Genomic DNA, 55,964 nt, shown 5'->3' with positions numbered 1-55,964 from the left:
TCATCGCGGAAACACGGCGCAATCTGGAAATAACGATCGAAGCCCGACATCATCAGGAGCTGCTTGTACTGCTGCGGCGCCTGCGGCAGCGCGTAGAACTTGCCCGGATGAATCCGCGACGGCACCAGGAAGTCGCGTGCGCCTTCCGGCGACGAAGCCGTCAGGATCGGGGTCTGGAATTCGAAGAAACCCTGCTCCTTCATCCGCTTGCGCATGGAATCGACGATGGCGCCGCGGGTCATGATGTTCTGATGCAGCTTCTCGCGGCGAAGGTCGAGGAAACGGTACTTAAGCCTTATGTCCTCAGGATATTCCTGTTCACCAAACACCGGCAGCGGCAGTTCGCCGGCCGGGCCCAGCACCTCGATCTCGCTGACGTAAAGCTCGACCGCGCCGGTCGGCAATTCCGGATTTTCCGTTCCACCGGGACGGCGGCGCACCTTGCCGTCGATCCGCACCACCCATTCCGAGCGCAGCTTTTCAGCGTCCTTGAACGCCGGCGAATCCGGGTCGGCGACACACTGCGTCAGGCCGTAATGGTCGCGCAGGTCGATGAACAGCACGCCACCATGGTCGCGAATACGATGGCACCAGCCGGACAAACGAACGCTCTGGTCGATGTCGCTGTCACGGAGCGCGCCGCAGGTGTGGGACCGGTAACGATGCATGGGTATCCTGAAATGGCGTCAGAGGGGCGGAATCATGGGTTTCGCGGCCTGCCGCGACGCGCAGGGTTTAGCCGAGCCAAACCACTGCCGCAACAGAGCCGGCGCGTTCAAAATCACGGGAAAATGGCTATTGTCCGGGGCTCGCGGAGAGCCGTTACGGCAAACCGCGGGCACAGACCGACGGCAAGGGCACGGTCGGCGCCGCGCGCGACAGGAAAATGCTGGCGCAACCGGTCAAACCGACGATCTTGCCGGAAAAACCCTCTCCGCGCCCGTCCACAGTGCCGCTGAAGGCGGCCGGCAGATAATTGCGCGGTTTCATGTACCAGGTCCCGGTCGGCAAGATCGCCAACGCACCCGTGGCGGGATTGAAGACGCCGGCGACCTGAAAACAGCCCTCCGGAACCCTCGGATTGTCCGGCAGCGGATAGAAATGGAACACGCCGCGCGATCCGTCGTCACTGAGGACAAGCCGCGCCCCGGTGACACCCTGCCCGCAGACATATTTTCCGGTCCACTCCCCGCCCACCGAGCGCTCTTGCGCGCCCGCCGATCCAACAAGACCGGCCGCAATCAAAATACCCAAAAAAATACTGGAGCAAATGCCGAGCAATCTCATCAATCATCCCCCGCAATCTCCCTGCTCTACGCAGATTGCGCCGAAATCAAAGGCCGCAATTTGTCGCGTGCGCAGCCATCCTTCTGGTCTTGCAGGCAAAACCCCGATCGGGATTAACTTCGCGTCGGGGGAATTGAAATGACTTTTCAGATTGGTTTTTCACGCCCCGCGCGTGGCGGCTTGTTGATCGTTCTTCTGGCCATCACCGGGCTCGCAACCGTCGCCAAGGCCGGCCTATCCGAGGCCGACCGGATCACGCTCGACCAGCCCGCTTGCGTACAAATGAAGGCATACGCACAGGACATCACGCTGCTCAACGACGAGATGCAGAACATGAAAAAGTTCGGCACGCGGCGAATGTGCGTTGTGCTGGAGCGCGCGACCACGACCATCGGCACCACCGTCGGCTACATGCAGTCGCATGTCGGCGAGTGCACGATCACGGCCGCCTCCATCGACAATCTGGCGAGCCTGGGAAGGTCTCTCGAAAACGACCGGCGCAAGCTTTGCCGGTAACAGGCTCTGCCGGTAATCGACGGCCATACCGATCGGCGACAAGACCGATTGCCTAACGCCGCGGAAATCCCCATCTTCGGACCATGACGGTTCATTTCCCTTTCCAGAATACCTATGCGGCGCTTCCGGCCGGCTTTTTCGCGCGGGTAGCGCCGACCCCGGTCGTGGCCCCCCGGCTGATCAAATTGAACCGGCCGCTGGCGATCCATCTTGGTTTGGACCCTGACCGGCTCTCCAGCCCGGAAGGAACCGAAATCCTGGCCGGCAAGCGGGTTCCCGACGGGGCGGACCCGATCGCGATGGCCTATGCCGGCCACCAGTTCGGGCATTTCGTGCCGCAACTCGGCGACGGCCGCGCCATCCTGCTCGGCGAGGTGATCGACGCCGACGGGGTGCGGCGGGACATCCAGTTGAAGGGCTCAGGACCGACGCCGTTTTCGCGCCGGGGCGACGGCCGCGCCGCGCTTGGGCCGGTGCTGCGCGAATACGTCGTCAGCGAAGCGATGGCGGCGATGGGAATTCCGACCACCCGCTCGCTCGCCGCCGTCATGACCGGCGAAAGCGTGATGCGTGAAACGGTGCTGCCCGGCGCCGTCCTCACCCGCGTCGCCTCCAGCCACATCCGGGTCGGCACCTTCCAGTATTTCGCGGCACGCGGCGACACCGAAGGGGTGCGGCAACTCGCCGATCACGTCATCAGCCGGCACTATCCGCAAGCCGCTCAAGCCGAACGCCCCTATCACGCATTGCTGCAAGGCGTGATCGCGCGGCAGGCCGAACTGATCGCGCGCTGGCTGCTGGTTGGATTCATCCACGGCGTCATGAATACGGACAACAGCTCGATCTCCGGCGAGACCATCGATTACGGCCCTTGCGCCTTCCTGGACCAGTACGATCCGGCGACCGTGTTCTCGTCGATCGACGAGCAGGGCCGCTATGCCTATGCCAACCAGCCCCGGATCGCGCTGTGGAACCTGACCCGGTTGGCCGAATGCCTGTTGCCGCTGTTTTCCAGCGACCAGGACAAGGCCATCTCTGAAGCGCAGACGCTGCTGGCCGATTTCGCGGAAACATTCGACGCCGCCTATCAGGCCGGCCTGCGCGCGAAACTCGGGCTGTTCACGGCGCGCGACGGCGATGCGGCGCTGGCGCAGGACCTGCTCGGCGCGATGGCGCAAAATCAGGCGGACTTTACCCTGACGTTCCGGCGCCTGGGTGAGGCCGCGCTCGATGCGGCTCAAGATAGTGAGGTCAGGGCCTTGTTTACCGACCCGGCCGCCTATGACGAATGGGCGGTGCGCTGGCGGCAGCGGCTCGGCGAGGAGCCGCAGGATGCGACCAGGCGGCGGAACGCGATGCGGTCGGTCAATCCAGCCTTCATTCCGAGGAATCACCGGGTCGAAGCCGTGATCCAGGCCGCCATGAACCGTGACGATTTTGCGCCCTTCGAGGAACTCCTGACGGTGCTCTCCAAGCCCTATGACGACCAGCCGGCGTTTGCGGCCTATGCCGAGCCGCCGCTGCCGGACCAACGCGTGCTGCAGACGTTTTGCGGCACATAAGCCGTTAACCTCGCCTCCACCATCAGATGCGGGAGATGGCGCCTCCCGCCAAAAATTAACAAGTGATCAACGGCTTGCTTACAAATCTACCGGATTATTTCGGAGATTGCTGTGGACGCGTTGGTGTTTGAATTCATAGGGCTTGCGATGGCGGCACTTTGCGTCATCGTACTGGCGGTTCCTTCCTCACAGCGACCGCGTGGCCGCCGCATCAGCCACTGATCGCAGCCATTTCCAAGGCGGGCGTTTAACGGACCGGGAGCCGTCATCATCGGGCGCGGCCTGAAAGGCCAAAATCCCGGCGAAGGACGCTGTCCGGCGTAAATGCAAGGCTCGAATTCACCGCAAGACCCTTGACAGATCAGCGCTTTCGGCAGAACGCCCTTTGAGAAGCGTTATGGACCGTTCATGGATCTGATTACCACCACTTCCGAATTGGCAGCTGTTTGCGCCCGCCTCGCCAAGCACCCGGTCATCACCGTCGATACCGAATTCCTGCGTGAGACGACCTATTACCCCCTGCTCTGCGTCGTGCAGATGGCCAGCGCGGAGGAAGCTGTTGTCGTCGATACGCTGGCCGAGGGCATCGACCTCAAGCCGTTCTTCGACCTGATGGCCGATGAGAAGGTGCTGAAGGTCTTTCACGCCGCGCGTCAGGATATCGAGATCGTCTGGCATCGGGCGGGCATCGTTCCGCACCCGATCTTCGATACCCAGGTCGCGGCCATGGTACTCGGATACGGCGACTCCATCGCCTATGACCAGCTGGTCGAGCGCATTACCGGTCACCGGCCGGATAAGACCCACCGTTTCACCGACTGGTCGCGCCGGCCGCTGACCGAAGACCAGATGCACTACGCGGTCTCCGACGTCACCCATCTGCGCGATGTGTTCGCAGCCCTCGACGCCGATCTCAAGAAGCGCGGGCGCAATGAGTGGGTGAGCGAGGAAATGGAAGTCCTGACCTCGCCGAAGACCTATGATTTTCACCCGGAACGCGCCTGGGAGCGGTTGAAAACGCGAGTCCGCAAGCCGAAAGAGCTTGCGGTGCTGATGGAAGTCGCCGCCTGGCGCGAACAGGAGGCCCAAAGCCGCGATGTTCCGCGCAGCCGGGTCCTGAAGGATGATGCCGTCGGCGACATCGCCACCCACGCGCCGACCAGCCTGGAGCGGCTCGCCAGTCTGCGCTCGCTGCCAAAGGGTTTTGATCGATCGAAATGGGGCACCGATATCGTTGCTGCCGTGCAGCGCGGCATCGCGCGCGATCCCGCCACGCTGCCCAAGATCGAAAAGCCGCGCGGCAATTCGAACGGTGCGGCAATCGTCGAGCTTCTGAAAGTCCTGCTGCGGATGACGTCCGAACGGCACGCCGTCGCCAGCAAGGTGATCGCGACCGTCGACGATCTCGAGCAGATCGCAGCCGACGATCATGCCGATGTCGGCGCATTGCATGGCTGGCGCCGCGAACTGTTCGGCGAAGCGGCGCTGTCGCTGAAACACGGCCGGCTGGCGCTGGCGATTGAAAAAGGCCGGGTGGTCAGGGTCGACCGAAATTAGTTCCGTTACCCAATGCCGTTAGCGCCGCGCCCACAACCTGGACGCGTGCGACAAAATGTTACTGAGTGATGTCGCCCGCAATGTTGCGTTCGCCGCCTTTGGTAGTTTCCCATACTTCCACCAGCGCCATTGATAGAATATAAGCGCTCGTAGAGAGCTTTAGCTGGCGAGCTTTTTCGATCGCCATTGAAATGGTGATAGCCAGTTCATTAAGATCGTCGTCGAGGGTCGCCATCTGCTACTCGCTTCTGGAGCTTTTACGGTGAGCACGGATCAAACGGATCATCCTGGTGACAAGTTGCTACGGCTGGTTCGTGATGATCAGATCGATCTCAATGTCGTCGAGGGTTTACGGCTCGTCGTTGCATTTAGAAAAATCAAGGATCCCTCCGACCGGCGCATCCTCCTCGAACTCGCCGAACGGCTTGCCAAATAACCGCCGCATGGCGGCAGGTTTCAAATCTTCGGTCATACCGTGATCCCGGTGTTTTCCTCGATCAGCTCGGCACTCTCCTGAATTCCGGCATAGTTGCCGATCACCCGAACCACGGCCGGTTTGTAGGAAGCGCCGTCGCCGGCGCCGGGACGCCTGCACGCCACGGCATCGCCGACGAGCTGATACCGATGGCTGCGGTGAAATCCTTCAACGACGGTCGACAGAATGGTTTCGTCGAGAGAAAATCCCAGCAGCACGCAGCGAATGTTTCTCATGTTCGACATGTATTCGGCGAACCGCGCCGAACTGTAGGCCGACGGCAGCGGATGCTCGAAGGTGAGTTCGCCCGGCCGCGGCTTGAGGCCCGCAATCCAGTCCGTCAGATTCGACGCCGGATTGAACCAGGCGGCCTGGGCGATCCGTTTCAAATGCATCACCGGCCACAAATTGTTGCGCCAGAGCGTCATCAACTGGAGGCATCGCGAGGTAATCGCCTCGGCATCCGCGATGAAGTGGCTGCGGCCTTCGGTGAGGTACTCAACCTGAAGATCGGCGCAAACCAGGATCGGCGGATCGTCATGCATGTTGGCCACTGCTTTTTGATAAGAGATCATGTGTTGCCAACAATCAGGCCGTGCGCAGCGGGGACGTCACCGCTCGGCCCGAGGAAATGTCCAGAACGCCCGGCCGGTCCCAATCGCCCTCAGGCCGAATGATCATGTAGGGATCGCTGTCGAGGGTAATCGCATCGCGGTCTGGCTCGATATCGAGAACCATCTCGGTATAGGAGAAATCGGAAAACGTGATCTTGCGGTTATGGCCGAGCGGCTTGGCGCCGAAATGGGCCCAGAAATCCACCAGGCGGTCCTGCGCCTGACCGTAGATCTTCCGGAATCCCTTGCGCTTGACGTAATCGACACTGGCCTGCACCAGCTTGAATGAAACCCGCGAGCGCCGGAATTGATGACGCACCGCCAGCCGTTCGACCTTGGCGAAGTCGCCAAAAAATCGAACGCGCAGGCAGCCCGCGGGTTCGGATCCGATAAACCCGATGAAATGGGCCGCGACCAGATCGTTGCCGTCGAACTCTTCCTCGATCGGGCAATCCTGCTCGGCCATGTAGACGGCGGCGCGGATTGCGGTCACGAGCATCAGGTCGTTGGGATCGCGCGCGATACGGACGGAAATCGCGCGCGGGTTCGGATTGGCCGGCGATGAAGCCTTAGTACCGTGCATTTGCGAAACTCCTTGCCGGAACGATGGGCGCCGGCATATTTGATGGAACGCGATTCCATGGCCGCTCGTAGCACCAGAGATCGGGCTGGAAGCTCGGCATCTGTTCGAAGCAGGTCGAGACCAGAAGCTCGCGTCCCGCCTTGGTCGCTGGCTGGGCGTAGCAATTGGCGCTGGCGTAGCGCGGCGTTCTCAGATGCGCGGCGACCTTGCCATATCCGGCGATACCGCGACCGGTTGTCGCAACCGCCCAAATGTAATTAGCCGATACCTCTTCGTCGCGCCCGGCAAGCAAACTCAAATCCGGCTGCGCCAGGGAAATCTCATCGAGGATGAGGGCGTCATGCCCGCGGCTGTTGAAATAGAGCAGCGCGACCCCGCCGAGCAACTTTCCCCGCCGGCTAAACGTCAGAATGCATTCGGGATCAAACGTAAAATACCGGCCGAGGCTCGCGCCGGTCAGTTGAATTCCCGGCACCATGCGGCGGGCCATGTCGGCCAGAAAGGAAAGCTCGGAATATTGCGCGAACCGCACCTCAATATCGGTATCAGTCGATAGCGAATCGAAATCATGCCTTGCGGCAAAAGAGGCCCTTTCCTTAAGCTGATTGCGCATCTATCGTCGCTCCTACCTGATGGGCCATGACCATAACGGGTGGGAAATTTAGGTATGCAGCAACTATTGCACCGGGGTGCTGCAATGACGCAGCACCGGACCGACGAGGTTCTGGATGCGTCCTGGGACGATCTGAAAGCGTTTCTCGCCTGCACAAAATACAAAAGCTTCCGCAACGCGGCTGAAGTGCTCGGCCTGACCAGCACGACCCTGATGCGCAGGATAGATCGGCTTGAAGAGCGGATCGGCTGCAAGTTGTTTCTGCGCGATCAAAGCGGATTGACGATCAGCGAGGAAGGTACCGCGATGGTCGCTGATGTGACCGAGATGGAGCGTCACGCCTTCAATATTTTCCGCCGCGCATCCCAATCGTCGGAGGATCCCGCCGGCACGGTTCGCGTGGCCGTGACCGAAGGCCCGGGCAATTTCTGGATTCTGCCGCGCCTGATCGACTTCCAGAAAACCTATCGCAAGATCACCGTCGATCTGCGCTGCGCGATGGAGCAGGCTGATGTCGCGCGGCTGGAGGCCGATATCGCCATTCAGCTCGAGCCGCCGACAAATCCCGATCTCATCGTCGCGAAACTCGGCAGGCTTCATATCTATCCGTTCGTTTCCGAAGGATACCGCAAGCTCTATGGCGTTCCGGCTTCGCTGCCCGAGTTGCAAAACCACCGGATCGTGAAGCAGAACGCGCCGCAGGTGGACGATACCGCCTATGCCCGGATTTTCGGGCTAACCTCGCTGGAGGGCGTGGTCGGCATCAGAACCAATTCCAGCATCGGCGTCCTGTACGCGGTGGAAAGAGGCGCAGGCGTAGGCTTCCTGCCAACCGCGTCGATCGCATTGGGTGCGCCGCTGGTCGCCGCCGATGTCGGCGTCAGTCATCATGCGGATCTCTGGCTGACCTATCACAAGGAGTTTCGCAACTCGGACCGGCACAAGATCGTCATCGACTGGCTCAAGAAGATTTTCGATCCCAAGACCTATCCGTGTTTCAAGGATGAATTCATTCACCCGAACGATCTCATTCCCCTGATGGCGGGATCGCGGGAGAATTACGGGATGGGCGGATATGTCGCCGGCAATCCGTACAATGTTGCGGCTCCGCAGGAGTTGCTCTGATTCCGCTGCCCCGCTCTCAGCGGACACCAGCTAGAATTTTACCTCAACGCCCATGGTGCCCTGATGCGACTGCATCGCGGCGCGAAACTTGCCGTCATAGTTCAGGTAGACACGCACCGTGTTGGTCAGGCTGAGCGACGCCGACGCGCCGGTATCCGCGCCATATTGGCTTTCGCCAATACCCTGCACCGCGATGCTCTGGGGCCCAAGGCTGACGACAATCGAGCTGAAATTCTGTGACATGTTGTCCACGAATTTGCCGTAGGCGGACAGATCCAGAATCCTCCGGTCGATGATCCAGTAATGTCCGATCTCCGCGCCGAGCAATACCCGTGAGCGCTCCATGGTTGCTCCGGTCGCGGTTTCCGGATTGAGGCCGCCGGCTTCCTGAAACGCGCCGGTCGAGGCGTGGGTATATTCAAGCGCAACCTTCGGCACGATCCGGCTCTGGTCCATGCTCCAGTAATAGCTGAGTTCGGTCAGCGCACCGTCGATCTGGGCGTTATAGCCTGCCGTCGCGAAGCCCAGACCGGTGTCCCGGCTGGTGCCGACTTTGCCAAAGCCATGGACCAGCGCGATGGCCCAGGTCCACGGCCCCTTGTCCACCGAGGCGTTGAAGCCGAACTGGGTGAGGTCGAGCGTCGCGGTCTGCATCGCCAGCGGCGCGTCGATGGAGGTGCGGCTTTGATCCACCGAGAAACCGACATTGACGCCGGGCGCAAGGCGAGCGCCGAAGCCCGCGACCCCACCAAAAGTCACCCGCTGATCGCCGACGAAATTGGGCTGCGCCTCATTTTTGGTTGAGATGCCGTAGGCCTCTCCCCAGGTCCGATACTTCGGCTCCTCGGTCGCCGCAGAGGCGCCGCCGCCGCCCGGATTGCTCCGGGAGGCACTGCCAAACCCGTTTGTCGCCTGGTTGCCGAGCCGCTCCAGGAAGTTGCTGCCAAGGTTCTGCACCGCCGCACCCGCCGACAGATCGGAATTGATGCTGGTCGATGTCGGAACCGGTAGCGGGGTCGGCACTGGAGGCGGCGGCGGTGGTGGCGGGACAAACGCGGCCGGCGCCTGCGCCTGAGCCTGTGGCGTAGCCGCAACAACCAGGGTGAACACGATGGCGACGGCCGCTGCGAGCCGCCAGGCGATCCCGGTCTCCATTGCCCGCGAAGACCGCGATGCGCAGCACATGAATGCTATTCCCAACCGCCAACCGGACAGGGATGCCAGTCCCTGTCCGCCCCAAAAATCCCTGCTAGCCCAAATCGCTGTTGACCGAGTTCGATTTGCTCCCACTTCGCAGGGAGCGTCAATCGCTGACGGCGGCTTGTCGGGGCCGATTACCGGGCATTGTTGTTCTGCCGCCACAGGGTGGTCCGGAGCGATTTCACCGCCCGCATGATTTCGCAAGCCGCGCCAGAAGCTTGCTAACGCGCAAATTTCGTGTTGCAATGTCAGGCACAATCGGATTTAGGCCGTTCGACTGTGCGTTTCGCGACTAGGAAATTGAGCAGACCTCCGGAAGCCCGCTTGTGGCGTGGCACGCGAAAAGCGTGGCCGCGTCTTTTTTACGTCTAGACCAGGAGACAGGCGATGCAAAAAGGCACCGTCAAGTGGTTCAACCCGACCAAGGGTTATGGGTTCATCAAGCCGATGGCCGGCGATAAGGACGTGTTCGTCCATATCTCGGCGGTCGAGCGCGCTGGGCTCTCAACCCTCAACGAAAATCAGGTTGTCGAATATGACCTCGTGGAAAACCGCGGCAAAAGCTCCGCGGAAAACCTCAAGGTCTCCTAAACTTCATCACGATCAGCGTAAAGCCATCGATGCCCCCCGGCCCGCGCCGGGGGATTTTTATTGTGCTGATCAAACGTCCCGCAGCCGCATCGCGGGAGAGATCAACGTGCCGGCAGGACCGGCGCCGTCTGTCGTCTTGCAGAGATCGCCCTCCAGCCGGATCCGGCCGCCGGCAAGAAGCCGTAGTGCATCCGGATAGATCCGGTGTTCGATCTCGAGGATCCGCGCCGCCAGCGTGTCCGGCGTGTCATCGTCAGCCACCGCGACGGCGCCCTGCATCACGATCGGCCCGGCATCGGTTTCCGGAATCACAAAATGGACGGTCGCGCCCGAAATCTTCACGCCGGCGTTCAGCGCCTGACCATGCGGATCGAGCCCGGGAAATGACGGCAGCAGGGAGGGATGGATGTTGAGCATCCGGCCGTGCCAGCGCTGCACGAACTCGGCCGTGAACAACCGCATGAAGCCGCCAAGACAGATCAGGTCGATCTTATTTTGATCCAGCGCAGACTGCAGAACCGCCTCGAACGCCGCGCGATCCCTGCCGAACGGCTTGCTTTCGATGATCACGGTCGCCACACCGCTGGCTGCGGCTTTCGCAAGACCGCCGGCATCGGCTTTGTTGGAGATCACCACCGCGATCTCGGCCGGGAAATCATCGGCCGTTGCGGCCTCGATCAAGGCGGCCATATTGGATCCGCGCCCGGAAATCAGGATCGCGACGCGGCGTTTCATGGCCTTACCATTTAAGATCGAGATGACCGTTATAGACCACGCGGTGTTCGCCCTGCGCCGGGATCACCTCGCCGAGCAGTGCGACGGTCTCGCCGCCCTGCGTCAGAATATCGCTGACCTCTTCCACCGCATCCGCTTTCACGATCGCGATTATGCCGATGCCGCAGTTGAAGGTGCGCAGCAATTCGAGTTCGGCAATGCCGCCCTGCTCTGCCAGCCATTTGAACACCGGCAACACCGGCAGGCGCGCCAGATCGATCCCGACACCAAGATGCTTTGGCAGCACGCGCGGAATATTGTCGGTGAAACCGCCGCCGGTAATGTGGGCCAGTCCCTTGACTGCTCCGGTCTCGCGGATCGCACGCAGGCATGAGCGTACATAGAGCCGTGTCGGCGTCAGCAGCGCGCCGCCCAGCGTCATGACCGGCGAAAACGGCGCCGGCGCGTCGAAGCCCAGACCGGACCGCTCGACGATCTTGCGCACCAGCGAGTAGCCGTTGGAGTGAACGCCTGATGAGGCCAGACCGATCACCGCGTCGCCTGCCGCGATATCCGGGCGCGGCAGCAGCGTGCCACGCTCGGCAGCGCCAACCGCAAAGCCCGCGAGATCGTAGTCGCCGTCCTTGTAGAGGCCGGGCATCTCGGCGGTCTCGCCGCCGATCAGCGCGCAACCGGACTCACGGCAGCCCTCCGCAATCCCGGCCACGATCGCGGCGGTGGCCTCCGGGTCGAGCCTGCCGCAGGCAAAATAGTCCAGAAAAAACAGCGGCTCGGCGCCCTGCACGACGAGGTCGTTGACCGACATCGCCACCAGATCGATCCCGATACCGTCATGCAGGCCGGTATCGATGGCAATCTTGACCTTGGTCCCGACGCCGTCGGTGGCCGCAACCAGAACCGGGTCCTTGAAGCCGGCCGCCTTCAGATCGAACAGCCCGCCGAATCCGCCGATTTCGGCGTCGGCGCCGGCACGGGCGGTGGCGCGAACCAACGGCTTGATCATGTCAACGAGGCGATTTCCCGCATCGATATCGACGCCCGAATCCGCGTAAGTGAGCCCGTTTTTACGGTCGATCATGGCCTATTCCAGATGAAGGCGGCTGGTTACGTCGGATTCCATGGATGTGCAATGGCTCGCAAGCGGCCGGCGCATGTACTATGTAGACGGGAACCGGCTCACCCTGCAAAGGGCTGGATAGTTACGACACATCAGGCCGGTAGCCGGGAAGCGCCGTGAGCATACCCAACATCATTACCCTCGGCCGCATCCTGCTGGTGCCGATTATCGTCTGGGCGATTGCCTCCAGCCAGATGGAGATCGCGTTTGCGATCTTTGTCATCGCGGGCGTCAGCGACGCGGTCGACGGCTTTCTCGCCAAGCGCTTCAACATGGCCAGCGAATTGGGAGCGCTGCTCGATCCCCTCGCGGACAAGGCGCTGTTGGTCTCGATCTATGTGGCGCTCGGGATCTGGGGCGCGGTGCCGCGCTGGATCGTCATCCTGGTGGTGTCGCGCGACATCATGATCGTGTCCGCCGTGATTGTGTCATGGTTGTTCGGCAAACCGATTCCGATGAAACCGCTGATGGTGTCGAAGCTCAATACGGTGGCGCAGGTGGCGTTTGCGGCATTGATCCTCGCCGCGCTCGGCTTCGGCTTCACGCCAAGGCCGTATGACCTGATCCTGATGGGTTTTGTCACCGTCTTTACTCTGGTTTCCGTATCCTTCTATCTCGTCGAGTGGGTGCGGCACATGAGCACGATCGAAGCGAGCTAGAGTTCGGAAATCCAGATTTGGAAAATCCGGATTTGGGAAATCACGTGCCGGTCGACCCCGGCTTGGAGACTTGTGTGGCAGGCCGCGTTCAACCTCGTCAGCTCGCATTTGCGCTGCCGCATGCGGAGAGCCTGACACGCGACAACTTCCATGAAGGCCCGGCCAATGCCGCCGGTCTCGCATTGGTCGATAGCTGGCCCGACTGGCCGAACCGCGTCATGCTGCTGGTGGGGCCCGAGGGTTCGGGCAAGAGCCACCTCGCCGCGATCTGGGCCGAGGAATCCGGCGCGCGCTCGATCTCCGCGCATGCGTTGACCGCGACGGCGGTGCCCGGCGCCCTGGCGACGGGCGCGCTGGTGGTCGAAGATCTGAAATCGCAAGACCTCGACGAACGGGCGCTATTCCATCTGTTGAACCTGGCGCGCGAAGATGCCGCGTTCGTTCTGATCACGGCCCGCGAACCGCCCACGGCGTTACAGATCGAGCTGCGCGATCTGCGCTCGCGCCTGCGCGCGGTCCCGACCGTGCTGCTGTTGCCACCGGACGACCAGTTGTTTCGGGCGCTGATCGTCAAATTCTGTGCGGACCGTCAACTGACTGTCGACGAGACCGTGGTAAGCTATCTCGCAACCCGGATTGAGCGTTCTTATGCCGCCGTGCGGCAGGCCGTGGAGCTGCTGGATACCGAAGCCCTGCGGCTGGGCCGGCCGGTGACCCGGGCATTGGCGGCCGACCTGTTGCGCGATGCCTGACGTTTCCCCTGTCTTGGTACCTTGACGACGCCCGGGCCGGGAACGTCAATGTCATCGAAACGTCATCTCGATAACACATTGTTTAAGCGGTCTCGTTCCGACGGCCAGACCGCCAGAACTGGAATGGATGAGAGTTCGATGGAATCCGCACAAGCTATTGTTATTAAAGAAAAAGAAGCGGATTCCGAAGCCGGCGCGGCGATGGCCAGCAGCCCCGAGCGCTTCATCAACCGGGAGCTTTCCTGGCTGCATTTCAATCGCCGGGTGCTGGAAGAATCCGTCAATCCCGGCCACCCCGCGCTCGAGCGGGTGAGATTTCTGTCGATATCCGCCAATAACCTTGATGAGTTCTTCATGGTGCGGGTCGCCGGCATCAAGGCCCAGGTGCGCGAGGGCATTGCCGAGCGCAGTCCGGACGGACTGACCCCCGCCGAACAGCTTGTGGCTATCAACGAGACGGTTTCAAAACTCGCCAGCGACCAGCAGGCGATCTGGCGCGACCTGCGCGGCATCCTGGCCGAGGTCGGCCTCGTTCTGGTCGACGGCCGCGATGTCACCAAGACCGAGCGTGCCTGGATCGAGGATCACTTCCTCCACAACATCTTCCCGCTGCTGACGCCGCTGGCGATCGATCCGGCGCATCCGTTTCCGTTCATCCCGAGCCTCGGCTTTACCGTCGCGCTGCATCTGGCGCGGGTCTCCGACGGCAAGCCGATGAACGCGCTTATTCGTATGCCCGGCAAGATCGATCGCTTTATCCGTATGCCCACCGGCAAGGACGGCGCGGTGCGCCTGATTACGCTAGAGCAAGCCACCGGCCTGTTCATCGGCCGGCTGTTCCCCGGTTACACCGTCAAGGGTCAGGGCGCGTTCCGTATTATCCGCGACTCCGAACTTGAAATCGAGGAAGAGGCGGAGGATCTGGTTCGTTTGTTCGAAACCGCGCTGAAGCGGCGGCGGCGGGGATCGGTAATCCGGCTCGAGATCGAAGCCAAGATGCCCGAAGAACTGCGCGCCTTCGTGCAGCGCGCGCTTTCCACCGCCGATGACGAGGTTCTTTTGGTAGACGGCGTGCTGGCGATGAACGAACTGTCGCAACTGACACGGCTCGACCGGCCCGATCTCGAATTCGTTCCCTATGTGCCGCGCCATCCCGAGCGCGTGCGCGACCATGGCGGCGACATCTTCGCGGCGATCCGGCAAAAGGACCTGATCGTTCATCACCCCTATGAATCGTTCGACGTCGTCGTGCAGTTCCTGCAACAGGCCGCGCGCGATCCCGACGTCGTCGCGATCAAACAGACGCTGTATCGCACCTCGAACAATTCGCCGATCGTGCGCGCGCTCGCGGAAGCCGCGGAGGCCGGCAAATCGGTGACGGCGCTGATCGAACTCAAGGCGCGGTTCGATGAGGAAGCCAATATCCGCTGGGCGCGCGATCTTGAGCGCGCCGGCGTGCAGGTGGTGTACGGGTTTATTGAGTTGAAGACCCACGCCAAGCTGTCGCTGATCGTGCGCCGCGAAGCTGGAAGCCTCACGACCTATGTCCATACCGGCACCGGCAACTACCATCCGGTGACCGCGCGCATTTACACCGATCTGTCATATTTCACGTCCGACCCGGCCATCGGCCGCGACGCCGCGCGGGTGTTCAACTACATCACCGGCTATGCGGAGCCGAGCGACATCGAAAAGATGGCGGTATCGCCCCTCACCTTGCGCAAGCGCATGCTGGAACACATCCACGGCGAAACCAACTTCGCCCGTCACGGCAAGCCGGCTGCAATCTGGCTGAAGATGAACTCGCTGGTCGACCCCGACATCATCGACGCGCTCTATGAGGCGTCGCAGGCCGGGGTCTCGATCGAACTCGTGGTGCGCGGCATCTGCTGCCTGCGGCCGGGTATTCCCGGGCTTTCGGAGAACATCCGCGTCAAATCGATCATCGGCCGGTTCCTCGAACATGGCCGCATCTACTGCTTCGGGATGGGACAGGGCCTGCCGAGCACCAAGGCGGCTGTGTATATCTCGTCGGCCGACATGATGCCGCGCAACCTCGACCGGCGCGTCGAAGTGTTGTGTCCGCTGCAAAATCCCACGGTGCATCAGCAGGTTCTCGAACAGATCATGGTCGCGAACCTGAAAGATACCGAGCAGAGCTGGCAGTTGTTGCCGGATGGATCGTCAACGCGTATGAAGGCCGCGAAAGGCGAAGAGCCTTTCAACCTGCATAATTATTTCATGACGAATCCGAGTTTGTCCGGCCGTGGAAAGTCGCTTAAGGAATCTTCGCCGCGCCGCCTCACGCGCCGTACCGAACGCCAGCAATCGTCATAAGGGGATATTACTGTGAAGCGGCCGCGCAAACGCGCCCCCAGCGTCGCGGTCATCGACATTGGGTCGAACTCGGTGCGTCTTGTCGTTTATGAAACGATGACGCGCAGCCTCGTCTCTATCTTCAACGAGAAAACCCTTTGCGGGCTCGGACGCGAAGTCCAGAGCACGGGCCTGTTGGCGCCGGACGCCGTCGCCAAGGCGTTGACCTCGCTGCGGCGCTTCCGGGCGCTGTGCAAGACCATGAAGGTCGGCCGCGTCCACGCCATCGCCACCGCTGCGTGCCGCGACGCCACCAACGGCCCCGACTTCATCGCCAAGGCGGAGCGCATTTGCGGCGTCAAGATTGAAATCCTGTCGGGTCCGCGCGAAGCCAAACTATCGGCGCTCGGCGTTATTTCCGGCGTCCATAAACCGGATGGCATTGTCGGCGATCTCGGCGGCGGTTCGCTGGAGTTGATTGACGTGCGCGGTAACCGCATTCGCCAGGGCGTGACGCTGCCGCTCGGAAGTCTGGCGCTGCAGGATGCCTCGGATAAATCGCTCAAGCGCGCCGAGCGTATCGTCCGGACCGACCTCTCCGGCGTAGCCCAGCTCAAGGCTGGCCGCGGCCGTGCGTTCTACGCCGTCGGAGGCACATGGCGCGCGCTGGCGCGCATCCACATCATCCAGAGCAATTATCCGCTGCGGGTGATGCACGGCTATTCCATTCCGGCGGCGGACGCGCTCGATTTCGCGCAGCGCCTGCGCCGCCTCGCCTCCACAAACATGCTGGCCAATATCGAAGCCGTCGCCGATGCCCGGCGGCCGTTACTGACCTATGCCGCGCTCGTGCTCGAATACATCATTCGTGTCGCCAAGCCGAAGACCATCGTGTTTTCAACCTTCGGCGTGCGCGAAGGCCTGCTCTACGGGCTGCTGCCGCCGCTTGAGCGATCCAAGGATGGATTGATCTGCGCCGCGCAGACCCTGAACGAGTTGTTTTCGCGCTCCGCGCGTCATGCCCAGGAACTGATCGGATGGACCGACCGCCTCGTCAGGGTCGTGAAGTTGCGCGAAACCGACGAGGATCGTCGCCTGCGCCATGCCGCCTGCCTGTTGTCCGACATCGGATGGCGCGTTCATCCCGATCACCGTGGCGAGGAGACCCTCAGTCTGATCATGAACGGCAATTTCGGCGCGATCAGTCATCAGGGCCGGGCCTTTGTCGCACTGTCGGTGTTCTACCGTTATGCTGGTTTGAGCGAGGAAAACGAGCCACCGGCGGCGATCAGGGGGCTGGTGCCGCCGGCGATGGACGAGCGCGCGCGCGTGCTCGGCGCGGCCTTTCGGGTCGCCCATCTGATCTCGGCGGCGCGACCCGGCGTCTTGCCCGCCACGCATTTCCGCAGCCGCGGTCGTAAATTGATGCTGGTGTTCGAGCACCGGATGGTCGATCTGGTCGCCGATCGCGTCGGCAGCCGTTTCAAGCAGCTTGCAAGATTGCTCGGCCGCTCCGGAACGATCGTGAGACGCTAAGCTGCGGCACGTTCGCTGTGACGCAGTTTGCGCCGGCGCCAGATCGATCCAGAGACAAATACAACGATCGCGCCGAGCACCGAGGCGAGATATCCGACAAGGTCGTGCGGTGGTACGCCGATGACAGCCGATATCGCGTCAAGTTTCGGCGCGAGCCCGCCATCGAGAAGCCGCTGCACCAAGGGATCGACAGCCGGATCGCTCTCGATCACGTCCCCTGCAATCCAACCGAGCAACAGCGCTCCCAGCCAGACCAGGACCGGAAACCGGTCAAGCACCATCATGATCAGCGCCGCGCCGGCAATGATCATGGGAATGCTGATGGCAAGGCCGAGCACCAATAGCGCGAGTTCGCCATTCGCGGCGGCGGCGACCGCGATCACATTATCGAGGCTCATCACGATGTCGGCGATCACGACAATCCGCACGGCGTGCCACAGCGTGGTGCCGGCGGTGACGTCGTCACCTTCATCTTCCGGCACCAGAAGCTTGGCCGCAATGATCGACAGCGCGATGCCGCCGACCAGTTTGAGGTAAGGCAATGCCATCAGCGTCGCGACAATGCCGGTGAACAAGATCAGCAGGATCACTGCAATACCGGCGCCGATCACCATGCCCCACAGGCGCTGCCGGGGCTGCAGTCCGCGGCAGGCCATCGCGATGACCAGCGCATTGTCGCCGGACAACAGCACGTTGATCCAGATGATCTTGCCGACCGAGAGCCAGAACGCGGGCTTTTGCACGTCGGCTTGGAATTGCGCTAGCAACGCACCGACGTTGGCGGGATCAAACACCTGCAACAGCCAATTCACAGCCTGCCCCCTTGGCGCAACCGGCCGCCTCCGCAGTCATCATCGTTGAGAGTCTGATCAGAACCAGTCAGACTCTCAATCAATGCTTTGACGTGTCGATCAGCCGACGATTTCGTTGCCAGAGAAGAACTGGGCTATTTCGATCACGGCGGTCTCGGCGGCGTCAGAACCGTGCACCGAGTTTTCGCCGATCGACTTTGCATGCAGCTTGCGGATGGTGCCGTCGGCGGCCTTGGAAGGATCGGTGGCGCCCATCACGTCGCGATGCTTGAGAACGGCGTTTTCGCCTTCGAGAACCTGAACCACGACCGGTGCGGAAATCATGAAATCCACCAGTTCGCCGAAGAACGGCCGCGCCTTGTGCACGGCGTAGAAGGTTTCGGCCTGTTCGCGGGTCATGCGAATGCGCTTTTGCGCAACGATGCGAAGTCCGGCCTTTTCGATCAGCGCGTTGATGGCGCCGGTCAGGTTACGCTCGGTCGCATCCGGCTTGATGATGGAAAAGGTACGTTCGATCGCCATGGTTTCGTCCTTGAAAACGCTGATGGAAGTTGCCGGGCTTATATCGGCGTAGCCTGTGAACGGCAAGCGATCAGGTGAAATGCCGCCGACCTGCCGGCGCCTGCTTTAAGGCCCGGAATTACAACAATTTCACGAAGGTGAACCCTTTCTGAAGCGATCGTCCCGGTTGCGTTCAGCTTGCCGGACATAGGCTTCCATCAACCGCACGCCTCGCCTGTCGAGGCTTACGGGGCAGCACGTTTCACCTGATGGCGCCGACGGCGCCAAACGTTGAGGAGAACGACATGTTACGCAAACTCTCGCTTGTTGCAGTTGCCGCGGCTTCGCTGGGTGTGGCCGCCTTGGCGCCGACCTCTGCCTCGGCCTTCGGCGGCCATGGGTGGCATGGTGGATGGCACGGCGGCGGCTGGGGCGGTCCGCGCTTCTTCGCCGGCGGCCCCGGTTATTACGGGTACGGCGCCTATGCCGGCTATGGCTACGGCGGCTGCTATGTGCGGCGATTGGTCCCGACCCCCTGGGGACCGCGCTGGCGCGTGGTCAATCGCTGCTATTGATCCAATCGTCCGATCCGGACCTCAAAAAGCCCCGGCCCTCTGCGGCCGGGGCTTTTCTTTGCCCTGCTTGGGGAACAACTTGCGGCCTTTTAATCGAAATTTCACCAGAAAGACGCCCAATTAGGCGATCGCCGGAAACATTTTCCGCACCAAAGACTTGATCCCGCGCCATTTGAAACGGATCGGAACGCGGAACTCGCCATGAACAGCCGAATCAACAACGACAGCGAAGGGATCGATCGCAAGACCAGCCGATCGATCTGCGATGCCGTGGGTGAACGGCTGCAGCAGAGCCTTCGCCCGGATACTTCAGGACTGTCGTCCCACCTCCAGCACCTGTTGGACGAGTTACGCAGACGTGACGAAGTCGGCATGGCTAACTAGCCCTATATTACGGCATAAGAGCCCATCGCGCCGTTATTTGGGGCAATAAACCGGTTGCGTTTTTGGATGGCTCCGGTGAAAAGCCCCGCATGCTTTCAATCACCGATATTTCGATCCGGATTGCCGGACGGCTTCTGATCGATAGTAGCTCCGCGCAAATCGTTCCCGGTGCGCGCGTGGGCTTTGTCGGCCGCAACGGTGTCGGTAAATCGACGCTGTTTCACGCGATCCGTGGCGAATTGCCCACCGAATCCGGTAGCATCAGCATTCCGCCACGCTGGCGCGTCGGCAGTCTCGCGCAGGAAGCCCCGGACGGCCCGGAAAGCCTCATCAATGTCGTGCTCAAGGCCGACCTTGAGCGCGAAGCGCTGATGCATGAAGCGGAAACTGCGCACGATCCGACCCGCATCGCCGACATTCAAACCCGGCTGGTGGATATCGACGCGCATTCCGCCCCTGCCCGCGCCGCCGCGATCCTCAGCGGCCTCGGATTTTCCACCGCTGACCAGGCCAGATCCTGTTCGGAATTTTCCGGCGGCTGGCGCATGCGCGTGGCGCTCGCGGCGACCTTGTTTTCAGCGCCCGATCTTCTGCTGCTCGACGAGCCGACCAACTATCTCGATCTCGAAGGCACGCTGTGGCTCGAGGACCATCTGGCGAATTATCCGCGCACGGTGATCGTGATCAGCCATGACCGCGATCTGCTCGACACATCGGTCGATCAGATCCTGCACCTCGATCGCGGCAAGCTGACGCTTTACAAGGGGACTTACTCGTCGTTCGAGGAGCAGCGCGCGACGCGCGAAATGCTCGATGCCAAGCACGCCAAGCGGCAAGCCGACGAGCGCAAGCGTCTGCAGGACTTTGTCGATCGCTTCAAGGCCAAGGCCTCGAAAGCCCGTCAGGCCCAATCCCGCGTCAAGATGCTGGAAAGAATGAAGCCGGTGACCGCGCTGGTGACGCAGGATGTGCGCGAAATCTCGTTTCCTATCCCTGAGAAAATGCTGTCGCCGCCGATCATCGCGGTCGACGACGTCTCTGTCGGTTACGATCCGAAAAAGCCGGTGCTCAATCGCGTTACGCTCCGCATCGACACCGACGACCGCATCGCTTTGCTCGGCTCCAACGGCAACGGCAAATCGACGCTGGTCAAGCTGCTTGCCAACAAGCTGCCGCCGTTCTCCGGCCACGTCACCCGCGCCGAAAAGCTCTCGATCGGCTATTTCGCGCAGCATCAGGTCGATGAACTCAATCTCGACGGCTCGCCCTACGATCACGTTCGCCGGCTGATGCCGGACGCCCCTGAAACCAAAGTGCGCGGGCGCACCGGCGCGATCGGCTTTTCCGGCAAGGCCGGCGACACGCTGGTCAAGAGCCTGTCGGGCGGCGAAAAAGCCCGGCTGTTGCTGGGTCTGGCGACCTTCTACGGTCCCAACATGATCATCCTGGACGAGCCGACCAACCATCTGGACATCGACAGCCGCGCGGCGCTGGCCGAGGCTATCAATGATTTTCCCGGCGCGGTCATCATGGTCTCCCATGATCGCTATCTGATCGAAGCCTGCGCCGATCAATTGTGGGTGGTCGCCGATCACAAGGTTACGGCTTACGATGGCGACCTCGACGATTATCGCCGCATGGTGTTGTCGGCACGCGGCATGCGGACCAATTCGCGCGACCGCGGCAACAACGAGCGCGACAAGCCGGCGCGCAGCAAGGAAAAGCGCATCCCGCTGAAGCAGAAGATTTCAGAGGCAGAGGCCGAAATCGCGCGCATCAACGGCATCATTTCCAAAATCGACACGGCGCTCGCGTTGCCGGATTTGTTCAAGCGCGATCCGAAACAGGCGGCCCAGCTCAGCAAGGCGCGTGCCGGCGCGGAGAACGCCTTACAGCGGGCCGAGGAAGAGTGGCTGGCAGCGAGTTCACAATATGACGAAGCGACGGGCTGAACCGATCAGTACCGGTTGAAAACAGTTCGAAACGCGATCAGGTCGCGGCCGGCTTCTTCTTTTTGGGTTTTGCAGGTTTCGGCTCGATCACCGGATCGGATCCGCGCTCGATCGATGTCAGCCGCCCGCCCGTGAAGGTGTAGATGCCGGCGCGTTGTCCGCGCGAATAATTGACGACCGCCACCCGATCGCCGCGGGGACTATTCGAGAGACTGACGTTGTCTGGCGCGCCAATTCCGCGAACCACATCGCATTCGGTATGGCCGAGCGCGACGGTTCCCGTGGTCGCAGGCGCGGGCGCGGCGGCGCCATCGGCCAGCGCGTTGGCATTGGCAGGAACGCCTGCCGAACTCATGCCCGGGCAAAAGCCTTCGGCGCTGACAAGGTCTTCGGCCATGACCGGTTTGTCAGGGGTCAGTGGCGGCGTTTCAATCGACACGTTCTTGACGAAAATCCTGCCGCTGCGGGAAAACCATTCCGCGTCTTTCGACAAAAGATCCGAGGAAAACATATCGGACGTGCCCGCGCAGCCCGCCATCAAGGGGGCAAACAGCAGCAACGCCAGCATTCGTTTTCCGTGACGGTATTTGTCTTGCACGATGAAATAAGTCCCAATTCCGCCCTAAGAGGTTGTCCCACCATCACTTTGCGGCACGACCGTGGCTATAGGCAAGCTCACGGACTGAAACTGCAGATTATCATTAATTGCCTTATATCGCTATTCCCGCCGCTGCCACCGGCCCCGCTCGTCAGCCTGCCAATATGTGACTTCGAAACCCCGTTTCTTGCAATCGGTCCAGGCACTTCGCGCTGCAGCGAGCGCCTCACCGTCGTCGCCATTGAAGACCAGAACCACTCGATCATAGGTCTCCGAATCCGCCGGTAATGGCGCGCTGTCGACCAGGAACCGGACATTGGCCCGATTCGGATTGCCCTCCTCGACCGCCAGCACGATCGGCTGATCCGCGGCATCGCCCACGCGCCAGGTGGCGTGCGGCAGGAACGAATCGTCGCGATAGGTCCACAGATGCGCGTCGAGCGCGTCGGCGCGTTCCTGCGACGTCGACTGCACCACCACCCGCCAGCCACGCTCCAGCGATTTCTCGAGCAGCGGCGGCAACACGCTCTCGAGCGTCATGTCCTGCAGATGGTAGAACAGAACTTCCGTCATCCGGTTTGCAGCTATTTTTTGCCTTCGTAATACTCCGCCACCAGCCGCTCCAGCAGCCGGACGCCATAGCCCGAACCCCAACTCTGATTGATCTCAGTTTTCGGCGCGCCCATCGCCGTTCCCGCGATGTCGAGATGGGCCCATGGCGTGCCGTCGACGAAGCGCTGCAGGAACTGGGCGGCAGTAATCGAACCGCCATTGCGGGTGCCGGTGTTCTTCATGTCGGCGAATTGCGAATCGATCTGCTTGTCGTATTCCGGACCGAGCGGCATGCGCCAGACCCGCTCGCCCGTTTCGAGGCCGACCTTGCTCAGGCGTTCGGCCAGTTCATCATTGTTGGAAAACATCCCGGCATATTCGGTGCCGAGCGCAACCATGATTGCGCCGGTGAGCGTGGCGAGATCGACCATGAATTTCGGCTTGAACTTCTTGGCCACGTGCCAGAGCACGTCGGCCAGAACCAGCCGGCCTTCGGCGTCGGTATTGATGATCTCGATGGTCTGGCCGGACATCGAGGTCACGATATCGCCGGGACGCTGCGCGTTGCCGTCGGGCATGTTCTCGACGAGACCGATGGCGCCGACCGCATTGACCTTTGCCTTTCGCGCAGCCAGTGCCTGCATCAATCCGACCACGCAGGCCGCGCCGCCCATGTCACCCTTCATATCCTCCATACCGGAGGCGCCCTTGATCGAAATGCCGCCGGTATCGAAACAAACGCCCTTGCCGATAAAAGCCACCGGCGCATCGCCGCGCTTGCCGCCGTTCCAGCGCATGATCACGGTGCGGCCCGGCTGCGTCGAGCCCTGGGCCACGCCGAGCAGTGCGCCCATTCCGAGTTTGGTCATCGCCTTGACGTCGAGGATCTCGACATCGACGCCGAGCTTGCGCAACTGAGCGGCGCGGCGCGCAAACTCCACCGGGAATAATATGTTGGGCGGCTCGTTGACGAGATCGCGAGCAGTGATGACGCCATCGACAATGTGCGAATCCGGCGCGAACGCCTTGCGCGCCGCGCCGACATCGTCCACCGCGACCGAAATATCGGCATGCAATGCGCCGTCCTCGCCATCCTTTTTCTTGGTCTTGTAGCGATCGAACTTGTAGGCGCGCAGCCGCACGCCGGCCCCGATCGCGGCAGCCTGATCGGGCTTCATGGCGCCCTCAGGCAATTCCGCGATGATCGTCGCCGCATCATTGCCGGCGCGCAGTTTGCCGGCGGCGACGCCGCCAAATTTCAGAAAGTCGCTTTCCTTGAGCGCGGAGAGCTTGCCGGCGCCGACCACGATCAGGCGCGAGACCTTGAGACCCGCGGGCGCCAGAATATCGAGCGCCGAGCCGTTTTTGCCCTTGAACTGGCTGGTCGCGGCGGCGCGCTTGACGAGATCGGCCGCGCTCCCTAGCACCTTGCGGGTGGCCGCGCCGAGCTTCAACGTATCGTCGCAGAAAACCACCAGAATACCCCGCGGGGCGGTGGAAAACGGGACGAAGCCGACCTTGACGGCGTCGGTCATAGGTAAATCCTCCAAAATCAGGGCTGTCGCAGGGGTCGGTGACCCGCCGGGGTGCTTCGAATGTTCTCTTCCGGCTGCGCTGCACATCCGTCAAGAGCGTGTTTCGCAGCACTATGGCCTGTCCACCGCCGTGCTGCCAAGCGCCGCCGTGGCTGGACGGCCACATAGGCGAATTATTAACCATATTGGAAAGGTGCCTTGGCTCAGCCATTTTGTTGACGGATCAAAGGGATGGTAGTGAGAGAGTGAGCTGGCTGGATGAATGCTGGCGCAACCAAAGGGGAACCCGGTTTTCGGGTTTGGTTGCACCGCAGTTCAAGCTCGCAAGGTGGGATCGTACGGTCACGATGGGGTCGATCGACAAGTATATCTTCCGCACGACGCTTGCGTCGTTTGCGCTGGTTCTGGTCAGCCTGACGGGCGTGATCTGGATTACGCAGGCGTTGCGCGGCATCGACCTGATGACCAGTCAGGGCCAGACGATCCTGACCTTCCTCGGCGTCACCAGCCTGGTGATTCCGGCGCTGGTCCTGATCATCTCGCCGATCGCCTTGATGATCGCGGTTTCGCACACCCTCAACAAGCTCGCGACCGATTCGGAAATCATCGTGATGAACGCGGCCGGGCTGTCGCCGTTCCGGCTGTTCCGCCCCTTCCTCTATGCCACCTGCGTGGTGGCGATCATGGTGGCCTTCATCGCCTCCTATCTTGCCCCTGACGGCATGCGCCGCCTCAAGCAATGGGACGCCGAAATCACCGCCGATGTGCTCGCCAACATTCTGCAACCCGGCCGCTTCGCCCAGCTCGACCAGAACCTGACCATCCGTATCCGCGAGCGGCAACCCGGCGGTTTGCTGGTCGGCGTCTTTATTGATGACCGCCGCGATCCCAAGGAACGCGTCAGTATCGTTGCCGACCACGGCACTGTCGTAAAAACCGACAGCGGCTCGTTTCTGATTCTCGAGGACGGAAATCTCGAGCGCTTTGAACTCGGTAAACGCGATCCGGCGCTGGTCGCATTCGCCCGCTATGGATTCGACATGTCGAAATTCTCGAATCAGGGACACGATGTCGCGCTGGGCATTCGCGAGCGCTACCTCTGGGAATTGCTCTGGCCCGCGGACAACGATCCCGTTTACGGACAAATACCCGGACAATTCCGCGCCGAACTGCATGATCGCTTCCTGTCGCCGATCTATCCGTTCGCATTCGCCGCCCTCACCTTTGCTTTCCTCGGCGCGCCGCGCACCACGCGCCAGAGCCGCAATTTTTCCATGGGCGGGGCCATCCTTGCGGTGTTCGGACTGCGCATGGCGGGATTCGCCTGTTCCGTGATGGCCGTGAAATCGCCATTCGCGCCGATCGTTCAATATCTGATGCTGGCGGCAGCGATCGGCGTAAGCTTCTGGATCATCATCGGTGGCATTGTGATCGAGCCCCCGGCTGGATTGCTCGAGGCGATCAACAAATCAAATGCACGTCTGCTGCGGCTTGTCGGGCGCCCGGCCACAGCATGAGCATGATAACCAATACGCTTGGGCGTTATTTCGCCGGCCGTTTCGTGGTCTCGGCGCTCGGGGTGTTTGCCAGCATCTTCGTGCTGCTGGTGCTGGTCGATTACATTGAGATGGTCAGGAAAACATCGGGTCTGGTTGAGGCTTCCGCGATCACGGTCGCGGAAACGTCGCTATTCCGGGTGCCGCAACTGCTCGAAAAAATGATGCCGTTCTGCATCCTGATCGGGGCGATGACCTGCTATCTGGCATTGTCGCGGCGGCTGGAACTGGTGGTCGCACGCGCCGCGGGCGTTTCCGCCTGGCAATTCATCGCGCCGGCGCTGGCCAGCGCGATCCTGCTCGGGACCCTGGCAACGGTCGCCTATAATCCGATGTCGGCCAATCTGCGCGAAATCTCCAAGCGGATGGAAGCGCAACTGTTCGGCTCGGCGCCCGGCGGCGGCATCCAGGACGCGGCCGGATTCTGGATCAACCAGATCAACAGCGAGGGCCAGGCCATCATCAACGCCGCCCGCAGCGAGCAGCAGGGTGCGCGGCTGACCGGGCTGACGGTGTTCCGATTCGACAACGACTCCCAGTTCAAGGAACGAATCGAAGCGCAGGAGGCGACGCTTGAAGAGGGCCGCTGGTTGTTCAAATCCGTGCGGCGTTATTCCCTCGACGGACCGCCAGTCGATCAGGACAGCTTCACCCTCGCTACCAGCCTGACACCGGCTCAGGTTCGCAACAGTTTCTCGACCCCTGAAACTGTGTCTTTTTGGCAACTACCCGGCTACATCCGCTCGTCTGAAAGTTCGGGATTCGCGACCGCCGGGTACCGGCTGCAGTATCACAAGCTGCTGGCACAGCCGTTTTTGCTGGCTGCAATGGTCATGCTGGCAGCGGCTGTCAGCCTGCGCTTCTTCCGTTTCGGCGGCGTGCAAAAGATGGTTTTAAGTGGCGTGGGTGCGGGCTTTCTGCTCTACGTGCTGCAGAAAGTAACTGAGGATTTGAGCAAGGCTGAGTTGATGCATCCGATCGCTTCGGCGTGGCTGCCCGTGTGCGTGGGCGGCCTCACCGGCTTTTTGGCCTTGTTGTACCAGGAGGACGGGTAGTGGCAGTTGTAGCCGCCCTCCCGAGACGCTTGCCTGCGTTCCAGCGGCGCGCCGATGTGCGCCGCTATGGTACCCGCTTGGCTGCCGCCGCCGGACAGGTTTTTGCGCTGATTCTGGGCTTCCTGATTCTGGGCATCATGGTTCCCGGTGTGTCCGGCATTTTGGCCGTCTCCCCCGCCTTCGCGCAGAGCTTCACCTTCAATCCGATCCCTCCCCGGCCGAAACCGCCCAAGACTTCCAGCGACGGCCAGATGCTGGTCCAGGCAACCGAGGTCGATTACGACTATAATAATTCGCGGGTGTCGGCGGTCGGCAACGTGCAGATGTTCTACAACGGCACCAGCGTCGAGGCCGACAAGGTCATCTACGATCAGAAGACCAAGCGGCTGCATGCGGAAGGCAACATCCGCATGACCGATGCGGACGGCAAGATCACCTACGCCAACATCTTGGATTTGAGCGACGACTACCGCGATGGCTTCGTCGATTCGCTGCGGGTCGATACCGCCGACCATACCAGGATGGCTGCGACCCGCGCCGACCGCACCAGCGGCAACTACACCGTGTTCGAGAACGGCGTCTACACCGCCTGCGAGCCCTGCCGGGACGACCCGAAGAAACCGCCGCTGTGGCAGGTCAAGGGAATGCGCATCATTCACGACCAGATCGACAAGATGTTGTATTTCGAGAACGCGCAGCTCGAGTTCTTCGGCGTTCCGATGGCGTATCTGCCGTATTTTTCAACGCCCGATCCCACCGTCAAACGCAAGTCGGGCTTCCTGATGCCGGGCTTCAACGAAGCTGCGGGTTACGGCTACGGCGTCGACATCCCGTTCTACTGGGCGATTGCGCCTGACTATGATGCGACCTTCACGCCGCGCATCACCAGCAAGCAGGGCGTGTTCATGCAGGCCGAGTTCCGCGAACGGCTGCTGGACGGCTCCTATCAAATCCGCGCTTACGGCATCGACCAGCTGTCCCCCGACGCCTTCGCCGGCCAGCCCGGCGACCGTCAGTTCCGCGGCGGCGTCGAGACCAAGGGCGAATTTGCGCTGAACGATAAATGGGTCTGGGGCTGGGAAGGCATCGCCCTCACCGACTACATGCTGCTGCAGGACTACCGGCTGGCCCAGTACAAGGACCCGCTGCAATCGTTCCTGACGCTGCCGACCGAAGCGGTCTCGCAGGTCTATCTGACCGGCGTCGGCAATCGCAGTTACTTCGACGCCCGCGCGATCTATTATCTCAGCCTGTCGGGTAACCAGTCCCAGGTGCCGGTCGTGGCACCGGTGATCGACTATTCCAACGTGATCAACCATTCGGTGTTCGGCGGCGAGCTCAGCTACAAGACCAACTTCACCAACCTGACCCGCGAGACCGCGGTGTTCGATCCGGTCAACACCGCGGCCGCCAATGCCGGGACCTGCGCGTCGACAACTTCCGCCGATACCGCCAGAAACATCGTGCCGGCCAACTGCCTGCTGCGCGGCATGCCCGGCACCTATACAAGGGCGACGGCCGAGGTGGACTGGCGTCGCTCCTTCACGGACTCGGCGGGCGAAATCTGGACGCCGTTTGCCAGCGTCCGGGCCGATGCGATCAACGCCGATATCTCGAACCAGCCGGGTGTTTCGAACTATCTGCCGGTCGGCAACACCAACGCGCTGCGTGTGATGCCCACGGTCGGCCTCGAATATCGCTACCCCTTCATCAACGTGCAGCCATGGGGCACCACGACGATCGAGCCGATCGCCCAAGTCATCATTCGTCCCAACGAAACCTATGCGGGCAAATTGCCCAACGAGGATTCGCAGAGCATGACCTTCGACACCAGCAACCTGTTCGCGGTCGACAAGTTCTCCGGCTATGACCGCGAGGAAGGCGGCGGCCGCGCCAATGTCGGCGCGCAGGTCACCACGCAATTCGATCGCGGCGGCTCGGTCACCGCGATGTTCGGGCAATCCTATCAGCTATTCGGCATGAACTCGTTTGCGGTGGCGGATGTGACCAACACCGCGGTTGATTCCGGCCTGCAGACCCCGAAATCGGATTATGTCGCGAGCCTCAACTACTCGCCCAACCGGACCTATACGTTCAGCACACGCGCGCGCCTCGACCAAGCGACCGGAGAGGTCCAGCGATTCGAGGCTGAGGGCCGCGCCGTGTTCGACCGCTGGTCGATCGGCGTGATGTATGGCGACTATGCCGCCCAGCCGGACCTCGGCTATCTGGTGCGCCGCGAAGGCATTCTTGTCACCGGATCGGTCAAGGTCGCCACGAACTGGGTGGCGACCGGCGCCGTGCGATGGGATCTTGTCGCCAACCAGGTCAATCAATATGTGGTCGGCGCAGGCTATGTGGACGACTGCTTCGTGCTCGCCGCCAACTATGTCACATCCTATTCCTATGCCACGGCAACGTCACCGCCCATACTTGGCCATGCTTTCATGCTGCAGGTGGGCCTGCGGACTCTTGCCAGTACGACGACGACGACGAACTAGGCACCGGGCACGCGTCCCGGTGGACGCATTCCAACCGAATTAGGTCGGTTAACATCGGTTCATATGATCATGACGACCACATTCTCTGACCGGCTTGCAGCCGTCATCCTGGGTTGCGCCACGGCCCTGATCCTGATCGGGAGCGGGTCGCCGGCGCGCGCACAAACCGTCGCCGTGATGGTCAACGGCGAACCCATCACCAATTACGACATTGAACAGCGCGGCAAGCTGATCACCTTGAGCACCCACAAGCCGGCGGATCGGCAGCAGGTGATTAACGAACTGATCGACGAAAAGGTAAAACTCAAGGAAGGCAAGAAATTTGGCATCGAGCCTTCATCTGCGGATGTCGAGCAGAGCTATGCTGCGATGAGCGCACGGATGCGGATTTCGGCGGATCAATTGACGAAATCCCTGGAAAGCCAAGGTATTCGGGCCGACACCCTGAAGGCCCGCATGAAGGTCGAGATGGTTTGGACCAACCTCGTCCGCGGCCGCTACAAGGAAAGCCTTCAGGTCAGCGAAAAGGACGTGGAAGAGAAGACCAAGTCCGAAGACAAAGGCGAGGAGAAACCGGAAGCCAACGGTTTCGAATACAAGATGCAGCCGATCGTTCTGATCGTCCCGCGCGGATCCGATGCCGCCACCATGGATGGCCGACGCAAGGAGGCCGAAGCCCTGCGCACCCGGATACAGACGTGCGACGAGGCGAACGCCCTCTTCAAGTCGATGCAGAATGCCGCGATCCGCGATGCGGTGACCAAGACCTCGGCCGACATCCCGCCGTCGCTGCGCGAAGTGCTGGACGGCACGCCGATCGGTCATTTGACCCCGCCCGAGGTGACCAAACAGGGCGTGGAGATGGTTGCGCTGTGCAGCAGAAATCCGACCAAGGTCGATACGCCGAAAAAGAAAGAGATTCGCGACAAGATGTTCGCCGATAAATTCGAAGCAAAGTCGAAGGCGTATCTGGCGGAGTGCCGCAGAGCTTCGATGATCGAATACCGTTGACGTATGGCAAAGCCCCTCGCGCTGACGACAGGCGAACCCGCGGGTATCGGGCTCGACATCACCATCGAGGCGTGGCTGCGCCGCAAGGAGCTGAAACTTCCGGCCTTCTATCTGCTCGGCGACCGCTCTTCCGTCAGTAACCGGGCAAAGGCGCTCGGACTAAAGCTCGAACTCGCCGAGGTCAGCGCCGGGGAAGCCCCTGGCGCGTTCGCCGAAGCGTTGCCGGTCGTGGCCACCGGCCATAGCGCCACGGCCCGGCCGGGCCACCCCGACGACACCAGCGCCGTCGCAGCCATGGCTTCAATACGCCAGGCGGTCGGCGACGTCATCGCCGGACAGGCGAGCGCGGTGGTCACCAATCCGATCGCCAAGAGCGTGCTCTATCGCGCCGGTTTCCGGCATCCCGGTCATACCGAATATCTCGCCGAACTCGCGGCAACCAACGGCCACACGCCGCAACCCGTCATGATGCTGTGGTCGCCTGCCCTCGTCGTGGTGCCCGTGACCATCCATCTTTCGCTGCGCGACGCGATCGCACAATTGTCGAGCGATTTGATCGTGACGACGGCCCGCATCGTGGTCGCAGCCTTGAAAACCCGTTTCGGTCTCGCCAACCCGCGCCTCGCGATATCCGGCCTCAACCCGCACGCCGGCGAGGACGGATCGCTCGGCACCGAGGACAAGACCATCGTGGCACCCGCGATCGAGATCCTGCGCCGCGAAGGCGTCGAGATCAGGGGGCCGCTGCCGGCGGACACCATGTTCCACGAGGCTGCGCGCAAGACCTATGATTGCGCGATCTGCATGTATCACGATCAGGCGCTGATCCCGGTCAAGACGCTGGCGTTCGAGGACGCGGTCAATGTGACGCTCGGCCTGCCGTTTATCCGAACATCGCCGGATCACGGCACCGCCTTCGACATCGCCGGAACCGGAAGGGCCGATCCGTCGAGCCTGATCGCGGCGTTGCGGCTGGCCGCCCGTATGGCGCAGACGCAGCCGGCATGAGCACGATCGATGACCTTCCGCCGCTACGCGAGGTCATTCGCCAGCATGCCCTGTCGGCCCGCAAATCACTCGGCCAGAACTTCCTGCTCGATCTCAACCTTACCGCCCGGATCGCGCGCGCCGCGGGACCTCTTGAAGATGCCGTGGTTATCGAGATCGGCCCCGGCCCCGGCGGACTGACCCGCGCGTTGCTGGCGTTGGGCGCACGGCGCGTGATCGCAATCGAACGCGACGAGCGCGCGCTGGGCGCACTGCAGGACATTTCACGGCGATATCCGGGACGGCTGGAGATCATTTGCGCCGACGCGCAGCATTTCGATCCCCGGCCGCTGCTCGGCGGCGCGCGGGCGAAAATCGTCGCCAACCTGCCTTACAACATCGCGACCGCACTGTTGATCGACTGGCTGTCGATCGAACCATGGCCGCCCTGGTACGACATGATGGTGCTGATGTTTCAGCGCGAAGTCGCCGAACGCATCGTCGCGCGCGAGAACGACGAGGCCTATGGGCGCCTCGGTGTGCTCGCGAACTGGCGCGCGGAGACAAAAATCCTGTTCGATATTTCGCCGGCCGCCTTCGTGCCGCAGCCCAAGGTCACCTCCTCCGTGGTGCGGCTGGTGCCCCGCCTCGCGCCGGAGCCGTGCGATCGCCGGGCGCTGGAGCAGGTCGCAGCCGCGGCCTTCGGCCAGCGACGGAAAATGCTGCGGCAAAGTCTCAAATCGCTGGCGGTGGATCCGGCCCGATTGGCCGCCGCGGCCGATGTCGATGTGACGCGACGCGCCGAAACCGTACCGGTCAGCGGCTTTGTTGCGATGGCCCGTGAATTGACCAATATACGCAACATAAAATCGGATACGCCCTGAGGAGAGATGCCATGTCGCTGATGCGTCGCCAATCCCTGGTCAAATTCGATGCGCCGTTGTGCGAAACCATCGTCGAGACGCCGAAGCCGCAAGGCAAAGAGGTCCTGGTCCGGATCGAGCGCTGCGGGCTGTGTCATTCCGACCTGCATATCCAGGACGGCTATGCCGACCTCGGCGGCGGCAAGAAGCTCGATACCACGCGCGGCATGACGTTGCCTTTCACCCTGGGGCACGAGATCGCCGGGATCGTCGAGGAAGTCGGCCCCGATGTTTCCGCGGATCTGATCGGCGCGAAGAAGGCCGTATTCCCCTGGATCGGCTGCGGCCAATGCCGCGATTGTCTCAACGGCGACGAAAACCTCTGCGCCAAACAACGCTTTCTCGGCGTCGCGATCGACGGCGGTTTCGCCAGCCATGTGCTGGTGCCCGATGCAAAATACTTGCTGGATTACGGCTCGCTGCCGGTCAATCAGGCGGCAACCCTGATGTGTTCCGGCGTCACCGCCTATGGCGCGCTGAAGCGACTGGTCGACCGGCCGCGGCAACGCAATCTGCTGCTGATCGGCCTTGGCGGCGTCGGCATGATGGGATTGTCTTTCGCCAAGGCCATGTTCACGCAGAATATCGCGGTGGCGGATTTGAGCTCCGCCGCACGCGAGACAGCGCTGCAGAACGGCGCTGCGGTGGCCTACGATCCCTCTGAAGCCGATGTGGTCAAACGCATCATCAAGGAGACCGAAGGCGGGTTTGACGAGGTTGTCGATTTTGCCGGCAACGAGAAGTCGATGGCGTTTGCCGTTGCCGTTCTCGCGCGCGGCGGCAAGGTCGTGGTCTCCGGGCTGATGGGCGGTAATTTCAGCCTGCCGATGGTGCAGTGGATTTACAAGCGCATGACCATCGAGGGGTTCATGGTGGGAACGCTCGCCGAGGCGCACGAACTCATGGCGCTGGCGCGGGCTGGCAAGATCAAGCCGACGCCCATGAAAGAGGAGCCGATGGGCGAGGTCCAGAAATGGATCGACGAATTGCGGGCCGGAAAGGTCGTCGGGCGCATCGTGCTGAAAAACTGACGCAGCGCGTCCGGCTACCCCACCGGTAGCGAAACGGCGGCTCCAATCAGCCGCCGTCTGGGCCGAAACGGCCTTGGAACGGTCAAGGCAGGCCCGAATTTAGCCCCATGGTGTCCGAAATTGGGGCGTATTACGACCCAAGTTTTTGCCGAGATTTAGCATGCGAAGTGTCCCGTATCATCACCGGAGATACCCATGCCGAGCCGAACCGCGAAATTCGTGTCAGCCATCTTTGCGAGCTTGCTCGCAAGCGCGCCCCTGACAACCGTGTCGCACAGCGCGCCAGGAGCGGCCGATGATTGTTTCGCCGGTCCCAAGGGGCAAGCGCCGCAAGGCGCACACTGGTACTACCGCGTCGAGCGCTCCACCAAGCGTCATTGCTGGTATCTTGCCGACCAGCGCACGCCGCGTTCACAAACCGCAGCCGCCAACTCTCCTACCTTAACGAAGCCGCCACCTCCGCAGGACGCCGAAGCCGCCATGCAGCAATCGGTCGCGAATGCCCACGCTGAATTGCCTGCGCAGACCCGCAGCGAACCGGCGAGCCGCGCCGGCGGCATCGTTCCGGCATCATCGGCCGATGCCGTTCGCCCGGAAGATAATGGCAACGCGACAGCGTCAGGCGCTCTCACGCCCGGGATCTTGATGCAGAGATCGGTGGTCGCTACCCGATGGCCGGATCCGTACAGTTCGGCTCCCGAGGCCGCTCCATCCCCAGTCAGGCGCGATCCCGGCGCCAGCGTGACCTCAGCTTCACAAAGCGAGCCGACATCCGTCCTTGCGGCCGGCCCGTTCGTAACGGCAGATGTGTCGTCGGCAACCCCGCTTTATTTGCTGCCGTTGCAGTTGGCCGCGCTGGCTGGTGTGCTGGCGCTGGTCGGCTTCATCGGAACGATGATGTTCAAATTCGGCCGGTCGCCACGGCTGCTGCCCAGCGAGATCAGCAACCGGCGCGGACATGTCTGGGAATCGACCGACGACGATCGCATCGTGCTGTCGCGTTATCCTGAACCGAACCGCTTTGCTCGCGGTTTCAACCGAGGCGACAGGGCTACGGAATTTTTCGCGCAGATATCGAGGCGAACGCCGACGTAACGCAGAGCAGGCCAACGTTTGCTATTTTTCCAGTTGCCGCTGCAACTCGCGCACGAAGGTCGTCAAACCGGTGCGGCGTTCGCGCTTGAGCCGTTCGGCTTTCAGGATCGATTGCACCTCGGCGAAGGCATCATCGACGTCATGATTGATGACGATGTAATCGTATTCCGCCCAATGGCTCAATTCATGGGTCGCGCGGCTCATACGCCCGCGAATGACAGCGTCACTGTCCTGCGCGCGGGTATGGAGCCGCTTTTCCAGATCGCCAGCCGACGGCGGCAGGATAAATACGCTGACGACATCGGCCCGGGCTTTTTCCCGTAATTGCTGGGTGCCCTGCCAGTCGATATCGAACAGTACATCCTGCCCCGCTGCCAGCGCGGCTTCGACCGGCGCCCGCGGGGTACCGTAGCGATTGTCGAACACGGTGGCCCATTCGAGCAACTCGCCGCCCTTTACCATTTGTTCGAAGCGGGACTTATCGATGAAGAAATAATCTCGACCATCGACTTCGCCGGGCCGCATCGGCCGTGTCGTCGCCGAAACCGACATCTTCAGGCCGGTCATCCGCTCAATCAACAGCCGCGACAACGTGGTCTTTCCCGCCCCCGATGGCGACGACAAAACGAACATCAGTCCGCGCCGCTCAACTCCATCGAAACCGTGACCGCCCGCCGCCATGCGTCACTCCAGATTCTGAACCTGTTCGCGGAATTGCTCCACCACGTTCTTCATTTCAAGTCCGGTATTGGTCAATTCGATATCGTTCGACTTGGAGCAGCAGGTATTGACCTCGCGGTTGAATTCCTGCGCCAGGAAATCCAGCCGCCGTCCGACCGGTCCGCCCTTGCCGATCATCTCGCGGGCCTGCGCGATATGGGAGACGATGCGGTCGAGCTCTTCGCGGATATCGGCCTTGGTCGCGATCATGATCGCTTCCTGATTGAGCCGGTCGGGATCGAACCGATCCGACGATTCAAGCAAGGCGGCAATCTGCTCGGCCAGCCGTGCCCTGATTGCATCGGGCTTGCGGCCGGGCGCCGCCTCGGCCTTTTTCGCGAGCTTCTCGATCTCGTCCATCCGCTGCGCGAGGATCTGTCCGAGGGCGATGCCTTCGCGCCGGCGCATTTCGACAAGATTAACGAGCGCCGCTTCGAACGCCGTCGCCGCAGCAGCCTTGGCCGCCTTGTCTTCGGCCTCATCGCTCTCCGGCTCGACCACCTCGATCACACCCTTGATCGACAACAGCCCATCGATGCTCGGCGCCACCGCGTCGATCTTGCCGGCGAGCACGCCGGCAACCCTGACGATCGACGCCAGTACATCCTCGTTGATACGAATGGTAGAGAGCGCGTTGGCGCGCTTGACGTTCAAATTGGCGTAGACCGTGCCGCGCGACAGCACTTCGCCGGCGCGTTTCTTGGCCAAGGCCTCGAGATCGTCCCATCCCGGCGGTAACCGCATGCGCAGGTCAAAGCCCTTGGCGTTGACCGACTTCAATTCCCATTCGAACGTGTACGGGCCGCTGGCGCCGTGGCTTCGGGCAAAGCCGGTCATGCTCGACAGTGCCATCGCGTGAAATTCTCCGGAAAGGGTACGGCGTGAGATTCGCCAAACTAACAACGGCGCGAGCTTAGCGCGTCTTGCGTAAAAGTGGATACCGCATTTGCTATTGCTGAACCACCGGGGGCGTCGGCGTCGATTGGGCGGCGCCCTGCCGGGGCGGTGAGGCGCTGCGCTTTTTCGCGGCGGCCGGCGGCTTTGCCGTCGTGGCCGTCGAACTGGTGTCGGCCGGCGTATTGGCCGCGGCTGCAGGCGCGGGATCATCCGCCGGTTCGACCGTGTCGTTCTGGATCTGCTTTTCCATGGTCCGCAATTTGGCTACGTTTTTCGCATGCACGTCGTATGTGTCGCTGAAAGCATGACCGCCGGTACCGTCCGCGACAAAGAACAGATCGCGGGTGCGCGCGGGATTGGCCGCTGCTTCCAGCGAGGCGCGTCCGGGATTGGCGATCGGCCCGGGCGGAAGCCCGTCGACCACATAGGTATTGTAAGGCGACGGCTGCTGGATTTCGCTGCGCTTGATCGGCCGTCCCAGCGTGCCCTTGCCGCCGACCAGCCCGTAAATGATGGTCGGATCGGACTGCAGCTTTATTTTTTGCCTTAGGCGATTGACGAATACCGCAGCCACGCGGCTGCGTTCATCGGCCTTGCCGGTTTCCTTTTCGACGATCGAGGCCAGCGTCACCAATTGCTCGGGTGACTTGATCGGAATCTCCGGATTGCGGCGTTCCCAGATTTCCGCCAGCACGCGTTTCTGCGCCTGCTGCATGCGGGCGATCACCTGGTCGCGCGTGGTGCCGCGCGGGAATTTATAGGTTTCCGGCAGCAGCGTGCCTTCGCGCGGAATCTCGCGGACCGAACCGGCAAAAATATCATTGTCGGAAAGCCGGGCCACGATCTGTTCGGAGGTGAGGCCTTCGGGAATCGTGACGGCGTGCTGAACCACCTTGCCTTCAACGATGGTGCCGATGACGTCGCGCAGGCTGGCGTTCTTCTGAAACGAATATTCGCCGGGCTTGAGTTCGGAACGGGCCTTGAGCGCGAACACACTGCCGATGAAGGCCCAGCGATTATTGTCGATCACGCCTTCACGCTGCAGGATATCGGCAATATCGGTCATGCCCGCGCGCGCCGGAATATTCACGACCTTGTCTTCCGGCAGCGGACCCGGCGCCTCGATTTTCTGCTTGCCGTAAATGTAGGCGCCGCCGCCGCCGAGCATCAGAACCAGTACGATGGTGATGATGGCATTGCCGACGATGACAAATGGATTGCGGGCGCGCTCGGACCGCTTTGGCGGCGGCGGAACCTGCTCGGGCTCCAGCGCGGCACGCGGGCTCCGGGGCGAAATGGGTGGCCGTTCACTCATCGATGCAACCTGAATCCTGTCGGTTCAATCGCGGCCAAAACTCTCGCATCGGCCGGTCGTCTCCACCCACATCTAGGATTTATCACCGAATGCGGCGAAACGGTGGACTCTTCTTGATAAGCGCGTCAGTTGACCACGCGCTGCATGATCACGGATGCGTTGGTACCGCCGAAGCCAAATGAATTCGATAGTGCGACGTTGATTTCACGCTTGCGCGCTGTTTGCGGCACGAGATCGATCGCCGTTTGCACCGACGGGTTTTCCAGATTGATGGTCGGCGGCGCGATATTGTCGCGAATCGCCAGGATGCTGAAGATCGCCTCGATCGCGCCCGCAGCCCCGAGCAGATGCCCGGTGGACGATTTTGTCGACGACATCGAAACCCTGGAAGCGGCATTGCCCAATAGCCGCTCCACCGCGCCGAGTTCGATTTCGTCACCGACCTGCGTCGAGGTTCCGTGCGCGTTGATATAATCGATATCGGAAGAGGTAATTCCGGCGCGCTTCATCGCGGCGCTCATGCTGCGGAAGGCGCCATCGCCATTCGGCGACGGCGACGTAATGTGATAGGCATCGCCGGATAATCCGTAGCCGATCACTTCCGCATAGATTTTCGCGCCGCGGTTTTTGGCGTGCTCGTATTCCTCAAGCACCACGATGCCGGCGCCCTCTCCCATCACAAAACCGTCGCGATCCCTGTCGTACGGACGCGAGGCTTTTTCCGGGGTTTCGTTGAAGTTCGTCGACAATGCGCGCGACGCGCAAAAGCCTGCCATCGACAGCCGGCAGATCGGTGATTCGGTTCCACCCGCGACCATCACATCGGCATCGCCGAGCGCAATCAGCCGGCTAGCGTCGCCGATCGCATGCGCGCCGGTCGAACACGCGGTCACCACCGCATGGTTGGGACCCTTGAGGCCGTGCTCGATCGACACATAGCCCGAGGCGAGATTGATCAGGCGGCCGGGAATGAAGAATGGCGACACCTTGCGGGGGCCGCGCTCCTTCAGAAGCAGCGCGGTATCGGCAATGCCGGACAGACCGCCGATCCCCGAACCGATCATGGTGCCGGTGGCACATTGATCTTCCTCGGTGGCCGGATGCCAATTGGCATCGTCGAGCGCCTGGCGCGCCGCGCACATCGCGAAGACGATGAAATCGTCGACCTTGCGCTGGTCCTTCGGCTCCATCCACTGGTTGGGATCGAAGGTGCCACCGGTGCCGTCGCCGCGGGGAATCACGCAGGCGATCTGGCTGGTCAGATCCGAGACGTCGAAGGTGTCGATCTTCTTGGCGCCGCTCTCGCTGTTGAGGATGCGCTTCCATGTCGGTTCGACGCCACAGCCGAGTGGCGACACCATGCCGAGGCCCGTGACGACCACGCGTCTCATATCCATCACTCCAGCCCTCGATTCGCGGCCCACAACAATAAACCGGTGGACCGCGTGACCACGGCCCGTCCGGCTTTGTCAGTACCGCCCGGGGGCGTCAGCTTTTCGCGTTCTTTTCGAGAAATTTTGTCGCGTCGCCGACGGTCAAAATCGTTTCCGCAGCATCGTCGGGAATTTCACAGCCGAACTCTTCTTCAAACGCCATCACGAGCTCGACGGTATCGAGGCTGTCGGCGCCGAGGTCGTCAATGAAGCTTGCGTTGTCGACCACTTTTTCGGGTTCAACACCAAGGTGTTCGACCACGATCTTCTTAACTCGCTCGCCAATCTCACTCATCGTTCAACCTCGTGCTTGTTCCATTGGATCCGACCCCAAGATGTACGAGCCATCGTGGTCGTTAAACTTCCTTCGCAATCGCGCATAGTCTTGAATTCGGCCCCGTCTCTTGTTTGACCCGCGTCATGGCCGACGCAGACCCGGCGAGCGACGGCAGGCTCCGCATCGCCAATATACAGGGTTTCACTCTCCTGCAATGGTGTTCTTTGCCCATCCGCCGGTGGTTCGGTTATCATACTTCCCAAGCCTTGACTATAAGCCCCGGCCGGCCGCCGCAAGCGGCCCTTTGGTTTTGCCGAGGGGCCGGCAACTGTCTCAGATCATGGCCATTCCGCCATTGACGTGAATGGTTTGCCCGGTGACGTAAGCCGCTTCATTCGAACTGAGATAGACCGCTGCCGCGGCGATGTCATCGGGTGTACCCAGGCGCCCCGCAGGAACCTTGGAAAGAATGGCTTCGCGCTGCTTGTCGTTCAGCACGTCGGTCATCGGCGTTGAGATAAATCCGGGTGCGATGCAGTTGGCGGTGACATTGCGCTTGGCATATTCCGCGCCGAGCGTTTTGATCATGCCGATCAATCCGGCCTTCGACGCCGTGTAATTGCCCTGGCCGGGATTGCCGGTGACACCGACCACCGACGTGATCGCAATAATGCGGCCGAACCGCTTGCGCATCATCAGTTTGGTTGCGGCGCGGGTGAGACGAAAGGTTGCAGTCAGATTGACCTTGATAACCTCGTCCCAGTCTTCGTCCCGCAACTGCACAAATAAATTGTCCTTGGTGATGCCGGCATTGGCGACGAGAATATCGAGCTGGCCCATCGCCTGCTCGGCCGACGGCACCAGCGCCTCGACCTCGGCGGCATCGGAAAGATTGCACGGCAACACATGGACCCTGTCGCCGAGCTTTCCGGCGAGTGTATCCAGCACCTCCCGCCGCGTTCCGGAGATCGCCACCGTCGCGCCCTGGGCATGCAGCGCCTGCGCGATCGCACTACCGATGCCTCCCGTCGCCCCGGTGACGAGCGCTTTCCTGCCAGTCAAATCGAACATTCCATTCTCCCTCGGACTTTAAGCCGACTTCGCGCTCAAGCCATTTTGGCGGCGGCGAGCGCATCTTTCGCCGAGGCAATATCATTCGGTCCGCCGACCGAAACACCCACAGCGCCTTCGGCAATGCGCTTGACCAATCCGCTCAGCACCTTGCCCGCACCAATTTCGAAAAACCGCGTGACCCCTTGGCCCGCCATATAGGCCACCGACTCGCGCCAGCGCACCGTGCCCGTAACCTGTTCGATCAGGCGGCGGCGAATCTCATCCGGCTCGCTGATCGGCGCGGCCAATACATTCGACACCAGAGGCGATACCGGCCGCTGGATGGTAATTCCCTCCAATGCCTTCGCCATCGCGTCGGCGGCGGGCTGCATCAGCCGGCAATGAAACGGCGCGGAGACCGGCAGCAACATCGCGCGCTTGGCGCCCTTGGTTTTGGCGATCTCGAGCGCGCGCTCGACCGCAGCCTTGTCGCCGGAAACCACGACCTGGCCACCGCCATTGTCGTTGGCGGCCTGGCAAACCTGTCCCTGTGCAGCCTCTTCGGCGACCGCGACCGCGCTCTCGTAATCGAGGCCGAGCAAAGCAGCCATCGCCCCGACGCCGACCGGCACGGCTTTCTGCATTGCCAGACCACGGACGCGCAGCAGCCGGGCGGTGTCGCTGATGGTCAGGCTGCCGGCTGCCGCCAGCGCGGAATATTCGCCGAGGGAATGTCCGGCCACAAAGGCGGCGTCCGCAACCGAAAACCCGGCCTCGGTCTCCAGCACGCGCAAGGTCGCCAGCGAGACCGCCATCAAGGCCGGCTGGGCATTTTCGGTAAGCTGGAGCGTCTCGGCAGGGCCGTCCCAGATGACCGCGGTCAATTTCTCAGCCAGCGCCGAATCGACCTCCTCGAACACCGCGCGGGCAGCCGGAAACGCATCGGCGAGCGCCTTGCCCATGCCGACGACCTGCGAGCCCTGGCCCGGAAAGGTAAATGCTGCAGTCATTATTACCCAAAACTCCATCGAATACCGTCGTAAGACACCGGCTTTCGCCGCGCTGTCAAGCCGGACGGAGGGCGCAATCGCACGGGCCAAATCATTTGGGAAGGCAAATGTTTACGCTGTGTGGAACTTTGTCGCCGCGCTTAATCGGCTTTCAATACCAGGGGCGGAAACTGGGACCATGGCGCTCACAATCCCATCGACCATATCGACCGACTCCGTTGCTGCGGGGCAACCGCCGCAGCCACCGCAACGGCCTTGGCTTCGCCTGCGCGACTGGCTTCTTGCGGACCCTCGTTCGCAGCACGACGATATCCGCACCGAGTTGCTGCAGCAAAGAGCGAGCAAGACCAAGACACTTGTGGTGGCCGTGCTTGGATCGCTGCTGATCGCATCGATTGCCGCCGGTTTGACCGGCGCCAAATGGGCTTACGCCTGGGCGTTGGCGGAAGTCGTTTTGGGCAGCATCAGAATGTCGCTGATGATGAACGCGCTTGCGAACGCCAAAGCGGGCAAACGAAAAGCAACGACCATCGCACCGGTCTGGGCCGGGCTGACGTCGGTGATCCTGATTTCCGCCGGCTGTTATCAATGCGTCGGATCGGGCAACTTCCTGCTGATCCTGATGGCGGGCATCGGCCTTGCCAATCTGATCGGCGGAATTGCCTCACGCAACGCCGGAACTCCGCGCTACGGAATTCTCCTGATTTGTATCCTGACGCTGCCATTTGCGCTTGCCACGATCCTGTCGCCGATCCCGCTATTGTTTCTGATCGGGCTGCAAACGCCGGTCTATACCGGCGGAATGATTTTCCTGCTGCTCGAGAACCACAAGATCCTGCTCGACCTGCATCATTCCGAGCGAAACAATCGTCAGATGGCGCATCATGACCTGCTGACCGGTCTTCCCAATCGCGCCCTTAATCTCAAGCTTTTCGGCGAACTGCTCGCAGCCCCGCTCCCGAAGGCTGGTTCGCCGCGCACAAAACTCACGGTGCTCTGCCTCGATCTCGACGGCTTCAAGGGGGTCAATGACGGGCTCGGACATGCCACCGGCGACGCCGTTCTGGTCGCGGTCGCAAAGCGCCTCCAGGCCAGCGTCCGCGATGCCGATTTCGTATGCCGCCTTGGCGGCGACGAATTCGTTGTCCTGCTGCCTGACATCGCCGACGCCGAAGCCGCTGCGATCGCGCAGCGCATCATCGCGCAGGTCTCGGAACCATTCGAGTTTGCTGCAGCGGCACGGGTCGGCGTCAGCATTGGCCTCGCATCCGCGCCACGCGACGGGGAGACCGCCGACGAATTATTGAGCGCGGCCGACCGCGCGATGTACGACGCCAAGCGCCGCGGCAAAGGCTGCTTTGTGGTTCATGGCTCAGAGGCAGAGGTGGTCGATTTCGCGCCCTCGCTCGTCCCCGCAGTGGGGGCCGGCGCCGGCTTGGCTGCCGAACCGGTGGATTCGGCCGCCTAGACCCGTTAATTGGGCCGTTGTGGGCCATATTTTCACCCGGAACCCGGCCCCTTTTCCTTGCCATCGCGCTCAAAATCCGTATAAACCGCGCCATCCGTGGATCCCGGCCGGGAGCTGAACGGACGGTCTCAGCAATTTCACCTTATCGGCGATGTTGATGTGGCAGGGCCAGTTGGTCCGTCGTCCCGTGCTTCCGCCTTCTGAGCATATCGAGTCCTTTCCGAAGGGTTCGAAGGGCTTGCCGCCGGGAACCGCGCTAACAATGGAAAGGACACCCATGCCTCTTTATGAGCATGTTTTTCTCGCGCGTCAGGATGCGAGCACCCAGCAGGTCGAAGAACTGACCACCCAGATGACCGGTATCGTCGAGCAACTCGGCGGCAAGGTCGTGAAGATGGAAAATTGGGGCGTACGCTCCCTGACCTATCGCATGAACAAGAATCGCAAGGCGCATTTCGTGCTGCTGAACATCGACGGCCCCTCGGCTGCGGTCAGCGAGATCGAGCGTCAGGAGCGGATCAGCGAAGACGTGATCCGTTATCTCACCGTTCGCGTCGAAGAGCACGAGGAAGGTCCCTCGGCGATGATGCGCAAGGCTGATCGCGATCGTGATCGCGACGACCGTGGCGGCGGCGGTTTTCGTGGCGACCGCGAGGGCGGTGGCTTCCGTGGTGGCGATCGTGAAGGTGGCGGCTATCGCGGCGACCGTGGTCCGCGCCGCCCCCGTGAAGACGCTGACGCAGCGGTTGAGGAGTAAGAATCATGGCCGAAGCTGGTGCACGCCGTCCGTTTTTCCGCCGTCGCAAGACCTGCCCGTTCACGGGTCCGAACGCGCCGAAGATCGACTACAAGGATTCCAAGCTGTTGATGCGTTACGTTTCCGAGCGCGGCAAGATCGTGCCGAGCCGCATCACCGCCGTCTCCGCCAAGAAGCAGCGTGAACTCGCGCGCGCGATCAAGCGCTCGCGTTTCCTTGGTTTGCTGCCCTACGTCATTCGCTAACGCGAAACCCAACCGGCGGCGGCGACGCCGCCGGTTGAAATACTTCATAAGGCTTCCGGGTCGTCCGGTCGCCGATGGTTGGGGTTCTTGGAAACCTCTAACCGCTCGAAAGGAGCGGGACAGCTGATGATCGCGATCATTCTCATTGCCCTGGCGGCCGGCTGCGCGTCGGCGCTGATGTTCGCCTCGATGATCTCGGGCGTCCTGATCTCGATATTGCTGATCTATTTGGCGCCGCTGCCACTGATGGTCGCCGCACTCGGATGGGGGCCGCTTTGCGCCACCATCGGCGGTATCGCCGCAGCAACGGTCCTTGGCGCGATCTTCGGCCTTCCCTACTGCATTGTCTTCGTGGTCACGGTCGCTCTGCCCGCATGGTGGCTTGGGCATCTGGCGCTGCTTGGCCGCCCCGTGGTCAGCGACATTACGCCGGGTAGCGGCGCGGTCCCCGCCGAACCCGTGATGGAATGGTATCCGGTCGGCCGCATTCTGCTCTGGATTTCGGGCTTTGCCACGCTGATCACGATGGTGGCGCTGATGGCTTTCGGCACCGACGTCGCCGCCATCACCGGCGCACTGCGACAAAGCTGGCTCTTGATCCTCAATCCGCACGATACCGCGCCAACCGGTGAGATCGAACAACTGGCCGATGCGCTCGCAACCATCACGCCGGCGGCAGCCGCGATGGTGTTCATGATAACCCTGACGCTCAATCTCTGGCTGGCTGCAAAAATCACCGCAACGTCGGGCCGTTTGCATCGCCCGTGGCCCGATCTGAAAAGCACGGCGCTGCCGCCGCTGACGCTGGCTGTATTGTGTGCCGCGATCGCATTCTGCTTCGCCGGCGGACTGGTGGCGATTTTGGCGCAGATCATCACCACGGCCCTGATGATGGCTTATGCCTTCACGGGCCTGGCGGTGTTGCATACGTTGACGCTCGCCATCAAAAGCCGCGCACTCTGGCTCGGTTGCACCTATGCGATCGTCGTCCTGTTCGTCTGGCCTGTTCTGGCGATGGCAGTGCTCGGCCTCGCCGACGCCATGCTCGGACTTCGCCGGCGTTATCTGCAAGGGAGGCCACCGCCCCTCCCCGCGTCCTGAACTCCAACCTTCAACCCAACCGATCAACTCATCCCCTAAAGGAGAACGAATATGGAAGTCATTTTGCTGGAACGTGTCGCCAAGCTGGGCCAGATGGGCGAAGTCGTCCGCGTCAAGGACGGATTTGCCCGCAACTTTCTGCTCAAGCGCGGCAAGGCCCTGCGCGCCACCGCCGACAACCGTTCCAAGTTCGACGGCATGAAGGCCGATCTCGAAGCCCGCAACCTGCAGGCCAAGGGCGAAGCCACCAAGGTCGCCGAGAAGATCGACGGCCGTAACGTCGTGGTGCTGCGTCAAGCGTCCGAAACCGGACAGCTGTTCGGCTCCGTGACCGTTCGCGACATCATCGCGTCGTTCGAGAGCGACGGTCTCACCATCAGCCGCAGCCAGGTCTTGCTGGACGCACCGATCAAGACCATCGGCAAGCACACCATTGCGATCGCCGTGCATCCGGAAGTCGAAGTCGGCGTCAGCGTCACCGTCGCGCGCAGCGCCGATGAGGCTGAGCGTATCAACCGCGGCGAGGACATCTCGACCCGCCAGGAAGACCAGGATGCCGCCGCCGAAGCGCTCGCCGCCGCCGGCGAATTCTTCGATCCGGAAGCGCAGCACGACGACGAACCGCGCGAAGAAGCCGCTTCGGAAAAGTAAGCTACCTGCCTGCGACCAGTTTCGCGAATAAAAGCCCGGCCGATCAGGCCGGGCTTTTTATTTTGGCCGATGCCTTTTTCCAGCATCGCGATCGACGCCAATGCGGTGATCAAGCCCGGACCGAAACCGGCCCCTATTGGGAGATGGGCGGCGCGGGCGGTCCCGCATGGCCTGCGGGCGCCGGTGGCGGCGCCGAAGCCGTCACGGCAGGTGGCGCAGGCGAAGGCACGGGTGCCGACGGCGCGGGGGCAGCCGGTTGTTGCGTCGGTGCTCCGGCGGACACAGCGGTAGACGGCGCGGCCGAAGCCGGCGGCGCCGGTGTAACCGGGGGTACCGGATCCGCCCGCAACACGGGCGGCGCGCCGCTATTGTCGGTCTTGCTAGGCTCGGTCTTGGCAGGCTCAGATTTGGCAGGCTCGGATTTGGCGGCCTCGGACTTTGCAGGCTCGGATTTGCCCTCGCCGGCCGGCTTGGCGCTTTCTTCCTTGGCTGGTTCGTTCTTGGGCGATTCGTCCGTCTTGGCGGTGTCGGGCGTGGCGGTGTTGGGCTGCTCTTCGCCACCCGGCTTGCCGCGCTTGCTTAGCCGCTTGGACGACAATCTACGGTCGTCGCCCATCTGAGCCGGCGCCTGTCCATCAGCGGCGGGCTTGGTCTCATCGGGTCCCTCGCCCGGCCGCGCCAGCCGCTTGCGGCCCTGACGGGTGGGCTCGCCTTGCGCGGATCCATCCGCGTCAGGCTTGGCTGCTTCCTGGGAGCCGGGGCGCATTTTATGGCCCTGCCGCTCGGGCTGATCGGATCCGGCGCCGGATCTGGCCTCCGCCGGTTTCGGCTCGGTGCTCGGCTTGTCGCGGCCCCCGCGGGTATCGGTCGCGCCGTTCGAAACCAGGTATGAGCTCAGCGTCGAGGCCATGTCGCTGCTGGTCGTGTAATGCTGACGCAGGAAGCCCGGCAGGGACCCGGGCGCGACGGTCTTCAACAGACCCCGCGGACTCTTGTGGCAAGCGTTGCAGGTGCCAGCAAAAATCTGGGAAGCGCTTTTGCCGGCCTCGAGGTTCTGCGTCTGCGCCCAAACCGGTCCGATCGCGAACCAGCCTGTCAGAAGCGTCACCGTCGCTAAACTGAGCGCTCGGCCCACCATTCCCTATTCTCCAAATTTGGAAATCGCTTCCAGTGTCTTCTAATCCGACCCGGACAGCAGCGGTCACCTTTTAGCCGATTATCCCGCGAATGGAAGCGGACAGATAAAAAACGGCGTGAATGCTGCATTTCGGAATATCCGCTTTGTCTACAATGCAGTAGCGCACCGGCGCCATCGCTATTATGTTTCGTTGGTGGCGCTCGGGAACCAAGTGGTTCGCGTATGCGCCAAGGTGTGACGGCCGTTTAGCTTCACCCTTGCGGGATCGCTCAATTGGTGGTTTCGATGGACCGTTTGTTGCGTTATTTCCTGAGCCAGTTCATTCGCCGCGGCGCAATGACGTTCACGACCGCGAGCGGAGCAAAATTTACTTGCGGAGACGGAACCGGCGAACCGGTATCTGTCCGGTTCCTGACTGCCAACGCCGAGCGCCGCATTCTCCTCGACCCCGAATTGGGGCTTGGCGAAGTCTATGTGGACGGCACCTTCATCGTCGAAAATGGCTCGATTGCCGACGTCTTGGCGATCCTCTTGGATCAGCCCGAGATGTTGCCGCGCTGGGCCAAGCTGCAATGGTGGCTGCGTTATCTGGTCCGGCATGCCCAGCAATTCAATCCGCGCAGTCGCTCCAAAAATAATGTCGCGCACCATTATGACCTCGACGGACGGCTCTATTCGCTCTTCCTCGACGCCGACAAGCAATACAGCTGTGCCTATTTCGAAACGCCCGATGCGACGCTGGACGACGCCCAGCTTGCCAAGAAGCGTCACCTCGCTGCCAAGCTCCTGGTCCAGGGCGGCGACCGCGTGCTCGACATCGGCTCCGGCTGGGGCGGCCTTGGGCTGTATCTGGCCGAAATGACCGGCGCCAACGTCACCGGCGTCACGCTGTCGACCGAACAATTGCAGGCGTCGAACGCTCGCGCCGCCGAAAAGAACCTGACGCAATCGGCGAAATTTTTCCTCGAGGATTACCGCGACATCCCCGGCCCGTTCGATCGCATCGTGTCGGTTGGCATGTTCGAGCATGTCGGTGTCGATTTCTACGATACTTATTTTAAGCGCTGCGCCGAACTTCTTACCGACGACGGCGTCATGATGCTTCATTCGATCGGCCGCTCCCACGGCCCCGACATCACCAATCCCTGGATCGCGAAATACATTTTTCCCGGCGGCTATATCCCGGCCCTTTCCGAAGTCCTCCCCGCGATCGAACGCGCCGGACTTCTGATATGCGACGTCGAAATCCTGCGGCTGCATTATGCCGAAACGCTGAAGGCCTGGCGCGAGCGCTTCATGGCGCGGCGGGAGGAAGCGGTGCGGCTCTACGACGAGCGCTTCGCGCGAATGTGGGAGTTTTATCTCGCCTCCTCCGAAATGTCGTTCCGCAAGCAGAACCTGATGAACTTCCAGATTCAACTCGCCAAGCGCCAGGGTGTGGTGCCGATGACGCGTGATTACATCGAGCGTGAGGAAGCCCGGCTCCGCGGGATTGAACGCGGCGCGCGGCCACGGCTGCAGATCGCTGGCGAATAAGCTTGCGGGCGAACAGGCTGTGCGGAACGGCCGGCAAAAGCGACCCAAATTCCGGGCCTCTGAATTCTGATTTCGGCGCGCGTCAGTTCCGCAGACGAAAATTGGCGTGCGTCAAATAGGCCGCGGATGCAGGTCGCGCCAAATGCGCACGCGCCGCCGCCAGCGCCAACGGGTCGCAGGGAATCGCGCGCATTTCCGGGCGAGAAAGTTTTTCCATGGCGTCGACCAACCTCGACAGCCAGAGATTTTGGCCCCCTGATCGCCAGCCTTGTTCTGTTCGCCAAGATTGAAGTTGCTGGCCCATGAGCTGTGTCCTTGCCAAACCAACTGTTTATCAATGCGGATATTGCCAACGCGTTCCGGACGACCATGCCGCAAAGAAAATCACCCGGATGTGACCTGCTTCACAAAGGGCTTGGCCGGCTTGCCCTAAATCTCCGAAATGACCCAGAAGACCTTGCCATCACCGCTGGATCCGAAAACCGACATCCGCACCGACTACGCCTTGATCCTCGCTGGCGTCGGAGCGGCCTTGTTCGCGCTGATCTATCTTATTCTGATCTGATCAGCAGAACGTCCGCGCTGAGACCTGCCTGTTACATCGGATGAGTGTGTCCGCGCCGGGACAAGGTTCAGCCCCGCGACCGGATTTTTCTGGGACTTTTCGTCGCGGATGGAACAGCGCGGCCGGGATTTCGGCAAAAGCCGTCAAGCGGAATGAGCGCGAGCGTCAGCTTTCATCCACTAAAAAATATTAGAATCGTGCATAATGAATGAAGCTGCTTCCACTGAGAGCACGGGTGGCGCTTTATTCGCGCCCCACATCCTCCAAGTCCGAGAATAATCGCGAACCATGGCCCTAGTTGATTCGAACGTCCTCAAGCTCGCCCCCGATCCGGGAACTCCCGCCTATCGGAGCGCGCCGCACAATATCGAAGCGGAACAGAGCCTGTTGGGCGCGATCCTCGTCAACAACGACGCGTTCTACCGGGTATCGGATTTTCTAAAGCCCGAACATTTCTTCGAGCCGATCCATCAGACGATCTATGAGACATCGGGCAGCCTGATCCGGATGGGCAAGGTCTCGACCCCCGTTACGTTGAAAACCTTCCTGCCGGCCGAAACCGACATCGGCGGCATGACCGTCGGCCAATATCTCGCCCGCCTCGCCGCGGAAGCGACCACGATCATCAACGCGCAGGACTATGGACGCACCATCTACGAACTGGCGCTGCGCCGCGACCTGATCCGCATCGGCGAGGACATGGTCAATGTCGCCTTCGATGCGCCGGTCGACTTTGCGCCCCGTGCGCAGATCGAGGACGCTGAGCGTCGGCTGTACGAACTGGCGGAGTCCGGCCGCTATGATGGCGGCTTCCAGCGTTTCGGCCAGGCCCTCACCGTCGCGGTCGATATGGCCGCGGCGGCCTTCCAGCGTGACGGTAAATTGTCCGGCATCGCATCGGGTCTGCGCGATCTCGACATCAAGATGGGTGGTCTGCAGCATTCCGACTTGATCATCGTCGCCGGACGCCCCGGCATGGGCAAGACCGCGCTCGCCACCAACATCGCCTACAATGTGGCGAAGGCGCATCGGGCGGAAGTTCAGCCCGACGGCACGATGAAGTCCGTCAATGGCGGCATCGTCGGCTTCTTCTCCTGCGAAATGTCGGCCGAACAGCTCGCAACCCGTATTCTGGCCGAGCAGACCAGCATCGCCTCCAGCACGATCCGCCGCGGCGGCATCAGCGAGGCCGACTTCGAAAAAATCCGCGACTACTCGATCCAGTTGCAGGCGCTGCCGCTCTATGTCGACGAAACCGGCGGCCTTTCGATTTCGCAGCTCACCGCGCGCGCCCGCCGGCTGAAGCGGCAAAAAGGCCTCGATATGATCGTGGTCGACTACATCCAACTGCTGCAGGGATCGGGCAAACGTTCCGACAGCCGCGTGCAGGAAGTCACGGAAATCACGACCAGCCTGAAGGCGCTCGCCAAGGAACTGAACGTTCCCATCATCGCGCTGTCGCAGCTGTCGCGCCAGGTCGAAAGCCGCGACGACAAACGCCCGCAATTGTCGGACTTGCGTGAATCCGGCTCGATCGAACAGGACGCCGACGTCGTGATCTTCGTGTACCGCGAGGAATATTATCTGGCCAACAAGGAGCCGCGGGTCGGTACGCCGGAATATGAAAAATGGCAGCTCGACATGTCGCTGGTGCATGGCAAGGCCGAAGTCATCATCGCCAAGCAGCGCCACGGCCCGACCGGCATGGTCGAACTGCAGTTCGAGGGCCAGTTTACGCGGTTCAGCGATCTCACCGCCGACAACCATCTCCCCGAACGGACATACTGACGCGACCCTGTACGGTTGAACCGCTGCGACGGCACGCGTAAAGTACAGCATGAACCTCGCTTCAGATTCCAAACTGATTGCCGCCAGCAACCCGCTGTCCCCCGAGGCGAATGCGGCTGCGGCATTCGCTGCAGCTACCGCCACCGCTACCGGTGTCCTCACCGTCGATCTCGATGCGATCGTCGCCAACTGGCGCAAGCTCGAGAAGACCGCCGTACCGGCCGAATGCGCCGCCGTGATCAAGGCGGATGCCTATGGCTGCGGCGTCGATCCCGTGGCCCGCGCGCTCGCGGCCGCCGGCTGCAAGACGTTTTTCGTCGCCACGCTGGGTGAAGCCGGCGCGGTCCGTGCCGCATTGCCGTCGACTGTCATTTACGTGCTCGACGGATTTTTTCAGAATTGCGGCGACGCCTACGCCAAGATCGACGCCAAGCCGGTGATCGGCGATCTCAACGAGCTTGCCGAATGGGATGTGTTTTGCCGGCGCACCGGCTGGACGGGCGGCGCAGCCATTCATATCGACACCGGCATGAACCGGCTCGGCCTGACGATTACGGAGGCGCAGGGCATCGTACCTCGGATCAATGCCGGCGATCACGGCATCACGCTGGTGATGAGCCACCTCGCCTGTGCCGAAAGCCTCAATCATCCGCTCAACGCCAAGCAGGTCGCAAATTTTCGCGAGATCGCCAGCCTGTTTTCCGGCGTACCGGCGTCGCTGTCGAATTCGTCGGGCGTTTTCCTCGGGGCTCAATTCCAGTTCGATGTGGTTCGGCCGGGTGCTGCGCTCTACGGCGTCAATCCGACGCCGGAGGCCGACAATCCGATGCAACCGGTTGTCGAATTGAAAGCCCGCATCGTGCAGATCCGCAATGTCGAGCGCGGCGAAAGCGTTGGTTATGGCGGCACCTGGACGACGCGGCGGCCGACCCGGCTCGCGATCGTCTCGGCCGGCTATGCCGACGGCTATTTCCGTTCCGGCGGCAGCAATGACGGCACCCGCGGCGCCGAGGTCGTGGTCGCAGGCAAGCGCTGTCCCGTCGCCGGCCGCATCTCGATGGATTTGATGGCGATCGATGTTACCGATCTCGACAAAAATCTCGTGCGGCGCGGTCACATGGTGACGCTGATCGGCGAAGGCATCACCGTCGACGAGCTCGCGCATCATTTCGGCACCATCGGCTACGAAGTGCTCACCAACCTCGGCCGCCGCTACGCGCGCATCTACAAGGGCGGCCCGAGCGCCAGCGCGCCTGCCGCCCCCTCACCATAGATTTTTGCCGTCGATCACCTCGATCGTCACCGCATCGAGATCGAAATTATCCAGCAATCTCGCATTGACCCCGACCCGCGGATTGTCGAAGTCCGGCTTGCCGCTCGACCAGTCCGGGGATTCGGAATAGGTGCCGCAGCCGCAATTCGCACAGAAATGGTGTTTGACGGTGCGACTGCCCCATCGATAGGTCGCGACTTTGTCGACCGGTGTGGTGAGGTGAAATTGCGCCGGCGTATAATAGGCCCACAGCGCGCCGCGTTTCGCGCACAGCGAACAGGTGCAACGGGTCACGCTGGCCGGGATTTCGGTGACCTCGAATTGCGTATCGCCGCAATGACAGCTTCCCTTGATGGTCATGATCTCTCCAGCCTGACACGGCGCGGGTTCAGCGCAATGGAGCAAGGCTAACCGGGCGCTGCTGCCAGCGCTGTGTCAGTAGCGGTCATTTGGCCGGAGGAGATCGCCCTACTTTATTTTTTCTTCTGCGCGTCGAGGACTTTCCTGCAGGCGTCGCTGAGCGCGTCACGCTGCTTGTCCAGGCAGGCGATGATACGGCCGCCGCCGGGCGTGGTGCCGCTGCAATATTTCTCATAATCCGCCTTGCAGGCCGTGCGCTGCTGGGCCGTCAGGGTCTGCGCCAAAGCTGCGCTGGAAAATCCGGTTGCCAATACGAGAGCGGCAATGTGAAACTTGAACATGATACCTCCCGATATATTTTGATCCACCATAACCGATCTGCCGATGAAAATCGCCACTTTCAACATCAACAATATCAACCGGCGCCTGCCGAACCTGTTGCGATGGCTGAAGCAGGCGAAGCCCGACATCGTCTGCCTGCAGGAGCTCAAATCCGCCGACAGGGATTTTCCCATTCAAGCGATCAACAAGGCCGGCTACGGCGCGGTCTGGCGCGGCCAGCCAACCTGGAACGGCGTCGCGATCCTGGCGCGCAAAACCGATCCGGTGCTGACCCGGACCGCGCTGCCGGGCGATCCCAGCGACAACGACGCCCGCTACATCGAAGCCGCGGTCAAAGGCATCCTGATAACGAGCCTTTATCTGCCGAACGGCAATCCGCAGCCGGGGCCGAAATTCGACTATAAGCTCGCCTGGTTCAGGCGGCTCAAATCGCACGCCGCCAAATTGCTGAAGCAGGACATCCCGGTGGTGCTGGCAGGCGACTACAATGTTGCCCCGGCCGAACAGGATATCTATCCGACCCGCTCCTGGGACAAGGATGCACTGATCCAACCGAAAAGCCGCGCGGCGTTCAAATCGCTGCTGGCGCAAGGCTGGTGCGATGCGATCCGCAGCGTCCATCCGTCCAAGCCAATGTTCACGTTCTGGGATTACAAGCGCCACCGCTGGCTGCGCGACGCCGGCCTGCGGCTCGATCATCTCCTGCTTAGTCCGGGACTTGCACCACGATTGAGCAAAGCCGGCGTCGATCGAACGGTGCGCGGCGAAGAAGGCGCCAGCGATCACGCGCCGGCCTGGATCGTGCTCAAATAGCCCGAGGCGTTTCGCGTTAGAATGCGCTTTAAATTTTAAGAGCATCGCTGTTGCCCGCTGCGATTTGCGGGCTCGACGGCGGCTGAGCAAGCCGCGGCGGCCAACCATGCGCAACATTCTCAAATGTGAGTAGTGAATTCTTAAGGATGATCTCTTTCCCGCCGGGCAGCGTTGAAACGAGCAAACCTTTTTAACACCCGTGGAACGATAAGTTTGCCACCGAATACGGTGCCTCTCCGGGATCGGGCCTTGACGGCCAAACCGGCACTGGGATGGACGATGCGCACGCAAGATTACCCTGTGGCCGAACCCTCGGATCTCCTGCTCGCCGCGCTTGAACTGGCGAACGATGCCGTTGTGGTCATCAACGACGATCTTCGCGTCAGCCATCTCAATGCAGCGGCCGAGCGCATCTGGGGGCTCGACCGCGCGCAAATGCAGGGCTGTCTCGCCAGCGATCTCGGGCTCAAGAATCTGAACGGCAACGAAAACAACTCCGAGATCACGATCCGTCGCAGGGACGGCGGCCGGATCCTCGCCTCGCTGTCGCTTTCGCGTGTCGAGGCCGGCGGTCAAAGCCGCACCATCGCGTTCGTTCGCGACATCACCAGCGAGATCGATCGGCGAGAACGGCTGGCGCTGCTCAACCTGGTCGCCGATGAAACCAACCGCGCGGTGATCGTCACCGATCCTGATCTCAAGACCGTTTACACCAACGCCGCATTTACAAAAGTATTCGGGTACTCGCTTGAGGAAGCAACGGGGCGCAAGGCGGGCGACTTGCTGGCCGGCCGCTGTACCGACCGCAAGACGCTGGCGAGATTGCGACGCGGAATCCGCACCAAAGGCCGCGGTGACGAGGAAATCCTCGCCTATGACAAGAACGGCGACGAAGTCTGGCTCTCGGCCAATGTGAAGGCGTTCCGCAACCGGCGCGGACGGGTCAAATATCTGTTCGCCCTTTTGACCGATATCACCGAGACCAAACAGCTTCGCTCGCTGCAGCAATTGATCCTCGGCGCGCTGGCCGATGAAATGCCGATCACCGAAATCGCCGACCGGCTTTGCCGGCGTGTCGAAGAGATCGCGCCCGATGTGGTTTCGTCGCTGCTTCATGTCGACGCCGCCGGAGTGATTCATCCGCTGGGCGCCCCCAGCCTGCCCGAAGACTTCTCTCAGGGATTGGAGGGCGTCCCGATCGGTCCGAATTTGGGTTCCTGCGGATCGGCCGCCTTTCTCGGTGAGCCGGTGCTGGCAATCGATATCGATACCGACCCGCGCTGGCAGCCGTTCAAGGCCCTGCCGCTCCAGATCGGTCTGCGCGCCTGCTGGTCGACGCCGATCAAGTCCAAGGATGACCGCGTCATCGGAACCTTTGCGTTCTATTTCAGGGAAAGCCGCCCGCCGAGCCGCTGGCACCAGCGCATTGTCGATGCCTGCGTCCATCTCGGGGCGCTCGCGATCGAGCGCAAGGAAGCCCGCGCCCAGATCGCGCAGCTCGCTTATTACGATACGCTGACCGGCCTGCCGAACCGGGCGCGTTTGCGGCATTTGATCTCCGAAGCGATCCAGGCCTGTCCCGCCGGAAAACAGGTGGCGCTGGCGTTTCTCGACGTCGACAATTTCAAGGACGTCAACGACACGCTCGGCCACTCGGCCGGCGACGAGTTGCTTGTCGAATTCGCCCAGCGCCTGCGCGCGCAGATTCAGCCGGATGACATGCTCGGACGCCTCGGTGGCGATGAATTCGTGATCGTGTTGCCGAACCGTGATGCCACCGAAGCCTCGGTAATCGCTTCGCGGATCACTGAAGCGCTGGTCATGCCGCTCCAGATCGGCACCAAACAGGTTCCGATGTCCGCCAGCATCGGCATCAGCATCTACCCGGACAGTGCGACCGACATCGATACCCTGATCCAGCAGGCCGATGCGGCGATGTACAAGGCCAAGGAAGCCGGCCGCTCCACCTATCGTTTCTTCAGCGCGGACATGAACCGGCTCGCCGAGCAGCGGCTGGTCTACAGCGCGGCGCTGCGCAATGCGATCGCAAATGATGCGCTCTCCTTGCATTACCAACCGCAGATCCGCACCGTCGACGGCGCCATCCATGGTGTCGAGGCGCTGGCGCGCTGGCACGACCCGGTGCTCGGCGAAGTGTCGCCCGGCAAGTTCATTCCGCTGGCCGAAGAATGCGGACTGATCGAGCAGATCGGCCTGTGGTCGGTTCGCGAGGCCTGCCGGCAAATGGCGGCCTGGCGTGAAGCCGGGCTGGATATCCCCTGCGTATCGGTCAACCTGTCCCCGATCAATTTCCAGAACGTCACGCTCGCGGCCGCGGTCGCCGAGATTCTCGGGGAGCATCGCCTGCCGCCGGAAGTGCTGATGCTCGAGATCACCGAAGGCGTGATCATGAACGAACGCTCGGTGGCGATCGAAACCATGAATGCCATTCGCAAGCTGGGGGTCGGGCTGTCGCTGGACGATTTCGGCACCGGTTATTCCAGTCTGAGCCGGCTGGCGCAATTGCCCATTCGCGAGTTGAAGATCGACCGCAGTTTCATGCGCGACATCGAGAGCAACCCGAACGCACGGGCGATCGTCACCACGGTGCTTCGCGTTGGCCAGAGTTTGCAGCTCACCGTCGTCGCCGAAGGCGTCGAAACCGAGGGGCAACGAAATCTGCTGGCAGAACTCGGATGCGAAGTGATCCAGGGATTTCTCTACGCGCCCGCATTGTCTCCTGCCGCTTTCGGCCGCTGGCTGCTCGAACACAGCGCCCGGCAAGCGAGCGTGATGCTGCGCCATATCGGCCGATCCTTGTCGCGACAGGACGAGTCCGCGCAAGCATCGACCTTCAATGCCATCGCGGCGAGAACCGGCATTCCAGCGTAAGATTGCTTTCTCCTTTCCCTCCCC

General features: G+C 61.8%; 56 protein-coding genes (1 of these 56 running past the window's edge). 31 read left to right on the top strand and 25 right to left on the bottom strand.

Going from position 1 to position 55,964, the window contains the following annotated elements; translation table 11 throughout:
• Both aspS and HB676_RS31090 read right to left on the bottom strand, forming a co-directional pair.
• Nucleotides 1–668 carry the 5' end (the start) of an aspartate--tRNA ligase gene (gene aspS, locus HB676_RS31095; protein ID WP_213742321.1) on the bottom strand. The gene continues 1,108 nt to the left of window position 1, outside the view, so the window shows 668 of its 1,776 coding nt (coding positions 1–668); the start codon lies at nt 666–668; the stop codon falls past the left edge of the window.
• Nucleotides 669–822: 154 nt separating this feature from the next.
• Complete coding sequence (locus HB676_RS31090; protein WP_213742320.1) at nt 823–1,287, bottom strand: hypothetical protein; 465 nt, start codon at nt 1,285–1,287, stop codon at nt 823–825.
• A 138-nt stretch (nt 1,288–1,425) separates the two neighbouring features.
• Here HB676_RS31090 and HB676_RS31085 point away from each other — a divergent pair, with 138 nt between their 5' ends.
• From HB676_RS31085 to rnd, 3 genes are all read left to right on the top strand, one after another.
• Complete coding sequence (locus HB676_RS31085; protein ID WP_213742319.1) at nt 1,426–1,803, top strand: hypothetical protein; 378 nt, start codon at nt 1,426–1,428, stop codon at nt 1,801–1,803.
• A gap of 83 nt (nt 1,804–1,886) precedes the next feature.
• Entirely contained in the window at nt 1,887–3,365 is a 1,479-nt protein-coding gene (locus HB676_RS31080) for a protein adenylyltransferase SelO (RefSeq protein ID WP_213742318.1), read from the top strand.
• Nucleotides 3,366–3,773: 408 nt separating this feature from the next.
• On the top strand, nt 3,774–4,922 hold the full coding sequence (rnd, locus tag HB676_RS31075) for a ribonuclease D (protein WP_213742317.1): 1,149 nt from the start codon (nt 3,774–3,776) through the stop codon (nt 4,920–4,922).
• Nucleotides 4,923–4,980: 58 nt separating this feature from the next.
• On the opposite strand, the gene HB676_RS31070 is transcribed toward rnd, so the two are convergent.
• From HB676_RS31070 to HB676_RS31055, 5 genes are all read right to left on the bottom strand, one after another.
• Nucleotides 4,981–5,157 carry a hypothetical protein gene (locus HB676_RS31070; protein ID WP_213742316.1) on the bottom strand — a complete coding sequence of 59 codons (177 nt, stop codon included), beginning with the start codon at nt 5,155–5,157 and terminating at the stop codon, nt 4,981–4,983.
• Nucleotides 5,158–5,271: 114 nt separating this feature from the next.
• Nucleotides 5,272–5,394 carry a hypothetical protein gene (locus HB676_RS34175; protein WP_275944990.1) on the bottom strand — a complete coding sequence of 41 codons (123 nt, stop codon included), beginning with the start codon at nt 5,392–5,394 and terminating at the stop codon, nt 5,272–5,274.
• Complete coding sequence (locus tag HB676_RS31065; protein ID WP_249780546.1) at nt 5,391–5,942, bottom strand: isochorismatase family protein; 552 nt, start codon at nt 5,940–5,942, stop codon at nt 5,391–5,393. The genes HB676_RS34175 and HB676_RS31065 overlap by 4 nt, the downstream gene beginning before the upstream one ends.
• A 43-nt stretch (nt 5,943–5,985) precedes the next feature.
• Complete coding sequence (locus tag HB676_RS31060; RefSeq protein ID WP_213742314.1) at nt 5,986–6,594, bottom strand: GNAT family N-acetyltransferase; 609 nt, start codon at nt 6,592–6,594, stop codon at nt 5,986–5,988.
• Nucleotides 6,581–7,207: a hypothetical protein gene (locus tag HB676_RS31055; protein ID WP_213742313.1), complete on the bottom strand. Its 627-nt coding sequence runs from the start codon at nt 7,205–7,207 to the stop codon at nt 6,581–6,583. Before HB676_RS31055 ends, HB676_RS31060 begins: the two co-directional genes overlap by 14 nt.
• 54 nt (nt 7,208–7,261) lie before the next feature.
• Between HB676_RS31055 and HB676_RS31050 the strand changes: the two genes are divergently transcribed.
• Nucleotides 7,262–8,332, top strand: coding sequence for a LysR family transcriptional regulator (locus HB676_RS31050; protein WP_213742312.1), 1,071 nt, complete (start codon nt 7,262–7,264; stop codon nt 8,330–8,332).
• Nucleotides 8,333–8,362: 30 nt separating this feature from the next.
• On the opposite strand, the gene HB676_RS31045 is transcribed toward HB676_RS31050, so the two are convergent.
• Nucleotides 8,363–9,517: an autotransporter outer membrane beta-barrel domain-containing protein gene (locus tag HB676_RS31045; protein WP_213742311.1), complete on the bottom strand. Its 1,155-nt coding sequence runs from the start codon at nt 9,515–9,517 to the stop codon at nt 8,363–8,365.
• 402 nt (nt 9,518–9,919) lie between these two features.
• On the opposite strand from HB676_RS31045, the gene HB676_RS31040 reads away from it, so the two are divergent.
• A complete protein-coding gene (locus tag HB676_RS31040; protein ID WP_079602358.1) occupies nt 9,920–10,123 on the top strand; it encodes a cold-shock protein in 204 nt (67 codons plus the stop codon).
• A gap of 69 nt (nt 10,124–10,192) precedes the next feature.
• On the opposite strand, the gene purN is transcribed toward HB676_RS31040, so the two are convergent.
• Nucleotides 10,193–10,858 carry a phosphoribosylglycinamide formyltransferase gene (gene purN / locus HB676_RS31035; protein WP_213742310.1) on the bottom strand — a complete coding sequence of 222 codons (666 nt, stop codon included), beginning with the start codon at nt 10,856–10,858 and terminating at the stop codon, nt 10,193–10,195.
• Between the two features lie 4 nt (nt 10,859–10,862).
• Entirely contained in the window at nt 10,863–11,936 is a 1,074-nt protein-coding gene (purM, locus tag HB676_RS31030) for a phosphoribosylformylglycinamidine cyclo-ligase (RefSeq protein ID WP_213742309.1), read from the bottom strand.
• A 155-nt stretch (nt 11,937–12,091) separates the two neighbouring features.
• On the opposite strand from purM, the gene HB676_RS31025 reads away from it, so the two are divergent.
• From HB676_RS31025 to ppx, 4 genes are all read left to right on the top strand, one after another.
• The gene (locus HB676_RS31025; RefSeq protein ID WP_213742308.1) at nt 12,092–12,634 is read left to right on the top strand and encodes a CDP-alcohol phosphatidyltransferase family protein; all 543 of its coding nucleotides are present in this window, start codon (nt 12,092–12,094) and stop codon (nt 12,632–12,634) included.
• Between the two features lie 74 nt (nt 12,635–12,708).
• A complete protein-coding gene (locus HB676_RS31020; RefSeq protein WP_213742307.1) occupies nt 12,709–13,386 on the top strand; it encodes a DnaA/Hda family protein in 678 nt (225 codons plus the stop codon).
• A gap of 138 nt (nt 13,387–13,524) precedes the next feature.
• A complete protein-coding gene (locus HB676_RS31015; protein ID WP_213742306.1) occupies nt 13,525–15,723 on the top strand; it encodes an RNA degradosome polyphosphate kinase in 2,199 nt (732 codons plus the stop codon).
• A gap of 12 nt (nt 15,724–15,735) precedes the next feature.
• On the top strand, nt 15,736–17,238 hold the full coding sequence (gene ppx / locus HB676_RS31010; RefSeq protein ID WP_213742305.1) for an exopolyphosphatase: 1,503 nt from the start codon (nt 15,736–15,738) through the stop codon (nt 17,236–17,238).
• Here ppx and HB676_RS31005 read toward each other — a convergent pair.
• Both HB676_RS31005 and ndk read right to left on the bottom strand, forming a co-directional pair.
• Nucleotides 17,235–18,050 (bottom strand): YjbE family putative metal transport protein, encoded by an 816-nt coding sequence (locus HB676_RS31005; RefSeq protein WP_213742304.1) that lies wholly within the window; start codon nt 18,048–18,050, stop codon nt 17,235–17,237. The genes ppx and HB676_RS31005 overlap by 4 nt on opposite strands.
• A 99-nt stretch (nt 18,051–18,149) precedes the next feature.
• A complete protein-coding gene (gene ndk / locus HB676_RS31000) occupies nt 18,150–18,572 on the bottom strand; it encodes a nucleoside-diphosphate kinase (protein WP_213742303.1) in 423 nt (140 codons plus the stop codon).
• A 284-nt stretch (nt 18,573–18,856) separates the two neighbouring features.
• Here ndk and HB676_RS30995 point away from each other — a divergent pair, with 284 nt between their 5' ends.
• From HB676_RS30995 to HB676_RS30985, 3 genes are all read left to right on the top strand, one after another.
• Nucleotides 18,857–19,126, top strand: coding sequence for a sulfur globule protein precursor (locus HB676_RS30995; protein WP_213742302.1), 270 nt, complete (start codon nt 18,857–18,859; stop codon nt 19,124–19,126).
• A 201-nt stretch (nt 19,127–19,327) separates the two neighbouring features.
• Nucleotides 19,328–19,510, top strand: a complete 183-nt coding sequence (locus tag HB676_RS30990) for a hypothetical protein (RefSeq protein ID WP_213742301.1) — start codon at nt 19,328–19,330, stop codon at nt 19,508–19,510.
• Nucleotides 19,511–19,599: 89 nt separating this feature from the next.
• The gene (locus tag HB676_RS30985) at nt 19,600–21,462 is read left to right on the top strand and encodes an ABC-F family ATP-binding cassette domain-containing protein (RefSeq protein ID WP_213742300.1); all 1,863 of its coding nucleotides are present in this window, start codon (nt 19,600–19,602) and stop codon (nt 21,460–21,462) included.
• Nucleotides 21,463–21,499: 37 nt separating this feature from the next.
• Here HB676_RS30985 and HB676_RS30980 read toward each other — a convergent pair whose 3' ends face one another.
• The 3 genes from HB676_RS30980 to HB676_RS30970 all read right to left on the bottom strand — a co-directional run bounded on the left by HB676_RS30980 (nt 21,500) and on the right by HB676_RS30970 (nt 24,147).
• Nucleotides 21,500–22,030 carry a hypothetical protein gene (locus HB676_RS30980; RefSeq protein WP_213742299.1) on the bottom strand — a complete coding sequence of 177 codons (531 nt, stop codon included), beginning with the start codon at nt 22,028–22,030 and terminating at the stop codon, nt 21,500–21,502.
• Nucleotides 22,031–22,180: 150 nt separating this feature from the next.
• Nucleotides 22,181–22,633: a DNA polymerase III subunit chi gene (locus HB676_RS30975; protein ID WP_213742298.1), complete on the bottom strand. Its 453-nt coding sequence runs from the start codon at nt 22,631–22,633 to the stop codon at nt 22,181–22,183.
• An 11-nt stretch (nt 22,634–22,644) separates the two neighbouring features.
• On the bottom strand, nt 22,645–24,147 hold the full coding sequence (locus HB676_RS30970; protein WP_213742297.1) for a leucyl aminopeptidase: 1,503 nt from the start codon (nt 24,145–24,147) through the stop codon (nt 22,645–22,647).
• Between the two features lie 347 nt (nt 24,148–24,494).
• Here HB676_RS30970 and lptF point away from each other — a divergent pair, with 347 nt between their 5' ends.
• The 8 genes from lptF (at nt 24,495) to HB676_RS30930 (ending at nt 34,306) form a co-directional block, all read left to right on the top strand.
• The gene (gene lptF / locus HB676_RS30965) at nt 24,495–25,664 is read left to right on the top strand and encodes an LPS export ABC transporter permease LptF (protein ID WP_213742296.1); all 1,170 of its coding nucleotides are present in this window, start codon (nt 24,495–24,497) and stop codon (nt 25,662–25,664) included.
• On the top strand, nt 25,661–26,758 hold the full coding sequence (gene lptG / locus HB676_RS30960) for an LPS export ABC transporter permease LptG (RefSeq protein WP_213742295.1): 1,098 nt from the start codon (nt 25,661–25,663) through the stop codon (nt 26,756–26,758). The genes lptF and lptG overlap by 4 nt, the downstream gene beginning before the upstream one ends.
• Nucleotides 26,759–26,895: 137 nt before the next feature.
• On the top strand, nt 26,896–29,259 hold the full coding sequence (locus HB676_RS30955) for an LPS-assembly protein LptD (RefSeq protein WP_213742345.1): 2,364 nt from the start codon (nt 26,896–26,898) through the stop codon (nt 29,257–29,259).
• Between the two features lie 69 nt (nt 29,260–29,328).
• The gene (locus HB676_RS30950; RefSeq protein WP_213742294.1) at nt 29,329–30,270 is read left to right on the top strand and encodes a SurA N-terminal domain-containing protein; all 942 of its coding nucleotides are present in this window, start codon (nt 29,329–29,331) and stop codon (nt 30,268–30,270) included.
• A 3-nt stretch (nt 30,271–30,273) separates the two neighbouring features.
• Nucleotides 30,274–31,278, top strand: coding sequence for a 4-hydroxythreonine-4-phosphate dehydrogenase PdxA (gene pdxA / locus HB676_RS30945; protein ID WP_213742293.1), 1,005 nt, complete (start codon nt 30,274–30,276; stop codon nt 31,276–31,278).
• A complete protein-coding gene (rsmA, locus tag HB676_RS30940; RefSeq protein ID WP_213742292.1) occupies nt 31,275–32,141 on the top strand; it encodes a 16S rRNA (adenine(1518)-N(6)/adenine(1519)-N(6))-dimethyltransferase RsmA in 867 nt (288 codons plus the stop codon). The genes pdxA and rsmA overlap by 4 nt, the downstream gene beginning before the upstream one ends.
• A gap of 11 nt (nt 32,142–32,152) precedes the next feature.
• Entirely contained in the window at nt 32,153–33,211 is a 1,059-nt protein-coding gene (locus HB676_RS30935; RefSeq protein ID WP_213742291.1) for an alcohol dehydrogenase, read from the top strand.
• Nucleotides 33,212–33,406: 195 nt separating this feature from the next.
• Nucleotides 33,407–34,306 carry a hypothetical protein gene (locus tag HB676_RS30930; protein ID WP_213742290.1) on the top strand — a complete coding sequence of 300 codons (900 nt, stop codon included), beginning with the start codon at nt 33,407–33,409 and terminating at the stop codon, nt 34,304–34,306.
• A gap of 21 nt (nt 34,307–34,327) precedes the next feature.
• On the opposite strand, the gene gmk is transcribed toward HB676_RS30930, so the two are convergent.
• The 7 genes from gmk to fabD all read right to left on the bottom strand — a co-directional run bounded on the left by gmk (nt 34,328) and on the right by fabD (nt 41,011).
• Nucleotides 34,328–34,987 carry a guanylate kinase gene (gene gmk / locus HB676_RS30925; RefSeq protein ID WP_213742289.1) on the bottom strand — a complete coding sequence of 220 codons (660 nt, stop codon included), beginning with the start codon at nt 34,985–34,987 and terminating at the stop codon, nt 34,328–34,330.
• A 3-nt stretch (nt 34,988–34,990) separates the two neighbouring features.
• A complete protein-coding gene (locus tag HB676_RS30920; protein WP_213742288.1) occupies nt 34,991–35,878 on the bottom strand; it encodes a YicC/YloC family endoribonuclease in 888 nt (295 codons plus the stop codon).
• Between the two features lie 97 nt (nt 35,879–35,975).
• Nucleotides 35,976–37,238, bottom strand: coding sequence for an endolytic transglycosylase MltG (mltG, locus tag HB676_RS30915; RefSeq protein WP_213742287.1), 1,263 nt, complete (start codon nt 37,236–37,238; stop codon nt 35,976–35,978).
• Between the two features lie 125 nt (nt 37,239–37,363).
• On the bottom strand, nt 37,364–38,629 hold the full coding sequence (fabF, locus tag HB676_RS30910; protein WP_213742286.1) for a beta-ketoacyl-ACP synthase II: 1,266 nt from the start codon (nt 38,627–38,629) through the stop codon (nt 37,364–37,366).
• 97 nt (nt 38,630–38,726) lie between these two features.
• On the bottom strand, nt 38,727–38,966 hold the full coding sequence (locus HB676_RS30905) for an acyl carrier protein (protein ID WP_006610957.1): 240 nt from the start codon (nt 38,964–38,966) through the stop codon (nt 38,727–38,729).
• Between the two features lie 315 nt (nt 38,967–39,281).
• The gene (gene fabG / locus HB676_RS30900) at nt 39,282–40,019 is read right to left on the bottom strand and encodes a 3-oxoacyl-[acyl-carrier-protein] reductase (RefSeq protein ID WP_213742285.1); all 738 of its coding nucleotides are present in this window, start codon (nt 40,017–40,019) and stop codon (nt 39,282–39,284) included.
• A gap of 35 nt (nt 40,020–40,054) precedes the next feature.
• Nucleotides 40,055–41,011, bottom strand: a complete 957-nt coding sequence (gene fabD / locus HB676_RS30895; RefSeq protein WP_213742284.1) for an ACP S-malonyltransferase — start codon at nt 41,009–41,011, stop codon at nt 40,055–40,057.
• 178 nt (nt 41,012–41,189) lie between these two features.
• Here fabD and HB676_RS30890 point away from each other — a divergent pair, with 178 nt between their 5' ends.
• The 5 genes from HB676_RS30890 (at nt 41,190) to rplI (ending at nt 45,233) form a co-directional block, all read left to right on the top strand.
• Nucleotides 41,190–42,479, top strand: coding sequence for a GGDEF domain-containing protein (locus tag HB676_RS30890; RefSeq protein WP_213742283.1), 1,290 nt, complete (start codon nt 41,190–41,192; stop codon nt 42,477–42,479).
• Nucleotides 42,480–42,756: 277 nt separating this feature from the next.
• Nucleotides 42,757–43,236, top strand: a complete 480-nt coding sequence (gene rpsF / locus HB676_RS30885; RefSeq protein ID WP_213742282.1) for a 30S ribosomal protein S6 — start codon at nt 42,757–42,759, stop codon at nt 43,234–43,236.
• Nucleotides 43,237–43,241: 5 nt separating this feature from the next.
• Nucleotides 43,242–43,481 (top strand): 30S ribosomal protein S18, encoded by a 240-nt coding sequence (rpsR, locus tag HB676_RS30880; RefSeq protein WP_002711478.1) that lies wholly within the window; start codon nt 43,242–43,244, stop codon nt 43,479–43,481.
• 126 nt (nt 43,482–43,607) lie between these two features.
• Nucleotides 43,608–44,582, top strand: coding sequence for a DUF2232 domain-containing protein (locus HB676_RS30875; protein ID WP_213742281.1), 975 nt, complete (start codon nt 43,608–43,610; stop codon nt 44,580–44,582).
• A gap of 51 nt (nt 44,583–44,633) precedes the next feature.
• A complete protein-coding gene (gene rplI / locus HB676_RS30870; protein WP_213742280.1) occupies nt 44,634–45,233 on the top strand; it encodes a 50S ribosomal protein L9 in 600 nt (199 codons plus the stop codon).
• A gap of 133 nt (nt 45,234–45,366) precedes the next feature.
• Here the strand turns inward: rplI and HB676_RS30865 are convergent, their stop codons facing one another.
• Nucleotides 45,367–46,371, bottom strand: a complete 1,005-nt coding sequence (locus tag HB676_RS30865; RefSeq protein ID WP_213742279.1) for a hypothetical protein — start codon at nt 46,369–46,371, stop codon at nt 45,367–45,369.
• 285 nt (nt 46,372–46,656) lie between these two features.
• On the opposite strand from HB676_RS30865, the gene HB676_RS30860 reads away from it, so the two are divergent.
• The 4 genes from HB676_RS30860 to alr all read left to right on the top strand — a co-directional run bounded on the left by HB676_RS30860 (nt 46,657) and on the right by alr (nt 51,533).
• Entirely contained in the window at nt 46,657–47,907 is a 1,251-nt protein-coding gene (locus HB676_RS30860; protein ID WP_213742278.1) for a cyclopropane-fatty-acyl-phospholipid synthase family protein, read from the top strand.
• Between the two features lie 442 nt (nt 47,908–48,349).
• Nucleotides 48,350–48,472, top strand: a complete 123-nt coding sequence (locus HB676_RS34170; protein WP_275944989.1) for a hypothetical protein — start codon at nt 48,350–48,352, stop codon at nt 48,470–48,472.
• Between the two features lie 288 nt (nt 48,473–48,760).
• A complete protein-coding gene (locus HB676_RS30855) occupies nt 48,761–50,260 on the top strand; it encodes a replicative DNA helicase (RefSeq protein ID WP_213742277.1) in 1,500 nt (499 codons plus the stop codon).
• 49 nt (nt 50,261–50,309) lie between these two features.
• The gene (gene alr, locus HB676_RS30850) at nt 50,310–51,533 is read left to right on the top strand and encodes an alanine racemase (RefSeq protein WP_213742276.1); all 1,224 of its coding nucleotides are present in this window, start codon (nt 50,310–50,312) and stop codon (nt 51,531–51,533) included.
• Here the strand turns inward: alr and HB676_RS30845 are convergent.
• Nucleotides 51,525–51,893, bottom strand: coding sequence for a GFA family protein (locus HB676_RS30845; RefSeq protein ID WP_213742275.1), 369 nt, complete (start codon nt 51,891–51,893; stop codon nt 51,525–51,527). The two genes, alr and HB676_RS30845, sit on opposite strands and share 9 nt — an antisense overlap.
• 113 nt (nt 51,894–52,006) lie before the next feature.
• A complete protein-coding gene (locus tag HB676_RS30840) occupies nt 52,007–52,234 on the bottom strand; it encodes a cysteine rich repeat-containing protein (protein WP_213742274.1) in 228 nt (75 codons plus the stop codon).
• Between the two features lie 43 nt (nt 52,235–52,277).
• Here HB676_RS30840 and HB676_RS30835 point away from each other — a divergent pair, with 43 nt between their 5' ends.
• Both HB676_RS30835 and HB676_RS30830 read left to right on the top strand, forming a co-directional pair.
• Nucleotides 52,278–53,048 carry an exodeoxyribonuclease III gene (locus HB676_RS30835; protein ID WP_213742273.1) on the top strand — a complete coding sequence of 257 codons (771 nt, stop codon included), beginning with the start codon at nt 52,278–52,280 and terminating at the stop codon, nt 53,046–53,048.
• Nucleotides 53,049–53,327: 279 nt separating this feature from the next.
• The gene (locus tag HB676_RS30830) at nt 53,328–55,940 is read left to right on the top strand and encodes an EAL domain-containing protein (protein ID WP_213742272.1); all 2,613 of its coding nucleotides are present in this window, start codon (nt 53,328–53,330) and stop codon (nt 55,938–55,940) included.
• Nucleotides 55,941–55,964 lie beyond the last annotated feature (24 nt).

Source organism: Bradyrhizobium sp. dw_411 (assembly GCF_018449695.1).
Taxonomy (GTDB): Bacteria; Pseudomonadota; Alphaproteobacteria; order Rhizobiales; family Xanthobacteraceae; genus Bradyrhizobium.
The sequence above is the reverse complement of the archived record's forward strand: the minus strand, read 5'-3'. Positions and strand labels throughout refer to the sequence as shown.

What these genes read in the sequence shown, in the direction of transcription:
- HB676_RS31090 (WP_213742320.1), bottom strand. Translation starts at nt 1,287, where the DNA reads ATGAGATTGCTCGGCATTTGCTCCAGTATTTTTTTGGGTATTTTGATT.
- HB676_RS31085 (WP_213742319.1), top strand. Translation starts at nt 1,426, where the DNA reads ATGACTTTTCAGATTGGTTTTTCACGCCCCGCGCGTGGCGGCTTGTTG.
- HB676_RS31080 (WP_213742318.1), top strand. Translation starts at nt 1,887, where the DNA reads ATGACGGTTCATTTCCCTTTCCAGAATACCTATGCGGCGCTTCCGGCC.
- rnd (WP_213742317.1), top strand. Translation starts at nt 3,774, where the DNA reads ATGGATCTGATTACCACCACTTCCGAATTGGCAGCTGTTTGCGCCCGC.
- HB676_RS31070 (WP_213742316.1), bottom strand. Translation starts at nt 5,157, where the DNA reads ATGGCGACCCTCGACGACGATCTTAATGAACTGGCTATCACCATTTCA.
- HB676_RS34175 (WP_275944990.1), bottom strand. Translation starts at nt 5,394, where the DNA reads ATGACCGAAGATTTGAAACCTGCCGCCATGCGGCGGTTATTTGGCAAG.
- HB676_RS31065 (WP_249780546.1), bottom strand. Translation starts at nt 5,942, where the DNA reads ATGCATGACGATCCGCCGATCCTGGTTTGCGCCGATCTTCAGGTTGAG.
- HB676_RS31060 (WP_213742314.1), bottom strand. Translation starts at nt 6,594, where the DNA reads ATGCACGGTACTAAGGCTTCATCGCCGGCCAATCCGAACCCGCGCGCG.
- HB676_RS31055 (WP_213742313.1), bottom strand. Translation starts at nt 7,207, where the DNA reads ATGCGCAATCAGCTTAAGGAAAGGGCCTCTTTTGCCGCAAGGCATGAT.
- HB676_RS31050 (WP_213742312.1), top strand. Translation starts at nt 7,262, where the DNA reads ATGCAGCAACTATTGCACCGGGGTGCTGCAATGACGCAGCACCGGACC.
- HB676_RS31045 (WP_213742311.1), bottom strand. Translation starts at nt 9,517, where the DNA reads ATGTGCTGCGCATCGCGGTCTTCGCGGGCAATGGAGACCGGGATCGCC.
- HB676_RS31040 (WP_079602358.1), top strand. Translation starts at nt 9,920, where the DNA reads ATGCAAAAAGGCACCGTCAAGTGGTTCAACCCGACCAAGGGTTATGGG.
- purN (WP_213742310.1), bottom strand. Translation starts at nt 10,858, where the DNA reads ATGAAACGCCGCGTCGCGATCCTGATTTCCGGGCGCGGATCCAATATG.
- purM (WP_213742309.1), bottom strand. Translation starts at nt 11,936, where the DNA reads ATGATCGACCGTAAAAACGGGCTCACTTACGCGGATTCGGGCGTCGAT.
- HB676_RS31015 (WP_213742306.1), top strand. Translation starts at nt 13,525, where the DNA reads ATGGAATCCGCACAAGCTATTGTTATTAAAGAAAAAGAAGCGGATTCC.
- ndk (WP_213742303.1), bottom strand. Translation starts at nt 18,572, where the DNA reads ATGGCGATCGAACGTACCTTTTCCATCATCAAGCCGGATGCGACCGAG.
- HB676_RS30995 (WP_213742302.1), top strand. Translation starts at nt 18,857, where the DNA reads ATGTTACGCAAACTCTCGCTTGTTGCAGTTGCCGCGGCTTCGCTGGGT.
- HB676_RS30990 (WP_213742301.1), top strand. Translation starts at nt 19,328, where the DNA reads ATGAACAGCCGAATCAACAACGACAGCGAAGGGATCGATCGCAAGACC.
- HB676_RS30985 (WP_213742300.1), top strand. Translation starts at nt 19,600, where the DNA reads ATGCTTTCAATCACCGATATTTCGATCCGGATTGCCGGACGGCTTCTG.
- HB676_RS30980 (WP_213742299.1), bottom strand. Translation starts at nt 22,030, where the DNA reads ATGCTGGCGTTGCTGCTGTTTGCCCCCTTGATGGCGGGCTGCGCGGGC.
- HB676_RS30975 (WP_213742298.1), bottom strand. Translation starts at nt 22,633, where the DNA reads ATGACGGAAGTTCTGTTCTACCATCTGCAGGACATGACGCTCGAGAGC.
- HB676_RS30970 (WP_213742297.1), bottom strand. Translation starts at nt 24,147, where the DNA reads ATGACCGACGCCGTCAAGGTCGGCTTCGTCCCGTTTTCCACCGCCCCG.
- lptF (WP_213742296.1), top strand. Translation starts at nt 24,495, where the DNA reads ATGGGGTCGATCGACAAGTATATCTTCCGCACGACGCTTGCGTCGTTT.
- lptG (WP_213742295.1), top strand. Translation starts at nt 25,661, where the DNA reads ATGAGCATGATAACCAATACGCTTGGGCGTTATTTCGCCGGCCGTTTC.
- HB676_RS30955 (WP_213742345.1), top strand. Translation starts at nt 26,896, where the DNA reads ATGGTTCCCGGTGTGTCCGGCATTTTGGCCGTCTCCCCCGCCTTCGCG.
- HB676_RS30950 (WP_213742294.1), top strand. Translation starts at nt 29,329, where the DNA reads ATGACGACCACATTCTCTGACCGGCTTGCAGCCGTCATCCTGGGTTGC.
- pdxA (WP_213742293.1), top strand. Translation starts at nt 30,274, where the DNA reads ATGGCAAAGCCCCTCGCGCTGACGACAGGCGAACCCGCGGGTATCGGG.
- rsmA (WP_213742292.1), top strand. Translation starts at nt 31,275, where the DNA reads ATGAGCACGATCGATGACCTTCCGCCGCTACGCGAGGTCATTCGCCAG.
- HB676_RS30935 (WP_213742291.1), top strand. Translation starts at nt 32,153, where the DNA reads ATGTCGCTGATGCGTCGCCAATCCCTGGTCAAATTCGATGCGCCGTTG.
- HB676_RS30930 (WP_213742290.1), top strand. Translation starts at nt 33,407, where the DNA reads ATGCCGAGCCGAACCGCGAAATTCGTGTCAGCCATCTTTGCGAGCTTG.
- gmk (WP_213742289.1), bottom strand. Translation starts at nt 34,987, where the DNA reads ATGGCGGCGGGCGGTCACGGTTTCGATGGAGTTGAGCGGCGCGGACTG.
- HB676_RS30920 (WP_213742288.1), bottom strand. Translation starts at nt 35,878, where the DNA reads ATGGCACTGTCGAGCATGACCGGCTTTGCCCGAAGCCACGGCGCCAGC.
- mltG (WP_213742287.1), bottom strand. Translation starts at nt 37,238, where the DNA reads ATGAGTGAACGGCCACCCATTTCGCCCCGGAGCCCGCGTGCCGCGCTG.
- fabF (WP_213742286.1), bottom strand. Translation starts at nt 38,629, where the DNA reads ATGAGACGCGTGGTCGTCACGGGCCTCGGCATGGTGTCGCCACTCGGC.
- HB676_RS30905 (WP_006610957.1), bottom strand. Translation starts at nt 38,966, where the DNA reads ATGAGTGAGATTGGCGAGCGAGTTAAGAAGATCGTGGTCGAACACCTT.
- fabG (WP_213742285.1), bottom strand. Translation starts at nt 40,019, where the DNA reads ATGTTCGATTTGACTGGCAGGAAAGCGCTCGTCACCGGGGCGACGGGA.
- fabD (WP_213742284.1), bottom strand. Translation starts at nt 41,011, where the DNA reads ATGACTGCAGCATTTACCTTTCCGGGCCAGGGCTCGCAGGTCGTCGGC.
- HB676_RS30890 (WP_213742283.1), top strand. Translation starts at nt 41,190, where the DNA reads ATGGCGCTCACAATCCCATCGACCATATCGACCGACTCCGTTGCTGCG.
- rpsF (WP_213742282.1), top strand. Translation starts at nt 42,757, where the DNA reads ATGCCTCTTTATGAGCATGTTTTTCTCGCGCGTCAGGATGCGAGCACC.
- rpsR (WP_002711478.1), top strand. Translation starts at nt 43,242, where the DNA reads ATGGCCGAAGCTGGTGCACGCCGTCCGTTTTTCCGCCGTCGCAAGACC.
- HB676_RS30875 (WP_213742281.1), top strand. Translation starts at nt 43,608, where the DNA reads ATGATCGCGATCATTCTCATTGCCCTGGCGGCCGGCTGCGCGTCGGCG.
- rplI (WP_213742280.1), top strand. Translation starts at nt 44,634, where the DNA reads ATGGAAGTCATTTTGCTGGAACGTGTCGCCAAGCTGGGCCAGATGGGC.
- HB676_RS30865 (WP_213742279.1), bottom strand. Translation starts at nt 46,371, where the DNA reads ATGGTGGGCCGAGCGCTCAGTTTAGCGACGGTGACGCTTCTGACAGGC.
- HB676_RS30860 (WP_213742278.1), top strand. Translation starts at nt 46,657, where the DNA reads ATGGACCGTTTGTTGCGTTATTTCCTGAGCCAGTTCATTCGCCGCGGC.
- HB676_RS34170 (WP_275944989.1), top strand. Translation starts at nt 48,350, where the DNA reads ATGACCCAGAAGACCTTGCCATCACCGCTGGATCCGAAAACCGACATC.
- HB676_RS30855 (WP_213742277.1), top strand. Translation starts at nt 48,761, where the DNA reads ATGGCCCTAGTTGATTCGAACGTCCTCAAGCTCGCCCCCGATCCGGGA.
- alr (WP_213742276.1), top strand. Translation starts at nt 50,310, where the DNA reads ATGAACCTCGCTTCAGATTCCAAACTGATTGCCGCCAGCAACCCGCTG.
- HB676_RS30845 (WP_213742275.1), bottom strand. Translation starts at nt 51,893, where the DNA reads ATGACCATCAAGGGAAGCTGTCATTGCGGCGATACGCAATTCGAGGTC.
- HB676_RS30840 (WP_213742274.1), bottom strand. Translation starts at nt 52,234, where the DNA reads ATGTTCAAGTTTCACATTGCCGCTCTCGTATTGGCAACCGGATTTTCC.
- HB676_RS30835 (WP_213742273.1), top strand. Translation starts at nt 52,278, where the DNA reads ATGAAAATCGCCACTTTCAACATCAACAATATCAACCGGCGCCTGCCG.
- HB676_RS30830 (WP_213742272.1), top strand. Translation starts at nt 53,328, where the DNA reads ATGCGCACGCAAGATTACCCTGTGGCCGAACCCTCGGATCTCCTGCTC.